The following is a 57,671-nucleotide window of genomic DNA, read 5'->3' on the forward strand; positions in this document are numbered from 1 at the left end:
AGCGTTCAATCTGAGCCAGGATCAAACTCTTCAGTTCAATTCCTGTGCTAGTTTAAAACCAGCTTCTTTACTTCTTTATACTTCTAAGCACTCAAAGGTTATTCAAAGTGCCCACACAGTTTGTCTTCTCTCTTCTTAATGAACCTGCCCCGAAGGCGTGCTGCGTATTCTACTGATTTCACCCTCAGTGTCAAACACTTTTTTCATTTTTTTTAAAAAAAATACCAGGTGTTCTAGTTCCGTTCGAGAGAGGAATATATATTAATGAGTGATAAATTAGTATTTATTATCAATGAGAACTCATAATTTGATTTACAGCGTTAATACTTTTTAATTTCTTCCCATTCCTCACACCAAGCTTGTACACTCTATTTGACTCGAATTAAAACCTGGACAGAGGACTCTATAAATTCTCTAGATGATATTATTAAACATAGTTATGGTAGAAAAGCAGGTTATGGCGAACGAACTAAATCTTCATTAATTGAATTAGGATAAGTTACTGAGGGCAAAAATGGAATATTGAGCCCTACCTTAAGCTCCTGCCGATTTTCGTGAAGCACTAATCAGATATGATGATTTTGCTAAAGTTGAACAATTAATAAAGTTATCTAAAGAAAAAACTAGTTTTCTTTCTCTTAATGCACATCATTTTTTTGATGATAACCCAGATTATGAGACCGCTGTTCAGCGACTTAAAGATCAAGCAAAACGCAATCCTAATGGTGCATCAGCAAAAGTTCTTAGCGACATAAGTGACGCCCCCTCTGTTGATGATTATAGGCCTGAACTGAAAAGAGGCCGTGAATTACAAAGAGAACGTGAGAAAATACCATTAAAAGAAGATAGTGAATTTGAACAGTCTAAAACATACCCAAAGCGGCTTGCATAAAACTATTTGGTTTCACATTTCGCAGAGAACACCGGATTCTTTAATTAAGATATTATTCTTATGACTCCTCTAGGTATCCCTAATACATACATTTTTAATAAATTATTTTTTGCCAAGTCTGGCTAATCCTCCTTTTTTTTGTTAATCTTCGCGATTCAACTATGGTGGCTCTATTGGTCCCTTCGCGGCGATAGATCGTGAACCCCGTCAGGCCCGGAAGGGAGCAGCGGTAGCGATTGATTCGAGCGCCGGAGTGTGGCTCTTAGAGCTGCCGCCCAACTCGTGAAAACATGTATGAGCTATCTGGCACTTGCCCGTAAATGGCGACCACGCACATTTTCCCAACTGGTTGGCCAAGACCATATCAATAAGGCATTGATAAATGCGCTGAATCAACAGCGATTACACCATGCCTATCTATTTACCGGCACTCGCGGTGTAGGAAAGACCAGTATTGCTCGAATTTTAGCCAAGTCTTTAAATTGTGAGAAAGGCATTAGTTCAGAACCCTGTTTGCAGTGCACTATTTGTAATGCAATAGAACAGGGACGATTTATCGACTTAATCGAAATTGATGGTGCATCTAAAACTCGAGTTGAGGATACCCGTGATGTATTAGATAACGTCCAATATGCACCCGCTATAGGTCGTTTTAAAATCTATTTAATTGATGAAGTTCATATGCTCTCGCAGCATAGTTTCAATGCGCTGCTCAAAACGCTGGAAGAGCCCCCGGAACATGTCAAATTTATTTTAGCTACAACAGATCCACAAAAGCTTCCTGTAACTGTCTTATCTCGTTGCCTACAATTTAATCTGAAGCATTTGGCGACAGAGTTAATCAGTCAGCATTTGCAGCTGATTCTTAAAGAAGAACAACTAGGTTTTGAAATTGAGGCTGTTGATATATTAGCTAAAGCTGCGCGCGGCAGCATGCGCGATGCATTAAGTCTTTTGGATCAAGCTATTACTGGTTGTGATACCCAATTATGTGCAAATGATGTCAAAATGATCCTGGGTTATACCCAACAAGATTATGCCCTGCAATTAATAGATGCCTTAGCAGAACAAAATGCAGCTGCTGTATTAAAAATTAGTCAATGGATTTCAATTGAAGGCGGACATTTTCAGTATGTATTAGATGAATTACTTAACTATCTTCATCAAATAGCTGTATATCAAGTCATTGGAGACAATAATCCTCTAATTAGTCCTTCATCACAAATCAGGACTCTAGCGCAACACATTTCAGCCGAAGACACTCAACTTTTTTATCAAATTGGTCTTAAAGGGCGCGAGGAAATTCATCTTGCTCCTACGTTAATCATCGGCTTTAATATGACCCTGTTGCGTATGCTAACGTTTAGACCTGCCCTTAAAGAAGCCCGCCCTCCTTTAGCACCTTATAAAACATTGTTACCCTCTGAGCAGCAACAACCACCTCTTTTGCTACAAGAGATTCCGGAGAAGGTTTCAGAACAACAATCTCAGGATTTATCGAATCTTCCAGCAAATCTAGATAACCAAGTAAAAGAAGAACAACCGCAGGTTACTCATCAAGAAGCAAACGATTGGGCGAGTATTATCCCGCACCTAAAGCTCACTGGTTTAGCACTCAATGCAGCAGAAAATGCTGAATTAGTCGCTAAAGATGGACGAGAGGTAACTTTACGTGTGGCCAAAGGACATCAATCTCTGTTTACACCAACGATACTCTCGCGCATTGAAACAGCACTGAGCCAATATTACCAAAATCAAGTAAAAATTATTTTAAACAGTGATGAATCAGTTCAATCCTCTCCTGCACAGCAAAAAGAGCAGGCAACTCAACAGAAACAACTGAAAGCAGAAGCTGCATTAAAAAATGATCCTATGTTCCAACAACTTCAGCAAGAATTTTCAGCAGAATTGGTCAAAAATTCTATTGTCCCGCTGAAAGATGACTTATAATATATCGAATTTAAATCTAAACATATGAGGCCTTAATAATGGATATGAATCAAAATCTTGGCAACCTGATGAAAGAAGCGCAAAAAATGCAACAACGTATGCAAGAAGCGCAACAACAATTAAGTCAATTAGTTGTTACAGGTGAAGCTGGTGGTGGCATGGTAGTTATTAAAATGAATGGCCGACATGATGCCACTGAAGTTAAAATCAAACCTACTATGATGGAAGAAGATGTAGAAATGTTGGAAGACTTAGTTGCTGCAGCAATCAATGATGCTGTACGGAAAATTGAAAAAGCATCTAAGGAAAAAATCAGTCAATTAACAGCTGGTCTAAATATTCCAACTGATTTAATGGGCGGCGACAAGGGTGATAAGGAATAATCCTAACGATGGATATGCTAAACCGCCTGGTAGAAGCGCTCCGCTGTCTACCAGGCGTAGGTCCAAAATCAGCACAACGCATGGTGTTTCACTTGCTTCAGCATCAAAGACAGAGAGGATTAAACCTTGCATCATGTCTTGAGCAAGCAATGAATAACATTCACCATTGTGAGCGTTGTGCTAACTATACAGAACAAAAAATTTGTACCCTTTGCCAAAATCCAAATCGGGATTCTTCCTTGCTTTGTGTTGTGGAAAGTCCAGCTGATGTATCTGCTATAGAACAAAGCAATGCTTTTCAAGGTAAGTATTTTGTTCTCATGGGAAAAATATCTCCGCTTGATGGCTTAGGCCCAGAAGATATAGGGTTACCCCGACTAAAAAATCTCATCATTCAAGAAGAAATTAAAGAAGTTATTTTAGCGTTAAGCCCCAGCGTAGAAGGACAAACTACCATTCATTTTATCCACCAGCTTTTGCGTGATTTATCAATAAACATTACTCAATTAGCGCATGGAATTCCCTCTGGAGGAGAATTAGAGTTTTTGGATGGAAATACTATAGGGAACGCCCTTCGCAATAGAGCAATAATTCATGTTTAAAACAGTGTACCGCAATAAATACATTTTCATATTAATGCTTCTCATTTCCGGACTGGCCAATGCCTCTTTTTATAAAAGTTTATGGCCCAAATGGGAGGTAAATAGCCCGCTATCAAAGGAAGTTATTTCGCATCAACTTTGGCAAAATTTCCTTAATCGACGTATTGTGACCAATGAAGAAAACATCAACCTAGTTGATTATGCTCATATGACACAAATAGATTTAAACTTGCTTAAAGACTATTTAAAAAACATGGCTGAAATTGATATTAATAATTACAACCGTAATGAGCAATTGGCCTATTGGATTAATCTATACAATGCTTTGACGGTTCAAGTTATAGCCAATTATTACCCAGTAACTACAATTCAAGAAATTAATATCTCCCCAGGATTATTCAGCATAGGCCCCTGGGGTGCAAACCTCATTACTGTTAAAGATACTTCTTTAACCTTAGACGACATTAACAATCGCATTATTAGAGCGATTTGGAATGATCCGCGTACTCATTATGCTCTAAGCAACGGCACCATTGGCGCTCCCAATTTAAGTAGAAAAGTCTACCAGGGTAAACTTATTGAAGAACAATTAAACCAAGCTGCCGCAAATTACATTAATTCTCTTAGAGGAGTAAGCGTCATTGAGGGAAAACTGATCATCTCTAAATTATATGATTGGTTTGAAGAGGATTTTGGTGGCACCAAGCAGGATATCATTTTTCATTTATTGCAATTTGCAAAAGAGCCGTTGCAAAGTCAACTTAAGCACATAAATACCATTGATAGTTACATCTATAATTGGCATATAAATAGCCCATCCACTGATCACGAATAAAAGCATAATAAAAAATTTTGGAACTCCTAAACCGAGTAAAACAATAGTATACTCACCCATTTATCCTAAGGGTTAGAATAATGAATCGTGGTGGATTTTCATGGAAAAGACTTATTGGAATCTCTGCTCTTAAAGCTAAAATTTCACGAAAGATCGGCATTCCATTGACACAATCGGGAAGAGAACGAAAACTCGGTGCTTTAATCATTAAACATTTACGCTCATTCCTTTTAGAAGGGAAAAAGAAAGAGCGTTAGCTTAATCAACTAGTCTTCTACAGACTGGAATAACTGCTCAATAGCATTGCCATGGATTACATGCGTGGGCTTATAAAGTGTCATCACTCTAAATACTGCATCTCGATTACGATAACTTATTTCTATGTTTGAAATCGCTAAATCATACATATAGGGTTCAGTGAGAAAATGCCTATTCCCTAATTCGATACGCAAAGCATCCATAACACAGCGCAATGCATCAAAAACCTCTAGAACTGCTATTTTTTCGTCATCATTAAGTAAAGGTAACCAATCAAAAGTACCCCCACCGGTGATATTAAAGAAAGTATACAGTAAATTGTGCGTATCATTGTTGGCAAAGTAGCCATATAAATCTAAACATTCGGTGGTCGTAAGCTGATTGTATAATGCCAACATTTTTACTTGGAAAAGCATTGGATTCTTTTCTTGCTCTACTACACCTGACAACATATTTTGTTGAAGTACCATCACCGCATCAATTAAACGATTCGGGTTAAACCAGAATTTGTAAGCGCGCTTCAAATCCGATATGTAATCAACGTTATTTCGTTTTGCGGAGATTGGATTTGAGTTAAGTTTTAGGCTTTTTACTGCTGATTGAATCATTTGTCTAAACACTTCATTGGTTTCAATCCTAATACCCTGAGGTAACTCTTCATCATGCAAAAAATAGTCCACCCCTAACTCTAATTCTTTCTGTAAAGCAATCTCATACAGTTTTTGTTGCATTAATTCGATATAAGAATGCAATATCTCTAGACGCATCTGCACCGAAACTAATTTTTCAGGATGAATTACATCCGCGAATAATTTATCTGGATGTATCTTATAGAGGAAAATTGCATTCACCAAATCAGCAAATTGAGGATTAGCAAAAAAATCCAATGCAACTTGTTGTTGTTGAACATTCCAGTCATAAAAAAATGCTACCCATGCACACTGCCCACTATCACTTTTATTCACAAAATCAACGAATCCTTCCAGCCATAAATTCAATTCTCGCTCGGAAAATAATTGTTTTAATTGTGACTGAAGATGAACCTGACTAGACACTGAAGATTCAATAGATGGAGCACATTGATATAAAGAGATAATTTGCAATAAAAGCTCTTTTTGTTCTTCAACATCTAGAGACGAAGCCAATTTTTGTTCTAAAAGAGTGATCTGATTAAAACGTTCAGACCAAGATAATTCACGCTCTAGTTTTTTTCGGGTATACGCTACTGCTTTCTGATCCAATAATTGCAAATAATCTAGATATTTATTTGCTATAGAGCGACACAATAACTCAACTTTAGGATGCATTTCTAACTCGTAAGAATCTTCTATATATCCATGAAGATCATTTTTCATCAATTTAAGTTCGTGTTTGACCAAGGTTTTTGCTCGATCATTGTCTGTTACAAACCAACTTGAAAACTGATTTCTGTTTTGAGTCATCCCTACTCCTCAAGCATCGTCCTGGTATAATTGTATTCGCTGGAGAAATTGTATCCTACCTATATGTTATAAGATTAAAGATAGTCATGGTTCCGCGAAAGACAGCAAATAAATATCAATAACTCATAGAATAATATCGAAAATAATTGCAAGTCGATACTAATCTTGCCAAAATTATGACGAATACTGCTCAAAAAAATGGGAATAAATTAATGCCACAACCCAGTTATCTTTTATTCATTGATAACGATCCTGTGAGTGAGGATCTCAAGAAATATTTTGCACAATTTAACATCAACATTGTACAGCAAAACCAATTAGTTACACCCATTCAAAGTGGGGTAGGGAAACCTATTGCCATTCTCATTCATTGGTCAATTTTAAAAAATGACCTTCAATCAATTCACCAATTTTATACAAATTATCCTGTACCTTTATTGATTTTAAACGACACGCCGGATGAAGATGCCTGCATTAAAGTCCTCGAAGCGGGAGCAGATGATTTTATTGTAAAGCCCTTATTACCCAGGGAGCTACATGCTCGAGTCAGTGCAATAAACCGACGTGTCTTACGTGCAAAACCACAATCTGATCATGAAAAGGAAGTTCTAGTTTTCTCCAACTGGAAGCTCTATCCCGCTTCCAGGCAAGTATTTCATGATAAGACCCATGAAGAATTATTATTAAGTGCAGGGGAATATGATTTGTTACTTACTTTTGTACTGCAACCCCAGCGCATCCTAGATAGGGAGCTCCTGTTACAAATCACTAAAAATAGTGATCTGAATCCATTTGACCGAAGAATCGATGTGCAAATAAGTAGACTACGTCAGAAAATTGAAGTGGATGCAAAAAAACCGGCATTAATCAAAACCATTCGCAATGGAGGTTATATGTTTACCGCACACGTATCCACTTTAAAAGAAAGCGATACAAAATAGACTTATTTGCGCTTCTTACTTATTTTGAACATCTTGACACTTTTAATTGTGTTGTCGCCGACTTTTAATATTTCCATCCGATAGTTTTCTATTGTCAAGCAGGAATCAGCTGGCGGAATATAACCAAGATGTTCAACAATTAATCCACTTAACGTTTTTGGCCCTATCATAGGTAATTGCCAACCCATTAAGCGATTTAGATGACGTAATGTTAAACTTCCATCAACAATAACTGAACCATCGCTTTGCGGGGTGATATCTCGACTTAGAGCAGCCACATCAGTAGTAAACTCGCCTACTATTTCTTCAAGTATATCTTCCATTGTCACTAAACCCTGAATATCGCCATATTCATCCACAACAAAAGAACTACGTCGCTTCATTTTTCTGAAATTTAAAATTTGAATATTAAGCGACGTAGCCTCAGGAATATAATATGGTTTATCGGCTGCTTTCAGTAGACTATCAAGATTTAACTCATTTTCTATAGCCAGATTTAGCACATCACGTACATGAATCATTCCAACCAGATCATCAATTGAATTACGGTATAATGGCAAGCGTGTATGTTTTGCTGTTTCTAATTGATACAGAATTTCTGACCAAGGCTCTTCGATATCGATACCAACAATATCCGATTTAGGAATCATTATATCTTCTACAGTAGCTTGTTCTAAATCCAGAAGACTAATCAGCATACTTTTATGCTCGACTGGTAATAGCCCCCCTGCTTCATGCACCACTGAGCGTAATTCTTCATTCGTTAACAATTCCTTTTGTATTTTGTCAATTGAGATTCGAAATAAACGTAGTACGCCGTTAGACATAGAACTGCTGATGTAAACCAAAGGAGCAAAAATCAATTGGAGTATTTGTAAAGGTAATGAGGTAACAAATGCAACTTGTTGTGGATAAATTGCTGCAAATGTTTTAGGTATCATTTCAGCAAAAACCAAAATCACCAGCGTCAAAATGACGGTGGCTATCGCAATACCTGCATCACCATAAATGTGCTGGCCAATCAAAGTTGCAATTGTTGACGCAAGAATATTAGCCAGAGTATTACCGATTAAAACAACACTCAATAGTCGATCAGGTCGAGAGAGTATTTGATTCACTCGCGAAGCTTGTTTATTCTCTTTCTTGACTAAATGTTTTAGCTTATAACGATTGATCGACATCATACCGATTTCAGTGGCTGCAAAAAACGCCGCCAACAGAATTAAAAAAAATAGTATGATAAACAATGTAGAAAGATGGTATGTCACCGAATTTCCTCAGCTTTTATAACACGAAATAAAGTATCATATGGTTTCAAAGAAAGCGAGAGAGGGACAACCTTGAACGTCTTAAAGATACAATTCGGATAGTACAACAATGGGCTTAGTTGTAGGCTTTATGCCTTTCTCCCAAGCCCAGAAATTTTTCAACAGAATGAAATTTATCTATTTTTGTTCTTTATTATAACGAGCTACGCTAGACTTAATCTCTTCGAATGCAGCTTCTGGACCAACCCAACCATCCAGTTTAACCCATTTACCTTCTTCCAAATCTTTATAGTGACTGAAAAAGTGTTCTAAAGAATTTAATAGATGCTGCGGCAAATCTTCATGTGACTCAACCGATTCATAAATTTTAGTTAGCTTATTCGTTGGAACAGCTAATATTTTAGCATCTATGCCTGACTCATCAGTCATCTTTAACATACCAACTGGTCGGCATGGGATAACCGAGCCACCAACAAGAGGAACAGGAGTCACCACGAGAACATCAACAGGATCCCCATCCTCAGATAAAGTATGAGGAACATAACCGTAATTGACAGGATAAAACATGGGGGTTGTTAAAAAACGGTCAACGAATAATACTCCAGATTCTTTATTTACTTCATACTTTACAGGTTCGCTATGCATAGGGATTTCAATAATTACATTAATTTCTCTTGGTAAATCACGACCACTACTAATTCTCATTAAACTCATTTATTCTTCTCCCCTCTTAATCGAATAAAAATACATGTAAAACGCTAAGTATATAAGCCTTTAAAACTCAACAACCTTTCTCCCTTAAGGCACAAGCCTTCTATAGGAACATACAACTCTCATCAATATCACTTTATTTTAAATAATAATCTTGGCTCTAATGCGAAATTACAACATAAAGCCGCTATTATGCGAAAAAACACATTAAAAGGCAAAGAGAAGCTGTCGCATTATAAGCAATGCAATGTATAATAGCCTTTTTTAATCAAAATGAGATTGCTTATGAATTGCTTGTTTTGCAAAATTGCACAAGGTGCGATCCCTGCATCAGTAGTTTTTGAAGACGATGAGATAATGGCTTTTCGTGATCTCAACCCGCAAGCTCCTAAACATCTGCTGATTATTCCGAAGCAACATATTGCTACGTTGAATGATGCCAGCGATGAAGACCAGGCCCTGTTGGGAAAAATGATTTTAGGGGCAAAGAAAATTGCTCAAACTGAAGGAATAAGTGACGCAGGATATCGATTAGTTTTCAACATTAATCCCGATGGTGGCCAAACAGTATATCATATTCATTTACATTTACTGGGCGGACGTCGTATGACATGGCCCCCTGGGTAGGAAAAAACAATGGAAAAACTATATAAAGAACTGCTAATACAATTAGGCGAAGATGTAGATCGACAAGGGTTGCTTGATACTCCTGCACGTGCTGCCAATGCCATGCGTTATTTAACTAAAGGGTACAATGAGAGCTTGGAAGATATTATTAATGACGCGCTTTTTGATTCGGACATGAGTGAAATGGTTATCGTCAAAGATATTGAAATGTATTCCATGTGCGAACACCATTTACTTCCATTTCTTGGCAAGTGTCATGTTGGATACATTCCTAATGGAAAAGTAATAGGATTATCGAAAATAGCCCGTATTGTTGATTACTTTTCGCGACGTTTACAAATTCAAGAGCGGTTAACCTCAGAAATAGCAACCTGCTTAGAATCAATTACCGGAGCACGTGGTATAGCTGTAGTCATTGAAGCAAAACACTTATGTATGATGATGCGTGGTGTCGAGAAACAAAACTCAATAATGACCACCTCAGTAATGCTTGGTGATATGCGCAATAGTCCAACGAGTCGAGCCGAATTCTTAACCTTAACTCAGAATAAGTAATCCTGCCTTTCCGTCTCCATTTTTAGCCTAATTGCCTGGGTGAAGTAGCGTGTAACCCGGGTAAAGTATCTTTTTCTCACCCAGGTTAACAACTAAAATCCTTCTTCCACACTATGCATGTGGAAGAACGATTATTCCTTATTCTTCTTCTCCGTCACGAATACTCTTTTCTGCTTCATTATGTTCTTCTTCATGATGAGCTTCCTCAGCAGGAGCAGCTGTTTCTTCTGCTTGGGGTTTATCTTTCCACTCAAGCTTCACACGACCTTGCTTATCGATACCAGCAACAAATACGGCGATCTCTTGACCCTCTTGAAGCACCGACTCGACCTTTTGTGATCGATCGCTGCAGATTTGAGAAATATGGAGTAATCCATCTTTACCAGGCAAAAGATTTATAAAGGCACCAAAATCAACGATTTTACTTACTTTACCTTGATAAGTTTGGCCAACCTCAATTTCTGCAATTAATGCCTTAATTTGTTTTTGCGCTTCTTCTAAAGCATTCATATCGGGAGAAAATAATTGAACAACACCCGTATCATCTATATCAATAGAAACACCCGTGCTATCAATTAATCCTTTAATCGTTGCGCCGCCTTTACCAATAATTGTACGGATTTTGTCTTCAGCAACTTTCATAGTAGTAATTCTTGGTGCATGCTGGGATAATTCTTCTCGATGCTCTGATAATGCATTATTCATTACACCCAGGATATGTAAGCGACCAGCCAATGCTTGGTCTAAAGCTTGCTCCATAATTTCATTAGTAATTCCCTGGATTTTAATGTCCATTTGTAATGCAGTGATTCCCTGCTCGGTACCTGCTACTTTGAAATCCATATCACCTAAATGATCTTCATCACCTAAAATATCCGTTAACACCGCATAACGATCGCCTTCTTTAATTAGGCCCATTGCGACTCCAGCTACAGGTGCTTTTAATGGAACACCAGCATCCATCAACGCAAGGCTAGTACCACATACTGTTGCCATCGAGCTTGAACCATTTGATTCAGTGATTTCAGAAACAACTCTTAGTATATAGGGAAATTCGTTGGCTTCAGGCAAAACAGCGATGATTGCACGTTTTGCTAAGCGACCATGCCCAATTTCTCTACGCTTGGGACTACCAACCATGCCTGTTTCCCCTACTGAATAAGGAGGGAAGTTATAATGCAACATGAATCGATCTTTTGATTCACCAGTAATGTTATCTAGGATTTGTGCGTCACGCTCATTACCCAAAGTAGCAACAACAATCGCTTGGGTTTCGCCGCGAGTAAACAACACAGAGCCGTGTGTTCTTTCTAAAAGTTTTGTGCGAATGGAAATTGGGCGAACTGTTTTGTGGTCACGGCCATCAATTCGAGGCTCGCCATCAAGAATTCGATTTCGTACAGTAGCACGCTCTATTTCAACAAACATATTACCAATAACATCAGCTTTTAACTCATCATTTTCTGCTTGCAAAGCTGATATTGCTTGTTCTTTTAACACATCTAAACGTTGATAACGTTCTTGCTTGTCTTTAATCAGATAGGCTGCCTCAACGTCTTGTTTCACCATATCAGAAACGCGTTCTTGTAAAGATGTATCTACTTCAGGCGCGGTCCATTCCCACCGAGTTTTCCCACCTTGTGCTGCGAGATCTTCTATTCCTTTGATCACATTTTTCATCATTTCATGACCAAACATAATAGCGCCGCGCATAATGTCTTCACTTAATTCTTTAGCTTCTGACTCGACCATCAAAATAGCATCTTTAGTGCCTGCTACGACTAAGTCAAGTTTGGATTGCTCCAGTTCCTTACGGCTTGGGTTTAATAAGTAAATGCCGTCCTTATAACCTACACGAGCAGCGCCAATGGGACCATTAAAAGGGACGCCCGAAAGAGCTAATGCTGCAGAGGATGCAACCATTGCAACGATATCTGCAGAAACTTCTGGGTTTAAAGAAAGAACGGTAACAATGACTTGTACTTCGTTACAAAATCCATCTGGAAATAAAGGACGAATAGGGCGATCTATAAGTCGGGAAGTTAACGTTTCATTATCTGATGGCCTGCCTTCACGTTTATTAAATCCACCAGGTATTTTACCTACTGCGTAAAATTTTTCTTGGTAATTTACCGTTAATGGGAAAAACCCATTTTCATCGCCACCTTCTTTTTTACCAACTACTGTAGCTAATACTTGAGTGCCATTCATACTGGCTAATACTGCTCCATCCGCTTGTCGCGCAATTTCACCTGTTTCCAATATAAGCGTGTGGTCACCGAATGCTATTTCTTTTGTAAACTTAGCCACGTAATCTTCCTCATTAAGTAATTATAACGAAAAAAAGGCGCAGAAAATTGCGCCTTTATTTAAAGTATTTTTTTGTAAAGTACATTCGTAAAGAAATGTATTTGCTCAGCAATCAATAAGAATCTCTCAGTTCCAAACTTTGGATCAATGTTTGATAGCGAGCTTCATCGTTACGCTTTAAATATTTCAACAGCTTACGACGCTTATTAACAAGTTCTTGCAGTCCACGTCGAGAATGAAAATCTTTTTTGTGTTCTTTAAAGTGCTCAGTTAAATATTTAATACGACCAGTAATAATAGAAACCTGAACTTCAGGCGAACCAGTATCTTTATCGGAACGCTTGTATTCTTTAACAATTGCTGCTTTATCTGCGCTGCTTAGCGACATTATACACTCCCGGAACTACTAAGTATTCATTTAAAGGCGAACATTCTACCAAGGCATGTCCAACGAAACAAGTACTGAAAATTATTTTTGTGCAAAAAATTTCATATTTTACGTGCTCACACCTTTCTTATGTGAAAATGATCAAAAAGAAAGTAATCGTTTCGCTTTAATATCACCCTGGATATTTCGTTCACCTAACCCAATAAACTGTGCTTTCTCGTCATAAAGACGAACACAATCTGCTTTTTCTACATCTATTTTATTTGTTACTACTCTACCTTGACGAATGCTAATAATTTCATCATTCAGAAGAGTCACTTTCTCCAAATGACTGACGGCTCTATCCATAGGAATCAAGCAAGCTGTTCGTTCGGAACTAGACATTGCCTCTAATTCATCTAGAGAATACATAGGCATATTCTCTAAGCCTGAGGTATAAACCCGATGTAAGCGAGTTACATGAGCCCCAACACCTAAAACATCGCCAATATCTTCAACCAAATTGCGAATATAAGTTCCCTTACTGCAGGTTACTGTTAATGAAAATCGAGTACCGTCAAATGCATCAAGTTGCAAAGTACGAATCAGAATCTCACGTGCCTTCCTCTCAATGTGGATCCCTTCTCTAGCCAAACGATAAAGAGGTGTTCCATTATGTTTTAAAGCGGAAAACATGGAGGGAATCTGCTGTATATGACCTGTATGTTCTTTTAATACATCAAGCAAATTTGTCTCAGAAACTGTAAATCCTTCAACACGAGCAATTATTTCACCTGTTGCATCAGAAGTATTCGTTTTAATACCTAACAAACCCGTAGTTTGATAACACTTATCTGCATCAAGCAAAAATTGACATACTTTTGTGGCTTCGCCGAAGCAAAGAGGCAACATACCTGTAGCGAGCGGGTCTAAACTTCCAGTGTGACCAGCTTTCTTTGCGCCTAACAACCTTTTTGCTTTCTGCAACGCCGTGTTGGAAGTCATTCCCTCTGATTTATTTAGTAATAAAATTCCATCTAATGCTAAAAGATCAATTGCTTTCATTATCATCGGAAACTGGCGGATTTACTTCATCAATGAGACGACTTAAACGTTGCCCATATTCTATTGACTCATCATATACGAAATGAAGCTGAGGAACTGTACGTAAAGTAATACTTCGTGCCAAAGCGCTACGCAAATAGCTCGCAGCAGCATTTAAAATAGTCGCTGCAGTTTCTTTATCATCATTCAGCACAGTAAAATATACCTTAGCATGGCCCAAATCAGCAGCAACTTTTACAGCAGATATAGTGACGAACCCGGTTAAGCGCGGATCTTTTACTTCCATAGGTATTATCTGCGCTAACTTTCGCTGAATCATCTCAGCGACTCGATCTGTACGTTTAAAATTATGACCCATCTTTATAAATCACGCTTAATTTCAACTGTTTCATATACTTCAATTAGGTCGCCTGGTTTAACATCATTGTAATTTTTAACTCCAATTCCACATTCAAACCCTTGGCGAACCTCAACCACATCATCTTTAAATCTTCGTAGTGATTCCAAAGTTCCCTCATAGATAACCACATTGGCACGCAGGACACGAATAGGATTATTACGTTTAATAACTCCTTCGACAACCATACAACCTGCAATCGCGCCAATTTTAGGTGATTTAAATACATCACGAACTTCAGCAATACCAATAATTTCTTCTTTAAATTGCGGAGCAAGCATACCCGTTAAAGCGCCTTTAATCTGATCTACAATGTCGTAGATGACGCTATAATAATGCAGCTGCACTGACTCATGCTCTGCCAATTTCTTAGCGCTGCTATCAGCTCTTACGTTAAAGCCTACCAAAATAGCATTAGATGCTATGGCCAAGTGTACATCGGACTCAGTAATACCACCCACACCGCTTGAAATAACTTCAACTTTAACTTCATCAGTCGATAACTTCACTAAAGCATCTGAAATTGCTTCTAAAGAACCTTGAACGTCTGCTTTAAGTACCACATTAAGTACTTTAGATTCTCCAGCTGCCATATTTTCCATGATGCCTTCAATGGTGGATTTCTGGCGTCTGGCAAGTTTCACATCTCGGAATTTACCTTGACGGAACAAAGCAACCTCTCTTGCTTTTTTCTCATCAGGAACAACAACCGCTTCATCTCCGGCATGAGGAATAGCTGATAAGCCAAGTACTTCAACTGGAATTGATGGGCCTGCAAAATCAACCAGATCACCATTATCACCAACCAAAGCACGTACGCGACCATACTGGAACCCAGCAAGTAAGATATCGCCTTTATGTAGTGTTCCACTTTGTACTAATACAGTAGCTACAGGACCTCTTCCTTTATCCAAACGCGACTCGATAACTACACCTTTCGCAGCACCGTCAGTTACTGCGGTTAACTCTAAAACCTCAGATTGAAGTAAAATTGCATCGAGAAGCTCATCAATACCCATGCCTGACTTAGCCGAGATATTGATAAACATAGTATCTCCACCCCAAGCTTCTGGAATTACTTCATGTGTCGTTAATTCATTCATGACACGATCAGGATCTGCATCGGGCTTATCCATTTTATTAATTGCAACAATAATTGGCACTTTCGCTGCCTTGGCATGTTGAATTGCTTCTACAGTTTGTGGTTTAACCCCATCATCTGCAGCAACGATCAACACCACGATATCAGTGACCTTCGCACCACGCGCTCTCATTGCGGTAAACGCAGCGTGACCTGGAGTATCTAAGAATGTAATCTCGCCTTTAGGAGTACTAACATGATAAGCACCGATATGCTGGGTAATACCACCTGCTTCTCCAATAGCAACTTTGGTTCGACGAATGTAATCAAGTAACGAAGTCTTACCATGATCTACGTGCCCCATAATCGTGACAACAGGCGCTCTAGATTCTGTACGACTACCCTTATTAATCGACTCGCCTAATCCTACTTCAATTGCATCTTCTTTAATAATACGTGCCTTATGGCCCATTTCTTCAACAACAATAACGGCGGTTTCTTGATCGATAACCTGGTTAATGGTTGCCATTGCTCCAAGAGTCATCATTACCTTAATTACTTCAGCAGCTTTAACAGACATTCTTTTTGCTAATTCAGCGACCGTAATCGTTTCAGGTATTAAAACTTCTTTTACTACAGGAGCAGTTGGCAATGCAAAACCATGTGTTAGAGACTCTTCAGCTTCTTTAAGCTTATCTGATTTCTCTATACCCTTACGCTTTTTAAATTTGCTACGCCCACCACGTCTATGGCCTTCTTGATCTTCTTCGTCACGATCATAAGAAGTTTGTTGATATTTGGGTTTTTTCTTAACTTTTCTAAAGTCTCCAGCATCCGATTCAATTGTTTGCTCTACATGTTTCTTTTTAGGTTGCTTTTCCAATTTATGCTCTTCTTTTATGGAAATCTCTTCCATAACTTCAATTGCACTTGTACTTTCAGGAACTTCTGTTGCTAAGCTTTCAGGGGCTTCCTCAGTTTTTTCATCCTGTGGATTGGCTTCGACTTCAGACTCTTGATTTTCTACTATTATTTCAGAAGGTTCAGCGATTTGCTCCACTGATTCAGTAGGTGTTTCAGATACCTGTTGGATCTCTGAAGCAACTTCCGCAGAATGCTGATCAGGAATGTCCTGATTTTCTTCAGATAGAATAGGTTCTTCAGCATCAGGCAACTCTACTATTGGGGTACGTTTTACAAAAACTTTTTTCTTACGTACCTCAACACTTACAGTTTTGCCACTATGAGCATCATGGCCAACGGTGACTTGCGATAAGCTTTTTCGCCTTAAAGTAATTCGTTCAGGCGAAACATTCACATCACGCAGAGAGGTTCTCTTCAAATGATTGAGTAGGATCCGCTTTTGCTCTTCATTCACAGTCTGTTGGTCATCAGTAAAAGACAACCCTGCTTCCTGTAACTGGTTCAATAAGCGTTCAACCGGAATACCAACGACTTGAGCTAATTGTTTAACCGTCACATCCGCCATATTTTAATCCCCTTTCAGCAGTTATATACTTTATCTGAAGATAACTGCGTATTTGCACTACATTAATTTATAATAAATCCATAGTCTTATAAAAACCATGGTTCTCTGGCCTTCATAATTAAAGCACCGGCCTTTTCTTCAGTCATTCCTTCAATTTCTAACAGCTCATCTACAGATTGCTCAGCTAAATCTTCCATGGAAGTAATTCCTTTTGCAGCTAATTTGTTAGCTAACTCTTCGGTCATCCCTTCCATTGAGAGTAATGTTTCATCAGGTGAACCAGATAGCCCTTTGCCTGAAGAAAGAGCCATTGTGAGTAATTTATCGTTTGCTCTATTTCGTAGTTCTTCAACAATTTCTTCGTCAAATTCCTCGATAGCCAGTAATTCTTCTTTGGGAACATAAGCAATTTCTTCTAGAGAAGAAAAACCATGCGCTACGAGTAATGTAGCAATTTCTTCATCAATTTCCAGTGCAGAAGTAAATAACTTAACAATTTTACTAGATTCTTCCAAATTCTTATTTTCGAACTCATCTGTAGTCATAACATTCAATGTCCAGCCAGTTAATTGACTTGCTAAACGAACGTTTTGACCATTGCGACCAATTGCCTGGGATAATTGATCTTTTTCTACAGCTAAATCCATAGTATGACTGTCTTCATCTACAACAATAGAAGAAATTTCTGCAGGAGCCATGGCATTAATCACCAATTGAGGTGGATTATCGTCCCATAAAATAATATCCACACGCTCACCACCAAGTTCGCTAGAAACAGCTTGAACCCGAGCGCCGCGCATACCAACACAAGCCCCAACAGGATCAATTCGTCCATCATTGGTTTTGACTGCAATTTTGGCCCTATTACCAGGATCTCGTGCCGCAGCTTTCACTTCAATCACATTCTCACCAATTTCAGGTACCTCAATACGGAACAGTTCGATGAGCATTTCATTACGAGTACGGCTTACAAAAAGTTGTGGTCCACGTGCTTGCGGAGTGATTTCATATAAATAAGCACGGACTCTATCATTCGGGCGAAACATTTCATGTGGAAGCATTTCTGTACGGGGCAAGAAGGCTTCTGCTTTCCCACCTAAGTCAATTATAATATTATCACGGGTAACTTTCTTAACAGTTCCATAAATTAATTGACCTAACTTGCTTCGGAATTGATCAATTACTAGCTCACGTTCCGCTTCTCTAACCTTTTGCATAATCACTTGGCGAGCTGCTTGTGCCTCAATTCTTCCAAATTCAATTGAAGGAATTGACTCTTCTATACGATCATTAATTTTTGCAGCTGGGTTGCGTTCTTTTGCTTGTTCAACAGTTAATTGGCGATCTGGATGCTCTATCTCATCTTCATTGACTACATCCCAATATCTAAACGTTTCATAGTCGCCTGTGCGGGAATCTAATTTTATTCGTACCCCTATATCTAAACCAAAGATCTTGCGAGTTGCGGACTCCAATGCAGCCTGAATGGCAAGTATAATAACATCTTTACTTACACCTCTTTCGTTTGATAACGCCTCTGCAACCAGTAACAATTCTTTGCTCATTGTTCGCCTCTCTATACTGTCAAACTTGCTTTCACAATATTTGAAAAAAGTAATTCTTGATCTTTATTATTTATTTTAAGTACTAAAGTTTCCTCAGATGCTGAGACAATAGTACCAAGTAATTTACGCTTACCCTCAATTGGCTTAAAAGTTTTTACTTGTACTTCATGGCCTATGTAACGCTGATATTGCCAATTTTTAAATAAAGGTCTTGGTATACCTGGTGATGATACTTCCAAGCTATAATTTCCTGAAATTGGATCTTCAACATCAAGCAAAGCACTGACTTGATGACTTACTGCTTCGCAGTCTTCAATCCCTATTCCATCAGCCTTATCAATGTATATGCGCAATAACGAATGCTTACCCTGTGAAAGATATTCACATCCCCAAAGCTCATAGCCCATGTCATTAAGTGTCGGAGCTAATAAATGTTCCAATTCATCTTGTATCATAGTATTAACAAACTAAAAAGGGCACGGATGCCTAATACAAATACGGTACAGTAACCTAAGTTCGGGCAAGAGCTGAAACTCTGAAAGTGATTTCTATAAAACAATTAATTCCGAGCGCGATCTTTGCTTCACTGGCTACTACTATCTTTAGTGCAGTTACAAATTATACATAATAAAAAACCCCATAAATGGGGTTCTTAATAAGTGGTAGCGGGGGCAGGATTTGAACCTACGACCTTCGGGTTATGAGCCCGACGAGCTACCAGGCTGCTCCACCCCGCGTCAACTGATGGCAAGTATACTGAGAGTCAGTACGCTTAGCAAGTACTTTCGCTTAAGAATATAAATAAATATGTATTCTGCATAAGAAAAATGGGTGATTTTCTAGTGCAGAACAAAGATTAATCTATCTTAGGAACCGAAAGCATTCATACACGCTACAATTAAGGCACCTGGAAATATACCTAAATACAGTAACGATAAGCAATTAAGAGAAAGTACTATGACATTTCCCTTATTCATAACAACTGGGTCAACATGTGTTGGTGCATCAAAATACATGATTTTAACAATTCTTAAATAGTAATAAGCGCCAATCACTGTAAACAATAAGCCCAGCACGGCAACCCACATCATTTGAGCATCAACTAAGGCCTTTAGTACAAGCAATTTAGTAAAGAAACCAACTGTAGGCGGAACACCCGCGAGAGAAAACATAATGATTAGCATCAAAAATGCGAGCCAGGGATTTCTTTTGTTAAGCCCTTTTAAATCATCAATGCTATCTATTTCCATCCCATGGTTGGACATTAGCACAATTAAACCAAAGCCTGCGGCTGAGGTTATTGAATAGACGAGAATATAATAAAGCGCTGCAGAGTATCCCGAAGCGGTCGCCGCTAAAACACCAAATAAAGCATATCCAATATGCGATATTGCAGAATAAGCTAATAACCGTTTAACACTGGTCTGTACTACTGCAAATAAATTCCCCAAACCAGTAGAAAGTAAAGTCATCACCAATAAAATATGTTGCCACTGCGAACTAACATCGACGAGGCCAATAGTCAGTAATCTAAATGCCATTCCTAAGGCAGCAACTTTTGGTGCAGCACTAATGAATAAAGTAACTGAAGTTGGTGCTCCCTGGTATACATCAGGTGCCCACATATGGAAAGGTACGGCTGCTAATTTAAATGCTACTCCACATAGGATAAAAACCATAGCAAATGCGAGTAGCGTACTTTGCTGTTGCCAGTTCGCAGCTATGACATTGGCCACTTCGAGTAAATCTAATTTTCCAGTTGCTCCATAAATTAGAGAAATACCATATAAAAGCATGGCAGAAGCAATTGAACCCATCACAAAGTATTTCATTGCTGCCTCAGAAGCATCACTATCAGTTCTACGAATAGCAGTCATAGCATATAAAGGTAGTGACAATAATTCTAAGCCAAGGAAAATTGTAAGTAGTGAATGTGCTGAAACAAGAAGCATCATTCCTAAAGTAGAAAATAATCCTAAAATATAGTAATCACCTGAAGGCATTTGACGCTCATCTATATAATTTTTTGAATAGATAAAGCTAAGCAGCACAGTAATGTATATAAAGAATTTCATTAAATTGGCTACATCATCACTAATGAATAAACCATTGAGTGTAATAACCTTATACATACCAATATAAAGAAAACTTACAACAGCAGCTAAAACTAAACCGAAACAGGAGATAAAATAAGAAATTGATTTATAGCGATGCCGTAAAAATAGGTCAGCAAGCAATGCAATGCATGCGGTGGCGAGCACAATCATTTCCGGAATGGCTACATGGATATTTTCAAGTAATGCTGTCATATTGATTAACCTTGATTACAATTTTGATTGACTTGCTAATGCTAGAGTATGGCTTACTGTTTGATGAATGTACTCTAAGAACGGCTTAGGATATACACCCATAGCGATCACCATCAAAGCAAGTAAAATATAAGCACTTAACTCATAGCCCGAAAGATCTTTTAGTTCCGCAACTTTTTCATTTGCTATAGGTCCAAAAATTACTCGTTTATACATCCAAAGATTATAACCTGCTGCGGTTATAAGTGTGGTAGCAGCCCAAAATGTCACCCAAAAACCGGCTTTAAGTGATCCAAGAATGACCATGAACTCACCAACAAAACCTGAAGTACCTGGTAAGCCAGCATTCGCCATGCAGAAAAGCATGAAGAATGATGCAAAAACAGGCATTGTATTCACTATCCCACCAAAATCAGCTAAACGACGGGTATGCATACGGTCATAGATATAACCCACACCGGCGAAAAGTGCACTTGAGACAAAAGCGTGCGAAATCATAACTACAATAGCACCTTCTAAGATTAGGCCAGCGGCGCTTAATCCTGATTGTTTTGCAATAGCAAAGATGGCAAAACAACCTAATGTCACAAATCCCATATGTGAAATTGAAGAGTAAGCAATTAAACGTTTCATATCTTTTTGAATAATTGCGACTAAAGCAATATAAACAACTGCAATTAAAGATAAGGCAATCATAATCCCGGCATAACGACTACATGCATCCGGAACTATGGGTAAGGAGAAACGGATAAACCCGTACGCTCCAAGCTTTAGTAAAATTGCTGCTAATACAACTGAGCCACCAGCTGGAGCCTCAGTATGTGCATCAGGCAACCAAGTATGGACTGGAAACATCGGAATCTTAATTGCAAAACCGAGGAAAAATGCGATAAAGATCAATGTTTGTGCTGTCATGCTCAGTTTAATGGCATAAAAAGCTTCAATACTAAATGTACCTGCAATGTAGCCCATGTATAAAAAGCTAGCTAACATGAGTACTGAACCTAAAAAGGTATATAAGAAGAATTTAATCGCTGCATAAACACGATTATCTGATCCCCAAATACCAATAATTAGGTACATGGGAATTAGCGTGGCTTCCCAGAAGATATAAAATAAAATGGCATCTAAGGCCGAGAAAACTCCAACTAATAGTCCCTGCATGATCAAAAATGCAGCTAAATACTGAGAGACTCTGTTAGTAATACTTTCCCAAGTTGCTAAGATCACCACTAAATTCGTAAAAATGCTAAGCACAATTAGGAGTAACGACATACCATCGATACCTAAGCTATAGCTAATGCCTAGTGACGGCATCCATGAAAATTCCTCCAAATATTGCATTCCTAGAACTTTAGGATCGAAGCCTGCAACAAGAGGGATACAAAGTAGTAAACAAAGTATTACCGTAAATAATGCCAAATAACGCGAAATATTCGGGCTACGATCATCTCCAGAGAGAAGAACAAAAACACCGCCTATTACTGGCAACCAAATTAGTAAATTGAGCAAATAATGCATACCTTCACCCTATATTCAGCCGAGTATCAACCAGCATAAAAATCCAAGCAATCCAAAAATCATTACTGTAGCATAATGATACAGATAACCACTTTGTATAGCGCGACCTTTAGCTGATAACCATCTAACTAGTCGACTGCTGCCATTCACAACCATTCCATCGATCAACTTTTGATCACCCACACTGTAAAATACAGTTCCTATACCCTTAGAGCCTTTTACAAAAACTATATTGTTAAACGCATCAAAGCCGTATTTATTGACGAGTATTTTATAAATGAGTGAAAAACGTCGTGCCAAATAGCCTGGAATTGATGGAACAGCTATATAACAAATCCAAGCAATCGCAATTCCTGCCAAAGTAATCCAGAACGTAAGCGAGTAGACTGAATGCAACATACTTGCAAAAGGAGACGTAATTTCATGTGCAAGCTCTGCCAATACATTATGCTGAGGAAGAACAAATAAAGAAGGACTTAAAATAGTTGGATTATCAAAAAGCATAGGCATGTACAATACGTAGCCTAATATAATTGAAGGAATAGCAAGGAGAACGAGTGGCAACCAAACTACCCATGGCGACTCATGAATATGGCTTAGAGTATGTTCGTCCATGCGAGGCTTTCCATGGAACGTCATAAACAAAGATCTAAAGGTATACATGGCAGTGACACCAGCTCCAAGAACTACACAGAAATAGGAATAACCACTTCCAGGGATCTGTGACAATTGGACCGCTTCGATTATTGTATCTTTTGAATAAAACCCTGCGAGCGGAGGAATAGCACAAAGAGCTAAAGATCCAATTACAAACGTTATATAAGTAATGGGCATTTTATTCCATAAGCCACCCATTTTTCGCATGTCTTGTTCATGATGCATTCCGATAATTACAGAACCAGCCCCTAAGAATAAGAGGGCTTTAAAACATGCATGAGTCAGAAGATGAAACATGCCTGCACTATAAGCTGATGCACCCATCCCAACCATCATATATCCCAATTGAGACAATGTTGAATAGGCGACAACCCGTTTAATATCGTTCATTGTGAGTGCTAAAATTCCTGTAAAGAGTGCACCTGTTGCACCAATCACAAGAACTACACTTAATGCTGTTGTGGAAAATTCGATTAGAGGTGAAATACGTGCAATCATAAATACCCCAGCGGTAACCATGGTTGCAGCATGAATCAATGCAGAAATAGGTGTCGGACCTTCCATTGATTCAGGTAACCACACATGTAACGGTACTTGTGCCGACTTACCCATGGCACCAACATATAGGGCTAAACAAATTACTGTAACTAAAGACCAAGGATGACCTTGAAATAGTTCAATATTTTGGGTTGTAAGATAGTTAACGCTTTTGAACACAGTTTCGTAATCAATACTACCCGTGTAGGCAAAAACCAATGCAATACCTATTAGAAAACCAAAGTCACCTACGCGGTTGACAATAAATGCTTTAAGGCTACCTTCAATAGCTGATTCTTTTTGATACCAGAAACCGATAAGTAAATAAGAAACAAGACCTACGCCTTCCCAGCCAAAAAATAATTGTAAGAAATTATTGGCACTTACTAACATCAGCATCATAAAAGTAAACAAGGAAATGTAGCTAAAAAAACGTTGGTATCCATCGTCATCAGCCATATATCCAATACTATAAATATGCACCAATAGAGAGACGAAATTAACAGTCACTAGCATCACGGCACTTAAAGGATCAATCAGAAAACCGATATTAAATTCAAACGGAAGAATTAATCCACCAGTTGCCCAATGGTAAAGCACCGTACTCTCAGTGGGCATGGCGCCAGAAAAGACTTGCCAAGCTACATACAGCGAGGCAACAAAAGATATTGCAACGCCTAAAATAGTGGCTGAATGTGCCCCGACTCGTCCTATTTGATTACGGAAAAAACCAGCAATTATGGAGCCAGCCAAGGGAGTTAAAACGATTATTAGACAAAGTTGTTGAATACTCACAATGTTAACCTTTTAAATGATTCATCTTATCTACGTCAATGTTACCTCTATTTCTGAAAAGCAACATCACTATGGCTAATCCTATTGCTGCTTCTGCCGCAGCAACCGTTAAAATAAAAAAGACATAAACTTGACCGCTAATTTCGTTATAATAATGTGAAAATGCGATAAAATTTGTATTCACTGCAAGTAACATCAATTCGATACAGACCAGCAATAAAATGATATTTCGACGATTCATCATTATGCCAATAAGACCAAAACCGAATAAAATGGCCCCCAGAATTAAGTAATTATTAACAGGTATCATTTAGAATTCCCCAACCTTATTTTTCTGCTTTCATATTAATTAATTCAACCCGATCATTTCTACGTGTCAGGATCTGTTGTTTGATATCCTGTCTTTTCGATTTTCTGGGACCTCTATGTACTAAGGTAATTGCTGAAATAATTGCAATTAATAACAGCACTGCTGCAATTTCAAAAGCCAGTAAATAATCTGTATATAGAACCATACCTAAAGCTTCAGTATTAGACCGAGGTGCATCAGGATTGTTTTGGTTTCCATCCATTAACTGTGTACTAATTACAGTATTGCTTTGGGTCTCAACATTCGACTTAAAAGTACCTGCTGGAATAGATACCATTAAAAGACCGGTTAACAGAGCAACAAGAATTAAACCAAATGGTAAATAACGACGGTAATGATTTTTAACCACTTCCACATCAATGTTAAGCATCATTACGACGAACAGGAACAGTGTCATTACCGCACCCACGTACACCAGTACCAAAATTAGTGCAAGAAACTCAGCTTCTGCAAGGATCCATAATCCTGCGCTTGCAATGAAGGTAAGTACAAGAAATAAGACGCTGCGTACGGGATTATCTTGAACAATAACCATAAAGGCAGCACCAACGGCTATTGCCGCAAAAATATAAAAAATAGTTTGAACTAATAATTCATGCATGCTGCACCCCGTTATCGGTATTTTTCATCAGCAGCTCTATCTGCTGCAAGTTTAGGCTCCAATAAATCACCAAGGGCAAGGAGCTTTTCTTTCGTCATAATATTTTGACCGCGTTCACTGATATGATAATGATGCACCGGTGTTACTACGATGGAATCTACAGGGCATGATTCTTCACATAAGCCGCAATTAATGCATTTAAATACATCAATATCATATCTCGTTGTGCGACGAGATCCATCTTCACGTGGTTCTGATTCGATGGTTATAGCAAGTGCAGGACAAACTGCTTCACATAATTTGCAAGCAATGCAACGTTCTTCACCATTTGGATAACGTCGCAAAGCAAGTGCTCCTCTAAAACGAGGTGAAATTGGAGTCTGTTCTTCAGGAAACTGTACAGTTATTTTTTTCTTAAAAAAATATTTACCAGTTAACTTTAAACCCTGCAATAATTCTATAAAAAGAAAACTGCGTACGTAGTATCTAATAAATTGATATGCTTTTTTCATCGGCTTCTCTATTAATCATTAAAACCAAGGTTTAACATGTGTAACAACCATTAGCGCAGTTACAATAATCCAAACAATGGTGACCGGAATAAGTACCTTCCAACCTAAACGCATAAGCTGGTCATAACGATAACGAGGAAAAGTGGCTCTTATCCATAAATATACATATAGGAAAAAGCAGACTTTCACGATTAACCAAACAAACCCGGGTACAATAAAAAATATATTTTCTAAAAATGGAATACCTTCAAATGGCGACATCCACCCACCCAGAAACAGGATACTGAGCAGTATAGAGATAAGAATCATACTCGCATATTCTGATAAGAAAAATAATGCGAAGCCTATTCCTGAATATTCCACATGGAAGCCAGCAACAATCTCGGATTCCCCTTCGGCCAAGTCGAATGGTGCTCGGTTGGTTTCAGCAATGCCTGCAATCCAAAATACGAAAAACAGAGGAAGGAGAGGAACAAACCACCAATGTAAAATTCCGCCTCTTTGTGAGTTCACAATCTCTGTAAGGTTCATACTTCCAGCAGCCAACAGCACTCCCACCAACGCAAACCCCATTGCAATTTCATAGGATACGGTTTGTGCTGTACTTCTTAATGCACCAAACATTGCGTATTTGGAGTTGGATGCCCATCCTGCGATGAGCACTCCATAAACTCCAAGAGAACTCATTGCAAAAATATAAAGAACCCCTGCATTAATGTTTGCTAAAACCATTCCTTCCTGAAAAGGAATTACCGCCCAGCCTGCCAAAGCAGGAACTAAAGCGAATAACGGAGCAGCTATAAAAAGGTATTTATTCGAGCGGGTAGGGATAATAATTTCTTTAGTAATTAGTTTAATCAAATCCGCTATAGGTTGAAGCAACCCGCGTACACCCACACGGTTGGGTCCTATACGGACTTGTATATATCCAATAACTTTACGCTCTGCATAGATTAAATATGCAACACATAATAGTAATGGGACTACGATTACTAATATTTTAATGATGACCCAAATTAATATGCTAATATCTTGCAGCATTTTTTTACCTGCCTAGCGCTTAATAGTTATTGCAGCAAATGAATGGCCCAAATCCACGGTTTCAGGCATCGCGTTTGCTACCCATACAACATCTGCCGCAATGCGTTCATCACGTTTAAGCGGCAATGTTATCTCAATATCTCCCTGAGATACAGTAGCAACATCTTCTAATTTCAATCGATCAGCTGTTGTAGGATTAATACGTATACATGCTACTTCCGCCGCAGCGCATAATTGTAACTCTTTGGCATTCCTAACAATTGCATCGCTACGATAAAGTGGCCACTCACCAACACGAATTAATGATTGATTAATTAGAGGCAGGCTCTCAGGATAATAAGGCTTATATTCTTGCTCCATAGTGATTGCAACACTATTTTTAATTTCTGACAGAATATCTTCAGTCGATAAATATTCAAAACCTTCACAATGCAGTAAATTAGCAAGAACCCTCAATACTTTCCAGGCTGGTCGAGCTTCTCCGTGAGGCGATAACGCGCCTTTTACTGTTTGCCATGTATTATCAACATTAATGTAGGTTCCTGACGTTTCAGCATATGGGGCTATTGGTAAAATCACATCTGCATAATCGAGCATTGACTCATGATTGAAAGCAGACATTAATACAACAAATTCTGCGCCGAGCATTGATTGTCTTGCACCATAAGGATTTGCAAAATCAAAACCAGGTTCTACTCCCATTAAGAAATATGCTTTGAGTTTGGCATTTAGAGCTGCTTGTACATCCATTCCTGGTGTTGAGTCTGATTTGCCTGCAGTTGTTCGATGCGGCACCATTCCTGCGATCCAAGCACCAGCAGAGTTTGCCCCATGAGTCAGGCGCAATACTTTAGCTCCACTTAATTTTTCAATATGGAACATTAAGGTACGTAATAAAGCTGCGTCAGGATGATTTTCACAAAGGGCACCAGTAATTAAACATGCTTTTTCTTCTTTTAATGCTTTGGCAACTCGTTGAGTTGCTTTATCCAACTCAAGACCTATTAATAATTTTTGCACTTCTGCGGGTAAAGTTTTAATGTCACTAGTCAGTGCTAAAGCAAGCTTGGCAAGTTGCATTGGCATTTCTAAAGGTGAAACAATGAAGCGCTCTTCAAGATCAAAACGATATTCAAAATCTACAGGATTTATAGCATAAATTTTTGCTCCATTACGGAACGCCTTACGAACCCGAACTCCTGCTAGAGGAACTTCACGATCAACATTACATCCGATCAGGACTATGGCATTTTGATGCTCTACTTCGGCATATGGCAAGGAACTTATAGGAGTAGTTGCTTGATTTTCTTGATCTCTAAAATCTACCTGTTGCAATCTGTGGTCGATATTATGGACACCAATTTCACGCATTAATTTTTGCAATAAATACAGCTCTTCTAATGTAGAAGAACTTGAGGCAAAAGCCGCAACTTGCTCAGCACCATTTTGCTTTATAACTCGAGCTAGCCCTTCTGCTGTAAATTTTAATGCAGTCTCCCAATCCACAACTTCCCATTGTCCATTGCGCTTAATCTGTGGTTGACTTGCTCTTAACGGACTATTTAATCCTAAATAGCTAAATCGATCTCTGTCAGCCAACCAGGTTTCGTTAATTGTTTCATTCTCTTTAGGAACAACACGCATTAACTGATTTCGACGTGTATGTAGATAGATATTTGAACCGAGGCAATCATGTGGTGCAACACCATCATGCTGGGTTAGTTCCCATGCTCTAGCGGTAAAGCGGTAGGGTTTTGAAGTTAATGCCCCAACCGGACATAAATCAATAATGTTACCGGATACTTCTGACTTCATGCTGTGTTGCACATACGTCCCAATTTGCATGTGCTCACCACGGCCAGTCGCACCTAACTCTCTCAGTCCAGCAATTTCTTCACCAAAGCGGACACAACGCGTACAATGAATACAACGGGTCATTTCAGTTGAAATCAGTGTACCTAAATTATCATCATCCACTGAACGTTTGTTTTCTGTATAGTGGGATTCATCTTCCCCATAACCCATGGATATGTCTTGTAATTCGCATTCTCCACCCTGATCGCAAATTGGACAGTCGAGCGGATGGTTAATAAGAAGGAATTCCATAACTACTTTTTGTGAATGTAGCGCTTCCTTCGATTTAGTAAATACCTTCATGCCGTTGGTAATTGGAGTTGCACAAGCAGGAACTGGCTTACGGCCATTTTCAACTTCAACTAAGCACATGCGACAGTTTGCCGCCACAGATAATTTTTTATGGTAACAAAAACGTGGGATATGAATCCCCGCTTCATCGGCAACTTCAATGATCATTTTGCCGTTTTCTGCTTCAAATGTTTTACCGTCGATTTCAATAGTAGTAGTCATGGGTCAAACCTTTTAATTATGCTGCGACGATTGAGCGTTTATGCTTCACGAAATATTCAAATTCATCGCGGAAATGCTTAACAAAACTTTGTACCGGCCAAGCAGCTGCTTCACCTAATGCACAAATAGTGCGTCCTTCGATATTGTTCGCAACATTGACTAGTTTCTCTACATCTCCAGGTTCACCATGGCCATCCTTGATGCGATGTAATAAACGGACTAACCAACCGGTACCCTCACGACATGGGGTACATTGTCCACAGGACTCATCCATATAAAACTCGGAAATGCGATATAGTGCATCAACCATACAGGTTGTCTCATCCATAATAATCACAGCCCCAGAACCTAATCCTGAACCTGCTTTTTGAATACTGTCATAATCCATATCAAGGCCCATCATTACCTCACCAGGTAAAACAGGCATTGAGGTACCTCCGGGAATTACTGCTTTAATTTTTCGACCTTTTGTAACCCCACCGGCTAATTCGAGAAGGGTTTTAAACGGTGTTCCCAAGGGAATTTCAAAATTTCCGGGCTTATTGACGTGACCACTTACACTAAAACATTTAGCCCCGCCATTATTAGGTTTGCCTATTTTTAAAAACCACTCGCCACCCTTTTCCATGATGACTGGAACAGAGGCAAAAGTCTCTGTATTATTTATTGTTGTAGGCTTCCCGTATAAACCATAGTTAGCAGGAAATGGGGGTTTAAATCTGGGTTGTCCTTTTTTTCCCTCAAGGGAATTAAGCAATGCAGTCTCTTCGCCACAAATATATGCACCAGCACCTAAATGATTATATAAATCGAAGTTAATGCCTGAACCTAAAATATTCTTACCCAACAAACCCGCCTCGTAAGCTTCTTTTAATGCGGCTTCTGTGCGCTCATAGGGCAACCAAAACTCGCCGCGAATGTAGTTATATCCCACAGTAGCACCCATGGTATATCCAGCAATTGCCATGCCTTCTATTAGTTGGTGTGGATTTAATGTAAGTATTTCTCGGTCCTTACACGTGCCTGGCTCACCTTCGTCCGAATTACAAACTACGTATTTTTGTACTGGAGTATTACGATTCATAAAACTCCATTTTAATCCAGTTGGGAATCCAGCTCCCCCTCGACCACGTAAGGCAGATGTTTTTAATTCATCAATTATTAATTGTGGAGAAGTTTGCTCTTTTAATATTTTTCTCCATGCACTATATCCACCAACACTTTCATAAGCAGATAGTGTCCAAGGCTCTGGTAGATGAAATGTTCGATAACAAACTTGATTTAATTCAACCACGGCAACCACCTCTATCTTTTATTGGTATTGTTCCAACACTTTATCTATAGATTCAGGAGTCAGATTCTCATGATAATCCTTGTCCACCTGCATCATTGGTGCATTAACACAAGCACCTAAACACTCAACGGATCGTAATGTAAAGCGCCCATCATCTGTGGTTTCACCTATTTTTATACCTAACTTTTTTTCCAAGTGTTCAACGACCGCAGCTGAATCACGCAGCATACAAGAAATATTGGTACATACATTTACAGAATGTCTGCCGATCTGTGTGTGTTCGTACATAGTATAGAAACTTGCAACCTCATATACTGAAATGGGAGGCATCTCAAGGTAATCAGCTACAGCATCCATTAATTCTGTAGTCAGGTGACCATGCTCTTCTTGGACTATTCGTAGCGCACTCATTACAGCTGATTGCTTTTGATCTTTTGGGTATTTTGCTATCCAATGATCGATGTCCTTTATTCTCTGAGCTGACACCAACTGATTTAATATTTTTGCTGAATTATCAGACATTTCTAAACCTTCATTAATTTAAATTGCAATTTTCTGGAATGTCATTTTAAAAATCATAAATTGACAGATCAAAAATTAACGATCTATTTCACCAAATACTATATCCTGACTCGCTAAAATCGCGACACCATCAGCGATCATATGTCCTTTAGTCATTGCATCATAGCTCGACAAATGAGCAAATCCAGGAGCACGAATTTTCATTCTGTAAGGTTTATTCGCCCCATCAGATACCATATAAATGCCAAACTCACCTTTAGGAGCCTCAACGGCACTATATACTTCACCACGCGGCAAACAAAAACCTTCTGTAAACAGTTTAAAATGATGGATTAATGATTCCATATCTTCTTTCATTTCTACGCGGCGTGGTGGTGTAATTTTGTGATCATCAATACGTACTGGACCAGGATTTGCTCTGAGCCATTCGATACATTGCCTAATAATTCGATTTGATTGCCTTAACTCTTCAACACGAACCAAATAGCGATCATAACAATCTCCAGTTTTGCCTACTGGGATATCGAAATCAACGCGATCATATGCTGCATAACTCTGTTTTTTGCGTAAGTCCCACGCTACTCCAGAACCACGAAGCATTGGCCCTGTAAAACCCCATTGCAATGCTTCTTCTGGTGAAACAATACCAATGTCTACTGTACGTTGTTTCCAAATTCTATTATCGGTTAATAATGTTTCATATTCGTCAACACAATGAGGGAATCGCTCAGTAAATGCCCAGAGGAAGTCCAACAGACTGCCACTGCGTTCCTCATTAAGCTTTTCTACTTCACGTTCATTATGCCATCTTGAAGCCTTATACTTAGGCATACTATCAGGCAAGTCCCGTGCAACACCACCCGGTCTATAATAGGTAGCATGCATTCGAGCACCAGATACTGCCTCATAGCAATCGAATAAATCTTCACGCTCTCTGAAGCAATATAAAAATACGGTCATTGCACCGATATCTAATGCATTAGCTCCCATCCAAAGCAGATGATTTAAAAGACGCGTTACTTCATCAAACATTGTACGGATATATTGAGCTCGTATTGGCGCTTCGATACCTAAAAGTTTCTCAATTGCACGTACATAAGCATGCTCATTGCACATCATGGACACGTAGTCCAGTCTATCCATATAACCAATATTTTGGATATAAGGTTTTGTTTCTGCTAATTTTTCAGTTGCTCTATGCAGTAATCCTATATGTGGATCGGCACGAACGATGGTTTCACCTTCAAGCTCAAGAACTAAACGTAATACCCCATGTGCTGCAGGATGTTGTGGACCAAAGTTTAAGGTGTAATTCTTTAATTCAATCATTCTTCGCCCCTTTTATCACCAATATACCGGTTATCATTACGAATAACCTTGGGCACCAAAACTCTGGGTTCAATATCTACTGGAGCGTATATGACCTTTTGTAATTTTGCGTCATAGCGCATTTCAACATGACCACTGAGTGGGAAATCTTTACGGAATGGATGTCCGATAAATCCATAATCAGTCAAAATACGTCTTAAGTCTGGATGGCCTTCAAATAAAATACCGTATAAATCATAAGCTTCGCGCTCAAACCAATTCGCGCCTTTCCACAAATGATGCACTGAAGGAACAATTAAATGAGACTCATCAAGGAATACCTTGACACGTAATCGATGATTCAATTTTGTTGAGAGTAAATGATAAACTACAGCAAAACGAGGTTTATTTAGAGCGTAAACTTTTGCTTCTTGGCGTTCTACACCTCGAGAAAACCCACTTTCAGTTGCTGAATCTGTTTCCCAATCATACTCACCATAAAGCAAATAATCCACGGCGCAAAGATCAATCAGCTGGTCAAAACAAAAAGCTTCCAGATCACGTAGTTCCAACATTATTGCTTTTAAATTTGATACGTCACACTCAAGAGTTACTTCATTGTAAGCGACACTAATATCATTAAATTGATTCGCCAATTCACGTTTGAGTTGTTCAACCAAATAATCATTTTTTGTTGTCATCTATTTGCACCTTTGATGATCTTAAGCTTCTAGGATTTTTTTGTGCCTGATTTTATTCTGCAATTGAATAATGCCATACAGTAGGGCTTCAGCAGTTGGCGGGCAACCTGGTACATATACATCTACTGGGACAATACGATCACATCCACGAACTACGGAGTAAGAGTAATGATAATACCCACCGCCGTTCGCACAAGAGCCCATAGAGATAACCCAACGAGGGTCAGGCATTTGATCATAAACTTTACGCAAAGCAGGAGCCATTTTATTGCACAAGGTTCCCGCAACAATCATTACGTCTGATTGTCGTGGACTTGGACGAAAAATAATTCCGAACCGGTCCAAATCATAACGTGCGGCACCCACATGCATCATTTCTACAGCACAACATGCCAATCCAAAAGTCATAGGCCACATAGAACCACTACGTGCCCATCCGAGAAGTTTCTCGACTGAAGTCGTTACAAAGCCACTTTTTTGCAATTCTGCAACCGCCATAGCTAGCCTCTAAGCAGTTAAATATTAATAAAAAAGGTACCACCTCTGTTTGTTTTCTTCTTTTGAAGTAACAATCAGAAGTGAATTTATTGCGCACACTTAAATTATTCCCACTCTAGTGCGCCTCGTTTCCATTCATAAATAAAACCGATAACCAATAATCCTAAAAATAACATCATTCCAGCAAAACCAAACCAACCAATTTTACGTAATGCTAATGCCCATGGAAAGAAAAACGCAGTTTCCAAATCGAAAATAATAAATAAAATGGCAACTAAATAAAAACGAACATCAAATGGGATATGAGAGCTCTCGAATGCACCAAATCCACATTCATAAGGAGAATTCTTAGCGCTATCAGGATTATGCTTTGACAAAAGGGAACCAGCCCCTATCATTGCTACGCCCAATGCCAATCCGATAATTATGAAAATAAGAACAGGTAAATATTGAGATAGCATTTTTTCACCTTGCACGGATTAAAATGGTGCCGAAGGCCGGACTCGAACCGGCACGGCTTTCGCCACCGCCCCCTCAAGACGGCGTGTCTACCAATTCCACCACTTCGGCATATTCTTTTTATTAGTAATTACTTACTTTTCCTAATCTTCTCTCTGTACTTAAGCACGGAGATAGGATGTTTATTTATTTCTTATTACTGTTATCAACAGGTACTGGAACTGAATTCGCCGGTACACTAGTTTGTTGAGGAATTATTTGCTGATCTGCTTTTTGATATTGGACAGACACCAAATAAGATAACAATAAGCTGGTGATAAAAAAGGTTATTGCCAAACCACCAGTTAATTTAAATAAAAATCCACCTGTCCCTTGGCTTCCAAATAAAGTATTCGAAGCGCCTGATCCAAAAGCAGCACCGATATCGGCACCTTTACCATGTTGGATAAGAACTAAGCCTATTAAGACTACAGCAACGATTACATGAATCATTAATATCAATTGATACATTTCACAATTTCCACAAACTGTTTCGCGTTCAACGATGCGCCTCCTACCAAGCCACCATCTATATCAGGCATGGTAAATAATGCTCTGGCATTTTTTTCATTCACACTTCCCCCATATAAAAGGGGTAAACGTGCAGCATCGCTATGATTTATCTCTGCAACCAGCTTTCTAATAAACTGATGTACTTCCTGTGCTTGTTCAGGTGATGCAGTTTTTCCTGTGCCAATTGCCCAAACCGGTTCGTAAGCTACAATACAATCACGAAAACAATTTTTGTCTTGTTGACTTACTGCGAGCAATTGTTTGGCAATTACTTGCTCTGTCTGCCCTTTTTCACGTTCAACTAGCGTTTCACCGACGCAAAGAACGGGTATCATATCATGTTCTTTTACATGGTGGAATTTTTGCGCCACAAAATTTTCATCTTCATGAAAACAATGTCTTCGCTCGGAATGTCCCACCAAAACAAAGCGACAGTTAAAATCTTTTAACATAGGCGCAGATATTTCTCCAGTGTATGCTCCAGAGTCCTTCGGATATACATTCTGGGCACCTACGCCAATTTTACATTCAGCAAGTATGTCTCTAACTTGTGGAATATAAATAGCTGGAGGCATTACTATAACTTGGACATTATTAATAGTATTAAGTGCTTCTTTAAGTTCATTACTTAATTGAATCACTTGCTGCAGCTGACCATTCATTTTCCAGTTGCCCGCAACTATCTTGTGTCTCATTAGTACACCCCCTCGCTTTCAACTGCGGACTATACCCAAACTCATTGCCGATGTGTAGTCTTATCGCGATTTTTTTATTAAAAGGTTCTGTAGAACAAAAACCAAACGTTTAACTTTATTGCTGAGCGCCCAAACTTCTCTCAATTTGACTAATATCATCGCATAGCTTTTTTGCATGCTGTTTGACTATACTCTCATCCATGCCTTCTACCATGACACGTAATAAGGGTTCAGTTCCTGAAGGTCTGAGTAACACTCTTCCTTCACCTTTTAAACTTGTTTCTAAAGCCCTTACAATTTCGATTACTTGTGTATGCTCAGCAAGTAAGGTGGCATAATTAGTTTTTAAATTCATCAAACTTTGGGGTAATAAATTTATTCCTTCAATTAATTGCTGTAAGGTTTTACCTTGCTTGACCATAATTGACAATACTTGCAATGCAGCAACAATCCCATCACCGGTGGTAGTTTTATCCAGGCAAACAATATGTCCTGAGGTTTCGCCACCAATCTTCCAATCCTTTTCTCGTAAAGCCTCTAAAACGTATCGATCCCCTACGCGTGTTCTAACAAATGGGATACCCAGACTCTTTATAGCCATTTCCAGGCCATAATTACTCATTTGCGTACCCACGACCCCACCATTTAAAACGCCTCGTTGATGTCTGTCTTTAGCGATAATATAAAGGATTTGATCTCCATCAAGTAAACGGCCATCTGAATCGATTAATACAACACGATCTCCATCACCATCTAGACCAATACCAATATCTGCACCAGTAGTTATTACTTTCTGTCTTAACAGTTCAGGAGATGTTGAACCACAATCTTCGTTGATATTAAACCCATCCGGACGATTACCAATTGCAATTACTTGGGCTCCCAATTCAGCAAATACATTAGGGGCAATATGGTAGGTTGCACCGTTTGCGCAATCAACTACAATTTTTAAACCGGATAATCGTGTTAGTGAAGGAATTGTTGATTTACAAAATTCGATATAACGCCCACTGGCATCATTAATTCGTGTTGCTTTACCCAAATTTTGCGACGGCACTGTTTGCATTTTCTTTTCCAGTTCCGCTTCAATTGCTAATTCGACGCTATCGGGTAATTTCCCCCCATCGGAGGAAAAAAACTTAATTCCATTATCTTCAAACAGATTGTGCGATGCACTAATCACAATGCCGGCATTAGCTCTCAGTGTTTGAGTCAAATAAGCAATGGCTGGTGTGGGCATAGGACCTAACAAAGCGACATCAACACCAGCAGCAGATAAACCCGCCTCCAGAGCAGATTCCAGCATGTAACCCGAAACTCTTGTGTCTTTTCCAATCACTACTTTTTTGCGATGACCATTAGCCAGTACTCGGCCTACTGCCCAACCCAACTTCAACACAAATTCAGGATTAATATTTGATAAACCTACGTGTCCTCTTATACCATCAGTACCAAAATATTTACGTTGACTCATCCTTAACCACCTCTATCAAGAATTTTAGCTTGCGTGAGCTGATATACATCGGCCTGACTAATCATGGTAATCATGTGCAGCGCTTGATTTGTTTCATCTACATCATGCGTTCTGATGATTCCCACCCCTTTCAGTGCTGCATAAACAGCTGCCGCTATACTTCCTATCAAACGCTCACCCACCTCTTTAGCAAGTACCGTCCCTATAGTACTTTTACGTGATACCCCTAAAAGTAAAGGCATCCCCAATGATGCAAAACTATCAAGATTCTTTACCAAGAGCAAATTATCTTGTACTTGTTTTCCAAATCCAAATCCTGGATCCAGAATTATATTGTTTCTTTTAATGCCTCCACGCTGACACTCAGTAATACGTTCCATAAAAAAACGAGTTACTTCAGAAAGTACACCATCTGGATAATATGGAGCATGTTGCATCGTGTGTGGCTCTCCTTGCATGTGCATTAAGCAAACAGGAACAGCCAGTTTTGCTGCCATTTCAAGAGCCCCTTCAGTGCGTAAAGCATAAATATCATTAATTACGTTAGCACCTGCACTTATAGCAGCTTCCATGACTTCAGGCTTATTTGTATCAATCGAAATACAAATATCTGAAGTAGCCCTGATTTTTTCAATAATAGGTATAACTCGATTCAGCTCCACTTCGAGTGAAACATCTTGTGCACCTGGTCGGGTTGACTGCCCGCCAATATCGATTAAATCAGCACCTTGACTTATTAATTCATTGGCATGTTCGCAAGCCTTATCAATGGATAAAAATTTGCCACCATCAGAAAATGAATCTGGAGTGACATTTAATATCCCCATAATTAAAGGCTTGTGGAACGAGTTACCTAAGGAAGGTTGGCATTGAAGCTCAAGCCAACCTGAAAATTGCGTTGGATTCACCTGCTTTTCTCACTAATAATCTCAGTGCTCTTCAGCAGGATTTACAATAACCTCATGCTCTGTTGGCTTTTCTGATGGGTGATTACTCACCTCAGCGCCATCCAGAGGCTTAGACGAATCCCAATCTTCTGGTGGCGAAGGTTCCTTACCAGACATAATTTCTTTTATTTGATTGAGGTCTATCGTTTCATATTTAATTAAGCTTTGTGCCATTAAATGCAATTTATCCATATTTGAGACCAGAATTTCTTTAGCTCGCTTATAGTTTCGGTCAATAATCGCACGTACTTCATCATCAATTTGCTGCGCTGTTCTGTCTGACATTTCTTTATGTTTATTCATTGAACGCCCTAAGAACACCTCTTCTTCCTCTTCACCAAAAGTAAGTGGGCCCAAAGTTGAAAGTCCCCAAGTTGTAACCATTTTACGCGCTATTTCAGTAGAACGCATGATGTCATTAGATGCACCCGTCGTCACGCTTTCAGGACCAAAAATGAGCTCCTCAGCAATACGGCCACCAAACAAACTAGATAATTGGCTTTCAAGACGACGCTTACTATGGCTGTAGCGATCCTGCTCCGGCAAAAACATCGTTACACCAAGAGCACGCCCACGTGGGATAATAGAGACTTTGTACACCGGATCATGTTCGGGTACACATAAACCAACAATCGCATGACCTGCTTCATGATAAGCAGTCAACTTTTTCTCATTATCATCCATCACCATGGAGCGTCGTTCAGCTCCCATCATAATTTTATCTTTTGCTTTGTCCAACTCGCTCGTATTGACTTTACGTTTATTTGCACGTGCAGCAAATAAAGCCGCTTCATTCACTAGATTGGCGAGATCTGCTCCAGAAAACCCTGGAGTTCCCCGAGCAATTGCCATGATGTCCACATTGCTATCTACTGGAACTTTTTGCAAATGCACTCTAAGTATTTGTTCACGACCACGAATATCCGGTAATGGAACTACCACCTGACGATCAAAACGACCTGGGCGCAATAGTGCCGGATCTAAAACATCTGGACGGTTCGTAGCTGCAACAACAATAACTCCTTCACTCCCCTCAAACCCATCCATTTCTACAAGCAATTGGTTTAACGTTTGCTCACGCTCGTCATGACCACCCCCGAGACCAGCGCCTCGATGACGACCTACTGCATCAATTTCATCGATAAAAATAATACAAGGAGCATGCTTTTTCGCTTGTTCAAACATATCACGGACTCGCGATGCACCAACACCGACAAACATTTCAACAAAATCAGATCCCGAAATAGTGAAAAATGGCACTTTCGCTTCACCAGCGACAGCTCGAGCCAAAAGGGTTTTACCTGTTCCAGGAGAACCAACTAATAATACACCCCGGGGAATACGTCCCCCAAGATTTTGGAATTTGGTAGGATCCCGAAGGAAGTCAACTAACTCTTTAACTTCTTCTTTAGCCTCATCGACTCCCGCAACATCAGCAAAAGTCACTTTTACTTGATCTTCGCCGAGCAAGCGTGCACGCGAACGGCCAAAAGACATGGCACCTCGACCACCCCCGCCTTGCATCTGACGCATAAAAAATACCCAAACCCCGATTAAAAGCAGCATTGGGAACCAATTGATAAATAAATGGAGAAGGAAACTTTCTTGTTGTTTTTCTTGGCCGCTTACTTCGACTTTACTTTTTAGTAACTCGCCTAACAAAGCATTATCTTGCATAGGCATGTACGTTACAAAACGCTTATTATTTTTAGTCATCCCCTTGATGATTTTATCGTCCTCAATGGTGACTGAATTAACCATACCTTGATCGACTTCTTTCAAAAACTGGCTGTAAGAGAGCTTCTCAGCAACCGAGTTTCGAGGGCCGAAATTACTGAAAACTGAAACAAGCACGATCGCTATAATCAGCCATAAAAATAAATTCTTAACCATGTCGTTCAAAGTATTAACCTCGTTAGTGACGTACAGCTTTTATATTATGATCGAATTCTTAAATCATAAAGTTACTATAAATTGTATCCCTTTGCCAGCAAATAGGTTTCTTTTGAGCGAGAGCGAGAAGCTGAGGGCTTTCGAATCACTACTTTCTCAAAAGAAGCTCTTGCTTGTCTTACTAAATCATCAAAACCAGCGCCATGAAAGATTTTAATTAGCATGGAACCTCCTGGTTTTAGCATTTTTTCTGCAAAATCAAAAGCCAATTCAACTAAATACATCGCTCGTGGAATATCAATTGCAGTTGTACCACTCATATTTGGGGCCATATCTGATAATAACAAGTCAACACTATGTTCTGGGATTAAATCTTTTAACTTTTGCAGCACTTCATCTTCCCGAAAATCCCCAAGAATAAAATCCACATCAGGTAAGGCATCCATAGGCAAAATATCGAGGGCAATGATACGCCCGCGACCTTGCAACCGCTCAGAAACATACTGTGTCCACCCGCCAGGAGCTGCCCCTAGATCAACTACAGTCATCCCTGGTTTGAGCAAAGACTCTTTCTCGTCTACTTCTTTTAACTTGTATATAGCGCGACTACGATAGCCCTCTGCTTGTGCTTTCTTAACATAAACATCATCAAAGTGCTCTTGCAACCATCGCTTACTGCTTTTAGTACGCTTCATAAATTTATATAGAGTATCAATTTGACCTATGATACTGAATTTCACTACCTTTTCCCAGCAAAACGTGCAATAATTTACCATTTTATCATTCAGTCTCCAAATAGCTATGTTATTGGAGTGTATTTAAGGAACATTACAGTGGATACTGCACTCAAAAAATCGCTTAAAGCCCAAGCACATCATTTAAAACCCGTCGTGCTTCTTGGAGCGAAAGGATTAACTGAAGCCGTTATTGCGGAAACGGATATTGCATTAATTTCGCATGAACTAATAAAAGTGAAAATTAACGGGGCAGAAAGGGAAGACAGAATTATTATGGCAGATGAATTATGCCAGCAATTACAAGCCGAACTCGTACAAATGATTGGCAATACATTAATTATGTATCGTAAAAATGAAGAGAAACATAAGTGACAGAACTACGAGTATTGTATACACTAGACTTTACAGTTTAGCAAAAACATATATCCCCTTCTAAGCCATTCACCTATTTAAGGTGCTGAGCAAATGAGGGTAATTAAATCATCGTATGGCCTATGATCCTAAAATACATACCAAATGCTCTAACTTTATTGCGTCTATTACTAATCGCACCTTTCCTATTTTATTTATACCGTCATGAGTACGTTATCGCTTTTTATTTATTTATATTTGCCGGATTAAGTGATGGCTTGGATGGCTTTTTAGCCCGTAGTTTTAACTGGCAAAGCTTTTTTGGATCTTTTGTTGATCCGCTGGCAGATAAATTATTAATTGCTTCCAGCTTTATCTCTTTAGCTTTAATTGGTCTGTTGCCTTGGTGGCTTGTCATTTTGGTTTTCCTAAGGGATTTAACAATTTCTTTGGGGGTAGTTGCCTGGTATCAATTTGTTCGCCGCAAACTTGATTTTCAACCCACATTGCTCAGTAAAATCAATACTGCATTACAACTCATTCTAGTTACTTCCTGTTTATTTGAATTAGCTTATTTTGAATTTCCTTCTTATTTGCTCAATGTTCTAATCATTTTGACAACGTTTACAACAGCGATTACTTATATTGATTATATATGGACTTGGGGCAAAAAAGCGTATCCCAAAAAAGAACCATCATAATGAATAAGCAGTTGGCATTAGCGATAAAATTAAACGATGAGGCAACCCTTGTTGATTTCAATTGGGGAAGTAATAAACTGCTGCAACAGCAATTACATCACATGCTCACTCATAGAGAAGACCGATTGCTTTACCTTTGGGGAAATTCAGGGAGCGGCAAAACCCATTTATTACAAGCGTGTTGTCAAGCCATAGATTCTCAATCTGCAATCTATCTCCCTTTGACTTTTCTCAAAGAATGGGGTCCACAAGCCATAGAGGGCGTTGAAGACCAAGAGCTGATCTGTATTGATGATATAGACGTTATAGCCAAAGATCCTGAGTGGGAAGAAGCTTTATTCCATTTGTATAATAAAATCAAGGACATGGAAAAAAGTATTTTAATCATCTCCGGAAACCAATCCCCTACCACCATTCCGATTCAACTGGCTGACTTACGCTCGAGATTAAGTTGGGGTTTGGTAATTCAATTGATGGAATTAAGTGACGAAGATAAAATTAATACTTTGAAATTGCATGCACTAAAAAGAGGATTTGATTTACCAGAAAGTGTGGGTCAGTTCCTGCTGAATAGATGCTCTCGAAATATGCATGACCTACATCATTTGCTTAATCGCTTAGATGACGCATCTCTTGCTGCACAGCGAAAAATAACCATCCCCTTTGTAAAAGATATCCTGAATATTTAACTTTAAAAAGTCGACACATTCAATATTATCTATATCGATTATATATTACATAAAACAGCACGACGGATCTATATGTTCCTGCTCACAAGAAATTTTCGGTCGTACGGCGGAAGGCTCCTGGGGTTTAAGAAAAGAATAATAATTTCCACTGGTTCGTATATCGATAGCAATTCGCTCATGAACAGAATCATCAATAACCAGTTCCTCATCAACATCCATGTGCCCTCCAGCTTGAGTTAATCTCTTAGCTAATCGAGCAGCATCAATAACTTTTGTTTTTAGACGCTCTAATTTATGAATTTCTCTATTTATTAAACTCTTATCACATAATTTCTGGATATTCTCTTCATTTAGACCAAACCAACTGCTTACTAATTTGTCCAGTCCAGGACGCTCAACATACCAATAAATGCTAAATGCCGCTAATCCAACCAAGGCACTAAAAAGTATTACAGGCCAAAAAGCAGGAGTTAATGGGTTTATTAGAAGACCAGACATGAAAAGAGCTACTGATTGGCCCGCGAAGAACCCTCCACCAAAGAACAAAATCCCCGAAACGCCCGAAATAAGAGCCTTAGCTATACTCATGTTCTCACTTGTGAGGGCCAACTCAAATTGCTTACTTTCTTCAGTGAGAAAAGTAAAACGATTTTCCAGCATAGAAATGATGTATTCCAGTTGTTTTAAATTGTCTGGAGATAAATCTGAAAGTGAATATTCATTTATTTTTTTTCTAATGGATTTAATCATTTTTAATTGCAAAAAGTATGCATCTAATAACTTATAGGCTTCACTAAGTTTAACTCCAAAAGCTTTCGAGACTTTTACTAAGTCAAATCCACAAAAAACAATTACGGAAAGAAAGGAGAATGCAAATCCAGCGGCAAGAATCATTGAGGAAGATAGGTTGAAAATACTCAACATCGTCACAATGCCATCAAATCCCTGGCATGCTGCGACCAAAATACCTGCCATAGTGAGCAAAGTGAATTTAATTTTGTCGATCGGAGTATTATGCTCCTCTTTTTGAGGAAGCTTAACATCATCCCCTTTCATAGCAAGAAATAAATCCTGCATTAATGCCGTTCGTAATGATACAAGAATAAACTCAATTTTTTGGTGTTGTTCCTTTGATTTCCTGGGGTATTTGGGCTCTTTATTTAACCAAGATATCAACGTCAGAAGATCACCAGATGTAGCAATAGTTCTAAGCTCACGTGAGTGAACTTGAGCCTCTGATAAATATTTCTTTATTAATTTTTGAGAATGCAGATTGATTGGGATACTCATTTTTCGTAACTGCTTTCAACTTTACTCCATAATTACACTGCATAGTACAATAGAACTCTCCGAGATGAACATAGTTTATCCAAGCCATCTTAAAAAATGTCTTAATAAATAAACAACTTACCCGATGCCATTTGCAATTGAAATTCTTTTTGATCAATTTATATTCATATCGTATAATTAATGTGCGAACATTGAGTAAGGAAGCGAACATGAAAAAAATTATTATCGCAGTATTAGTGTTTGTACCTACACTTTTTTTAAGTGGTTGTTATGTCACTGCAAATCCCAATAATGGCTACTACTATTCAGGCTATTATCCAAACAACTATTATTATTCAGGATATTACCCTAGTCGTTATTATTACCCTGGACGTTACTATTATTCTGGTTTGGGCTTAGGACTGGGGGGTATAGGTTTGGGCTATTGGGGTGGTCGTAGCTGGAACAGAGGCTGGCATGGCAATTGGCATCGAACTGGTTGGCACGGTGGTTGGCGAGGGGGTCGCGGTCACTGGAGGTAAATAAATTTCGTCAACCTAAATTCTGTACGGATTTAGGTTGACGCATCTTCAATAACTAAGACTTAAATGAAATACGAATTCTAAAAATCCTGTCTCTTAATGTTGTTCAAATCCTGACTGAATCATAAAACATTTAGATACAGAGTATTCAGCCTCTTTTGCCTCTTGCTGCACGTCTGTTTTTTTTCCTGAAATATAACGACTTAGTCGTGGTGACAATAACCACATAAGGAAAGCAATAATTAGGGTGACAATACCGATACAAGCAAATACATGAGTATAAATCATTAATGAGCCGACTCCAGGTTTAATTTGCTCAGGGAGTGCGGTATAGGATGCGACGGTAGCACCAATAAATCCGGCGATTGCAGAGGTTAAAAACCACATCCCCATCACAAATCCAGCAATTTGGGGAGGTACCAATTCTGCAACCATAGCCACCCCCAGTGCTGATACCAATAATTCACCAATACTTTGAAATAGATAGCTAATAATTAACCACCAAGAAGAGACCATCCCCTGATCGGTGTAAAAATAGCGCGCAAAAAAGAGCATTAAAAAACTAATTCCGCACATCGTCATTCCTAAAGAAAATTTATAAGGAATAGAAAACTCTATGCCTTTTCTATGAAGGAAACTATAAAAATAGGCCAAAACAGGACTCATCAATACAATCCAAATAGGATTTAGCGCTTGGAAGCTTTGGGCATCAATCGTAATTCCAAAGAAAACGGGAATTACATTATGCACTGCAAACAAATTTAAAGATGTTGGCATTTGTTGATACAAAGTAAAGAAAATGATGGCTTCTAACATCAAGGCCAAAGCAACCAACATACGCATCTTAATCATTTTGCTTTCATTACGAATCATGAATAAGTAATAAGCGATTACCACAATGGTAATAAACCAGAACAAATTTTTTGTAAGCATCACATGTTGTAATAAATAAGCAGACCCCTCGGTGAGACAGACTATCCCAATCAATATCAACAACCAGTGGACAAACGAAATTCTTCGTTTGTCCGCATCAGTATTGATATGAGCAACAAATTGATGTTGAAGCCAATAATTTGCCAAACCAATTAATAAACCAATCGCACTCATCAAATAAGCATAAGAATAACCATAACGACTTGAAATTGCTGGGCCAGCAAATAATGCAATCATACTTCCCAAATTGATTGCCATATAGTACAAGGTAAAACCACCATGCAAACGCGGATCATTTTCCTCATAACACTTAGCGAGTAAATTCGATGGATTTGCTTTAAACAAGCCATTTCCAACACAAATTAAACCCAGTGCAAAAAATACATGCTCTTTATCAGTAAGTGCCAAAGAAAAATAACCTGCTGCCAAAACAATAAGCCCCAGAACAATGGTACGTTTGGTGCCTAATACTCTATCCCCTAAATACCCACCAATAACTACCATACCGTAAACTAAAGCTGAATAGGCACCAAAGGTATAATAAGAAACCATATCGCTGTAACCCAAATAGCGAATAAAAAATAAAGTTAAAATCCCTTGCACAGTGTAAAACCCAAACCGCTCCCATAATTCCAACATAAAAATCATGTGAAATGCACGGGGTTGCTCGCGAAGTATATTCACCATGAGTTTTTCCTTTTGGGGGGTAAATTTTTAAGTTAAAGGAGTTTTTAGTTTTTTGCAATGAACTTCGGATTAAAAATAAGTGTCTCCAAAATCTCATGATAAAAGAAAAAGCTATTTATTAATAGGTACTTATCTCGTGCTGTGAAAATCAAGTTTAAGATGAATAGATTTAATTCAGAACTAATCGATTTTCCTTTTCGACTTTATTTAGCGAACTTTTCATAGGCTGAAATAGTGGACTTGTACTTTTGAATGATAAATCCGCATCGTCTTTAGATACATTTTGCGCGGACTCATTTGCCTCTTTCCCCCCCCCAAAAAAACATCCTAACATCAAATCGGTTGAGTACTCTTCCTTAGGCTTATACGTTTGCGTTAAATCATCGACGCTATCGCTAACTAAAGAGCTAATTTTGTTAACTACCCATTTTCCTAATTGTATAATCGGTACAATCAATCGCGCTACAAGGTATGCAAGTGAAATGACGGATACTGCGGTTAATATCCCCAATCCTACCAGCGGAAAATATAAGGACACAATTAAGCCGATTAAAGCCAATGCAGACAAACTAAAACCAACTCCCTTATCCATGATTTGTACAAATCCTGCATTTTTTATTTTGTTGTTCAAATCCAACTCTTTTAACTTAAGTTTAATCAGATGATCTTTTTTTGGATTAAAACGAGCTTGTAACGATGAAATCTGGTCACATAAAAAGATAAGCTCCTGTTCATTAATTCCATCACTTAATGCATTTCTCAGCGTTATTGCTTCTGTCTGAATCAATTTTATTTTCTCTTCAGCCTCGACAATTAATTTTCTAGTTGCTCTTCGTTCTTTACCCAAACGCCAACGTTCCTGGATTGTTCTACCTAATAAAAATATGCTTAAAAGAAATGCTATTGACGATGAAGTAAAGCCAATTGCTAATGCAATAGGAGGAACAGCTATCGAAGTGATCGTCAGTGCTAACAATACTGCAGAAGCAAACCACTTCGCATTATTGTTCCTATCAGCAGGAATTTTTTCACCTAATAGGTAACAGGTAAGATAAATAAAAGGGATAAGAAGAAAATCCAATACTGCAAAAGCAATTGAACCGATACCTAATCCAAGCTTCAATGAGTCAGTAGGAGCAATATTATTAAAAGTTCTTATAGAAGAACTAATCTGCATTATTGCCTTTCCTGAACCACCTGTGGTTTTGATAAGTTGCGATAAAAATAATACTTTCTTTAAGACTTTTTCAGGATCTGCCTTAGAGAATGAGAGTTCGACCCCATAATCAATTGGGCGTTGTATTTCTTCAAGGACTACAGTTGCCTCGAATAGAGCATTAGTAATCTCAAATTCTCTCAACGTGACCACCAATTATACATTTTGTTCAGGACAACATAATATACTATTTCACCACGTTTTTGGTAATTTTTTTTCCAATATAAACGAGAACTTGCTAATCCAGTATAAACTCAACTATATTTCCTCATAGAGACTAAATAAATGCGATAAAAAAAATCATTATGTCTAAAAAAGCCCTTTATTTGGCAGGTGGTGGTGCTCGAGGCGCTTATCAAGCCGGTGTTTTGAAAGCCATTGGCCACATATTACAAGTTAAAACTTTACCCTTCGAAATGGTCAGCGGCGTAAGCGTGGGAAGTATGAATGCAGCAGTGCTTGCGGAAAATGCCGATGACTTTCCAACGGCACTTGATAAACTCGAGACTATTTGGAGTGAAATTCATTGCCAACACGTCTATAGAGCCAGTAACTTTGCATTAAGTAAATCAGTGATGCGCAATATGAGCACAATGATGATTAAGCAACGGCAAGCGGCGCATTTACTTGATACAACACCTCTGAAAGAGATGATAACAGATGGCCTTGATTTCAATAAAATTGCACAAAATATAAGTGGAGGCTATCTCGATACTCTAGAAATAATCAGTAATTGTTACGAAACTCGCCAGACTATTTCTTTTTACGAACACAATAATCCTGAATTTATGGACTGGAATTATCCACGACACGGTAGCAAACGTGTTAGTTTCCAGGCTGAGCATATTTTAGCATCGAGTGCCTTACCTTTATTTTTTCCCACAGTGTTACTCGACGGTTTTCACTACGGTGACGGTAGCGTGGGTCTGGCTGCGCCACTTCGAGGCTCTATACGTTTTGAAGTTGATAAAATTCTAATTTTAGGAACCCGAGCCCTGCCTACCTTTGTTGAGCAGGAAACGTTACGTAATCATGATGACATTCCTTTTTCGCATATTTTTGGGAACATGCTCAATGCGCTGTTTTTGGACAATCTTGACCGTGATATTGAAATGGTCAATCGAATGAATGAAATTGCGATGTTACTGGGGATGTGGAAAAAGCGTCGCTCTCCATGGCGGCCGATTACGACCTTACATTTACGTCCAAGTAAAGATTTAGCTCCTTTAGCACAAAACCATTTTAAAGCGCTTCCTACTTTGCTCCGTTACCTCCTCAATATTTTAGGAGAGAAAAAACATTCTGGTGATCTGTTAAGTTTTGTTCTTTTTGAACGGGACTACACGCGCGATTTGCTTGAGCTAGGTTTTCAAGACACCATCAATAATGCCAAAGAAGTTATGGCCTTTTTTGAGTAATTTCCTCAATTACGAAGCAGACCCCTGATGCAGCACATCCGGGGTTAATCTTCAAGTTATCCTGGAGTACGCAATAAGGTCAGGACTTCTTCAGTTTCGGGCATCATTCCGTGCCAAATAAAAAAGGATTCAGCAGCTTGTTCTACTAACATGCCTAAACCATCCACTGCCTCACAGCCAAAATCACGAGCATATTGGACAAAAGCCGTAATATTGTTTTGTTTATAAGACAGATCATAACAAAATGGTTTTGCTGACATACATTCTGTAGGTAACGCCACAAACTCGCCCGCCAAACTGGCAGAAGTTGCATTAATCACCAAATCAAATGGTCCTTCCACCTCATTGAGACTCAAACATTTTGTTTGCGGGAAAGCTTGTTGGAAGTCTTTCGCTTTAGCTAAAGTTCGATTAGCGATGATAAGCTCCGCTGGATGATATTCTAATAGAGGATAAACTATTCCACGAGCAGCTCCTCCAGCCCCTAATATTAATACCCTTTTGTCATACAATGAGATATAGCGATGCAAATCACGAATAATCCCAACACCATCGGTATTGTCCGCATGCAATTGATTTGCTTCCATCCATAACGTATTTGCAGCTCCAGCATTTGTACAACGTAAGCTACATTGTTGCGCCATCGCAAAAGCTCTCTGCTTGAATGGCAAAGTAACATTAAGTCCCTTGCCTCCTAGAGTAAAAAATTCAGATACTTGTTGTTCAAAAGATGAATCATCAGCCTTAATTTTTTCATAGGTCAATTGCACATCCAGCTGTTTGGCAAAGCACTGATGAATTATCGGAGATAAACTATGCGCAATGGGATTACCCATAACTGCAAAACGCTGAGACATTTTACACTCCTAATCTGTTTAATTTGTTGCCTTGTTACTCATACTTTTACAATAAAAACTTATCGATAAACGTTTATCAGACAAATTATCAAGGAGCGAGTCGTATTTCCAATAAAATAGTACAAAATTTAATTTTTCTTGAAAAAAATTCATCTCTCTACAAATAATTAAAGTAACCGAGCTTTTTTGTCTATCAAATCCCTTCCAATGATTGAGAAACAAAGGAGCGTAATAAAATACTCTATTGAGTTAAGGAAAATTCAATGAGCGACTTTTCCGAAAATGAGAAACATATTCTAAAAAACAGTCCCTTATTAAACTCTTTATCCGAGGAAAACTATCAAGCATTTATGGGGATTTCATCACGATCTACCTTTGGAAAAAGCAGTGTTTTGCTTAAAGAAGGTGAGCTAAATGATGATTTTTTCATTATTGTTTCCGGGACTGTTGGACTTTATAAAAAAGAAAATAAAACTTCTGCTTCTGAATTGATAGGGACTCTGACTGCTGGAGAAACCATTGATGAAATGAGGGTTATTCAAAACCGCACGTGTGCCCTGACGGTAATTGCAATGGAAACAACCGTTGTATTACAAACGTCTATCAGCAAATTACATGCTTTGGAAAATCATCAGTGCCATGATGCAATTGTAGCGTCCGTCATTAAAATAATCAGCGACCGTTTGTTTCACAGCAATGAAACCCTTCTCGATAAGATCCATGAAAAAAAGAAAAAGAATAAACAAATGCTTTGTGTCTTATTCGGTGTACTTGTGCTGTTTATTTTTTTATGTGAAGTGGGTTTAGGTCTGTATTACACGTTAAAACCTAGTAATTTTTGCAATGATTTAAATTCACTTCCAGCTGAAAACTCTAAAATAGAACTCTAACCATACGATTAATGTACATTGTAGCCTGGGTTAGACGAAACCGTAACCCAGGCTATAAATTACTCGTTAACTTACCATCAAACTTTTAGAAACTACTTCCGCCAAATCGCGTGATAATTCCAACTTAGCCAACTGTTCTAAGTGATTGCGCATCAAAGCCTGTCTCGCTTTATCGTAGCGCTTCCACCGAGTGAATGGATTAGCCAAACGGGCTGCAATTTGCGGGTTAATTTTATCTAAGGTCACTAACATTTCAGCTAAAAAGGAATAACCACTTCCATCTAAAGCATGAAAATTACGCGGATTTCCCATACAAAATGCGCCGATTAGGGCACGAACTTTATTTGGGTTCTTAATGCAAAATGCAGGGTGTTTTAATAACACGTTCACATGAGTTAACGTTTCCGGTAACTCACAGGTCGCTTGGATAGCAAACCACTTATCCAAAACCAAATCATTTTTAGACCATTGCTTATAAAAATCATCAATTGCTTGTTCTCGTAAGCCTTGATTCGTGCAATTAACTAATAAGGAAAAACTGGCAATTTGATCGGTCATAGTCTGTGCAGCCATAAATTGCTGTTGGCATAGGTCTAAAGTTGAAACTTCCTTAGCTTTCATCATGAGCCATAAGCAAACATTGCGCAATTTTCTACGTCCATATGCCGGACCATTCATACGATGATCCTCAATTTCCCATAACTGCCCATAGAGAGAATGAGCCGCTTCATACAAATACCAACCCAATTGCTGGTGGAAAAAATCACGGACATTTTCTACAGCACTCACATCCACACTTTCTAATCGTGTAGCAATATCCTCAAATCCTGGAGGAGTTAGCAATTCTGCGCGAAGATCAGCATCAAGTGAATCATCAAGTAATACATGTTGAAACGCAGAAATTAAATCAGATGGAATGTTCCATTGACTCGATGGTTGATTCAAGCATTCCTTAATGCAATTCAAAATAAGATTTTGTGCTGCATCCCATTTAGCATAACCATCTACTTCATGGCGCAATAAAAAGAGCAACTCGTCCTGACTCAAATCGTGTTTCAATTTAATCGGGGCAGAAAACTCGCGTAATAACGAGATGACCGGTTTTTCATTCAAGCCAGTAAAAGTGAAACTTTGCTCCACTTCCTTTAACTCCAAAATATCGTGCCCCACCGACATTTGATGTCCATTAGTGTCAAATAAGGCAATTTTAATGGGGATATGAAATGGTTTTTTATCATTGCATTCAGGAGTTGAAGGACAACTTTGTTTCATTTTTAAGGTCAGTTGACCTTGTGCATACTCACTAGTAACGGTTACTTCGGGAGTTCCTGCCTGGCTATACCAGCGTTTAAATTGAGTTAAATCGATCTGATTGCTTTCTTCCATTGCAGCTACAAAATCATCGATAGTGACAGCTTGACCATCATGACGTTTAAAATATAAGTCCATGCCATGACGAAAGCCCACCTTGCCCAGCAGCGTATGCTGCATACGGATGACTTCAGCCCCTTTGTTATAAACGGTTGCCGTATAAAAATTATTTATTTCCTGATAAGACTCGGGTCGCACAGGATGTGCCATTGCTCCTGCATCCTCGGGAAATTGAGCACTTCGTAATACCCTGACATCCATAATGCGATTCACATCTCGTGAATTCATATCCCGGGAAAATTCCTGATCCCTAAATACCGTTAGTCCTTCTTTCAAACTTAGCTGAAACCAATCACGGCAAGTCACTCGATTACCGGTCCAATTATGAAAGTATTCATGGGCCACCACACCCTCGACATCTGCAAAATCTTGATCTGTTGCGGTATCAGGGCGCGCAAGAATATACTTGGAGTTAAAAATATTTAATCCCTTATTTTCCATGGCCCCCATATTGAAGTCACTAACCGCTACGATCATAAAAATATCCAGATCATATTCACGACCATAAACTTCTTCATCCCAGCGCATGGATTTTTTCAAAGACTCCATCGCATGACCACATTTATCTTCATTTCCAGGTTCAACGTAAATACGTAAGTCAATAGTACGACCCGAACAAGTAGTAAACCTATCCTGAACACAAGCCAAATCTCCTGCGACTAAAGCAAATAAATACGATGGTTTTTTAAAGGGATCATTCCAAACTACCCAATGGCGCCCATCGTTAGTGGCGCCAGATTCAATTAAATTACCATTGGATAATAAGATAGGATATTGCTTTTTATCTGCAGAAATACGTGTTGTATAAGTAGCCAAAACATCAGGTCGATCAAGAAAATAAGTGATGCGTCGAAATCCTTCTGCCTCGCACTGCGTACAAAATAGATGATTGGAGCGATAAAGCCCTGATAATTGGGTGTTATTTTGAGGATAAATCCGCGTTACAATATTTAATATCAGTTCATCGGGACAATTTTCGATAATTAGCCCATCATCATCGAGGGTATAAGCGGATGGTTCCAGCTTTTGGCCATTCATATGCACGCTTATCAATTCCAACTCATCTCCATATAGGTGCAAAGGACCTTTATGTTGACGGATTAACTTAAGTTCACTATTAACCAAAGCATGATCATCATACAAGTCAAAATTTAAATTTACAGTCTCTACTGTAAAAAAAGGGGGCTGGTAGTTTTTTAAATAAACGGTAGTGTTAGGCATGATCATTACATCCTACGCAAAATGCGATTAAGTTTATTGAGTTATATAACAATTTTCTTAGTTTAGCCTATAATGATTATAAAGGGGTAACTTCTCAGGTCAATCTTTATAAATAGAACGAAGTTAGCTGAAAATTCATTATTGCATTTACCCGTAAAATGCAATAAATGTAAATGTAAAGAAACACAAATATATCCTTATATAAGGATAAAAGGGGATGGCATATGAACACTCAAGACTTTTTAACTGGTTATACCAAACGCTTTGTAGATAACAAAGAAGAAGAGATGAGTTTGGAAGAATACCTGGAGTTGTGTAAAAATGACCCGTCTGCTTATGCTAATCCAGCGGAGCGCTTATTAATGGCTATAGGCGAACCAGAGATGATTGATACACGCCATGATCCTGTTTTATCAAGGATTTTTTCCAATAAAATCATCCCTCGTTATACTGTATTTGAAGATTTTTACGGCATGGAAGAGCCTATTGAGCAGATTGTTGGTTTCCTAAAACATGCAGCCCAGGGACTGGAAGAAACCAAACAAGTACTTTATCTCTTAGGACCGGTTGGTGGTGGTAAATCTTCTATCGCTGAAAAATTAAAAGATTTAATGGAAAAAACACCCTTTTATGCCATTAAAGGTTCCCCAGTATTTGAATCTCCCTTGTCTTTATTTAATCCAATAGAAGATGCTGAATTACTCCAAGAACGTTTCGGAATTCCCTCCCGCTACTTACGATATTTAATGTCACCATGGGCCGTTAAACGCTTACATGAATATAATGGAGATATCAGTAAATTTAGGGTAGTTAAAGTCAAACCCTCTCGTTTAAAACAGATTGCCGTTGCCAAGACAGAACCAGGCGATGAAAACAATCAGGATATTTCTTCATTAGTAGGTAAAGTTGATATTCGTAAATTAGAAGAGTTTTCTCAGGATGATCCTGATGCATACAGTTATTCTGGTGGCTTATGCCGAGCAAACCGCGGTCTTCTAGAGTTTGTTGAAATGTTTAAAGCACCAATCAAAGTGTTACATCCACTATTAACTGCGACTCAAGAAGGCAATTACAATGCCACTGAAGGATTATCTTCCATCCCATTCGAAGGAATTATTTTAGCGCATTCGAATGAATCAGAATGGCAAACATTCAGAAACAATAAAAACAATGAAGCATTTATAGACCGTATTAACATAGTCAAAGTGCCTTATTGTCTGCGCGTTTCTGAAGAAATTAGAATTTACCAAAAACTGATTGATAATAGTTCGCTGACTCATGCACAATGCGCCCCCGGCACTTTGGACATGTTGGCGCAATTTTCAGTCTTAACCCGTTTAAAAGAGCCACAAAACTCCAGCATTTACTCCAAAATGCGCGTGTATAATGGCGAAAGTTTAAAAGATACCGACCCGAAAGCAAAATCATATCAGGAATACCGTGACTTTGCCGGTGTCGATGAAGGAATGAGTGGTGTGTCCACCCGCTTTGCTTTCAAAATTCTATCTAAAGTGTTTAATTTTGATCATAGTGAAGTAGCAGCGAACCCCGTACATTTAATGTATGTTCTAGAGCGTCAGATTGAACAAGAACAGTTTCCGCAAGAGGTACAAGAATCTTACTTGGCATTTATCAAAGAATATATGGCACCCAAGTATGTTGAGTTTATTGGCAAGGAAATTCAAACAGCGTACCTGGAATCCTATTCTGAATATGGTCAAAATATCTTTGACCGCTACATAACCTATGCTGATTTCTGGATTCAAGACCAAGATTATCGAGATCCAGATACTGGTGAAATTTTTGACCGTGCTTTATTAAACCAAGAACTAGAAAAAATAGAAAAACCCGCAGGAATATCAAATCCCAAAGATTTTCGTAATGAGGTGGTGAATTTTGTTTTGCGCGCTCGTGCTAATAACCGAGGCAAAAATCCTGTGTGGAACAGTTATGAAAAACTAAGATCTGTGATCGAGAAAAAGATGTTCACCAATACGGAAGATTTATTACCCGTTATTTCTTTCAATGCCAAAGCATCTGAAGATGATAAGAAAAAACATGAAGAATTTATTTCTCGAATGATCGATAAAGGTTACACACGCAAACAAGTACGCTTGCTTTGTGAATGGTATTTGCGAGTACGTAAGTCACAATAATAAAAACGGTTCTCTCATACCTATGAGAGAAATACTGGCTATTTGTAGTTTAGGTGAACGCGGATGCTGTAACCCGGGACCTATGATAAACGCTTCTTTGAGCTAAGGCGTTTGCTTTCGCCCTAACTACAAATAGGTACAGAATATTTTATGTGGGGCTAAATTATGTCGCAATTGATTGATAGACGACAAAATGCGGGGAAAAAAAGTACGGTTAATCGCCAACGCTTCCTTCGCCGCTATAAAAATCAGATCAAACGGGCTGTCTCTGATGCCGTTGGCAAACGAAGTATTACCGAAATTGACCAAGGCGAACAAATTACCATTCCAGCCAAAGACATTTCTGAACCTAGGTTTCATCGAGGTCAAGGCGGACACATTGAACGTGTATTACCAGGTAATGATAATTTTATTACCGGCGATCGAATAAGAAGGCCCAGTGGCGGTTCTGGGAGTGGCGGCGATGGTTCTGAAGCCAGTGACAGCGGTGAAGGTGAGGATAATTTTGTTTTTGAATTATCTCGAGAAGAATTCTTGGACCTATATTTTGAAGATCTGGAATTGCCGGACTTAGTTAAAAAAGAATTGGCACGTATTAGCACCTTCAAAACTGTAAGGGCGGGAGTAACTACCAGCGGCATCCCGAACAATATTAATGTTCTTCGTTCGATGAAACAAGCAACTGGACGTCGAGTTGCTTTGGCCTCCCCTTATAAAAAGCAATTAAGAGAAGCGGAAGAAGAACTTGAACAACTACAAGCACAACCCGTTCCAGATGCTGAAGCATTAATAAGTTTAAAGAAGAGAGTTGAGTATCTAAGAAAGAAAATTCAAACAGTGCCATTTATCGATACCATTGATCTACGCTATAACTTTCGCGTTCGTGTACCATCACCTTCAACTCAAGCAGTCATGTTTTGTGTGATGGATGTATCCGGTTCAATGGATGAAGCCAAGAAAGATATTGCAAAACGCTTTTTTATCCTCCTCTATATGTTTCTTACCAAAAATTATGAAAAAATTGAACTTGTATTTATCCGACATCATACCTCAGCTAAGGAAGTGAATGAAGAAGAGTTCTTTTATTCTAGAGAAACGGGGGGGACTGTAGTTTCCAGCGCTTTGGAACTTCTGAGTTCCATTATCGATGCGCGATATCCTCCTGAAGCATGGAATATTTATGTAGCCCAAGCATCCGATGGGGATAACTGGAATGCCGATTCACCCTATTGTCAGGAGCTATTGCAAGATAAGATTATGCCCTTATTGCAATATTTTGCTTACATTGAAATCATGCCGCGCCATCATCAAAGTTTATGGGAAGTCTATCAACTGGTCAAAGAGCGCTATCCTAATTTTGCTATGGAGAATATTGATACGGTAGCAGACATCTACCCCGTATTTCATGAGCTATTTAAAAGGAAGACTGCATGAAAAAGAAGAAGCCATTATCAACTGGTGCAGAATGGACCTTTGAATTAATACAGGACTATGATCGTGAAATTGCACGAATAGCCAAAGATTTTAAGTTAGATACCTATCCCAATCAAATAGAAGTCATTACCGCAGAACAAATGATGGATGCTTATGCTTCCGTAGGCATGCCTATAGGCTATCATCATTGGTCCTTTGGAAAACATTTTGTCAGCGTGGAAAAAAGTTACAAACGAGGACAAATGGGTTTGGCTTATGAGTTGGTGATTAATTCAAATCCCTGTATTTCCTATCTCATGGAAGAAAATACCATGGCGATGCAGGCGTTGGTAATTGCTCATGCTTGTTATGGACATAACTCTTTTTTTAAAAACAATTATTTATTTAAAATGTGGACATCGGCTGATGCCATCATTGATTATTTAGTATTTGCAAGAAAATACATCAGTGAATGCGAACAACGTTATGGTATTAACGAAGTAGAATCAATCTTGGATGCATGCCATTCCTTGATGAACTACGGTGTGGATCGTTATAAACATCCCGCCCCTTTATCCATTCAAGAAGAAAAAATTCGCCAACAAAATCGCGAAATTTACATGCAATCTCAAGTTAACGAATTATGGCGAACCATACCTCAAGGTCGACAAGTCGCCGAACAAGCTCAGAAAAAACGATTTCCAGAAGAACCCCAAGAAAATATATTGTATTTTATTGAAAAAAATGCACCCTTATTAGAGCCCTGGCAAAGAGAAATCGTGCGTATTGTACGCAAGATGGCGCAATACTTTTATCCTCAAGGGCAAACCAAGGTGATGAACGAAGGATGGGCCTGCTTTTGGCACTATACTATTTTGCATGCATTGTACGATGAAGGTCTGGTTACCGATGAATTTATGTTGGAAATCTTACAAAGTCACACCAATGTCATCATGCAACCACCTTACAATAGCCCATATTACAGCGGCATTAATCCCTATACTTTGGGTTATCATATGATGCAAGACATCAAACGGATTTGTGAAAATCCTACTGAAGAAGATAAGGCATGGTTCCCTTATTTGGCCAATACTGACTGGTTAAGCAGTCTGGATAATGCGATGCGCCATTTCAAGGACGAAAGTTTTATTGCCCAATATTTATCACCTAAATTAATTCGCGATTTAAAATTATTTCATGTTGTTGACGATGATCGCAGTCCCGATCTGTATGTTAATGCAATTCATAATGAGCCAGGATATCAAAAAATAAGAGAAGCATTATCTAGACAATATAATTTAGGTTATTTGGAACCCGATATTCAAATTTACTCTGTTGACGTCCAAGGCGATCGCTCTATGACCTTAAG

Annotated in this window: 51 protein-coding genes, 2 tRNA genes, 1 other RNA gene and 2 pseudogenes (1 of these 56 running past the window's edge); 18 read left to right on the forward strand and 38 right to left on the reverse strand. The window is 38.7% G+C overall.

The genetic code is table 11. From position 1 onward, the window contains the following. The first annotated feature begins 1,063 nt into the window (after positions 1-1,063). From ffs to ACWTEW_RS27885, 6 genes are all read left to right on the forward strand, one after another. Positions 1,064-1,160: signal recognition particle sRNA small type (gene ffs, locus ACWTEW_RS27860), an RNA gene on the forward strand. Positions 1,161-1,186: 26 nt separating this feature from the next. After that, on the forward strand, positions 1,187-2,842 hold the full coding sequence (gene dnaX, locus ACWTEW_RS27865; RefSeq protein WP_454781287.1) for a DNA polymerase III subunit gamma/tau: 1,656 nt from the start codon (positions 1,187-1,189) through the stop codon (positions 2,840-2,842). A gap of 38 nt (positions 2,843-2,880) precedes the next feature. After that, the gene (locus tag ACWTEW_RS27870) at positions 2,881-3,225 is read left to right on the forward strand and encodes a YbaB/EbfC family nucleoid-associated protein (RefSeq protein ID WP_019232941.1); all 345 of its coding nucleotides are present in this window, start codon (positions 2,881-2,883) and stop codon (positions 3,223-3,225) included. Positions 3,226-3,233: 8 nt separating this feature from the next. Then, entirely contained in the window at positions 3,234-3,827 is a 594-nt protein-coding gene (recR, locus tag ACWTEW_RS27875; protein ID WP_454781288.1) for a recombination mediator RecR, read from the forward strand. Next, entirely contained in the window at positions 3,820-4,662 is an 843-nt protein-coding gene (locus ACWTEW_RS27880) for a DUF547 domain-containing protein (RefSeq protein WP_454781289.1), read from the forward strand. Before recR ends, ACWTEW_RS27880 begins: the two co-directional genes overlap by 8 nt. 80 nt (positions 4,663-4,742) lie before the next feature. Then, on the forward strand, positions 4,743-4,919 hold the full coding sequence (locus tag ACWTEW_RS27885) for a hypothetical protein (RefSeq protein WP_454781290.1): 177 nt from the start codon (positions 4,743-4,745) through the stop codon (positions 4,917-4,919). A gap of 9 nt (positions 4,920-4,928) precedes the next feature. On the opposite strand, the gene ACWTEW_RS27890 is transcribed toward ACWTEW_RS27885, so the two are convergent. Beyond that, positions 4,929-6,362 (reverse strand): hypothetical protein, encoded by a 1,434-nt coding sequence (locus ACWTEW_RS27890; RefSeq protein WP_454781291.1) that lies wholly within the window; start codon positions 6,360-6,362, stop codon positions 4,929-4,931. Positions 6,363-6,574: 212 nt separating this feature from the next. Between ACWTEW_RS27890 and ACWTEW_RS27895 the strand changes: the two genes are divergently transcribed. Beyond that, entirely contained in the window at positions 6,575-7,303 is a 729-nt protein-coding gene (locus tag ACWTEW_RS27895) for a winged helix-turn-helix domain-containing protein (protein ID WP_454781292.1), read from the forward strand. 2 nt (positions 7,304-7,305) lie between these two features. Here the strand turns inward: ACWTEW_RS27895 and ACWTEW_RS27900 are convergent, their stop codons facing one another. After that, positions 7,306-8,571, reverse strand: coding sequence for an HlyC/CorC family transporter (locus tag ACWTEW_RS27900; protein ID WP_454781293.1), 1,266 nt, complete (start codon positions 8,569-8,571; stop codon positions 7,306-7,308). A gap of 177 nt (positions 8,572-8,748) precedes the next feature. After that, complete coding sequence (ppa, locus tag ACWTEW_RS27905) at positions 8,749-9,285, reverse strand: inorganic diphosphatase (RefSeq protein WP_454781294.1); 537 nt, start codon at positions 9,283-9,285, stop codon at positions 8,749-8,751. A gap of 282 nt (positions 9,286-9,567) precedes the next feature. Between ppa and ACWTEW_RS27910 the strand changes: the two genes are divergently transcribed. Further along, a complete protein-coding gene (locus tag ACWTEW_RS27910; protein ID WP_454781295.1) occupies positions 9,568-9,909 on the forward strand; it encodes a histidine triad nucleotide-binding protein in 342 nt (113 codons plus the stop codon). 9 nt (positions 9,910-9,918) lie between these two features. Then, positions 9,919-10,464, forward strand: a complete 546-nt coding sequence (gene folE, locus ACWTEW_RS27915; RefSeq protein ID WP_454781296.1) for a GTP cyclohydrolase I FolE — start codon at positions 9,919-9,921, stop codon at positions 10,462-10,464. Between the two features lie 138 nt (positions 10,465-10,602). On the opposite strand, the gene pnp is transcribed toward folE, so the two are convergent. From pnp to rlmE, 30 genes and pseudogenes are all read right to left on the reverse strand, one after another. After that, positions 10,603-12,774: a polyribonucleotide nucleotidyltransferase gene (pnp, locus tag ACWTEW_RS27920; RefSeq protein WP_454781297.1), complete on the reverse strand. Its 2,172-nt coding sequence runs from the start codon at positions 12,772-12,774 to the stop codon at positions 10,603-10,605. A gap of 112 nt (positions 12,775-12,886) precedes the next feature. Continuing rightward, positions 12,887-13,162, reverse strand: a complete 276-nt coding sequence (gene rpsO, locus ACWTEW_RS27925; protein ID WP_454781298.1) for a 30S ribosomal protein S15 — start codon at positions 13,160-13,162, stop codon at positions 12,887-12,889. A 141-nt stretch (positions 13,163-13,303) separates the two neighbouring features. After that, positions 13,304-14,206, reverse strand: coding sequence for a tRNA pseudouridine(55) synthase TruB (truB, locus tag ACWTEW_RS27930; protein ID WP_454781299.1), 903 nt, complete (start codon positions 14,204-14,206; stop codon positions 13,304-13,306). Then, positions 14,193-14,564: a 30S ribosome-binding factor RbfA gene (rbfA, locus tag ACWTEW_RS27935; protein WP_454781300.1), complete on the reverse strand. Its 372-nt coding sequence runs from the start codon at positions 14,562-14,564 to the stop codon at positions 14,193-14,195. Before rbfA ends, truB begins: the two co-directional genes overlap by 14 nt. 2 nt (positions 14,565-14,566) lie before the next feature. After that, positions 14,567-16,588, reverse strand: a pseudogene (gene infB / locus ACWTEW_RS27940) (translation initiation factor IF-2); the annotation flags it as partial. Between the two features lie 275 nt (positions 16,589-16,863). Beyond that, positions 16,864-17,173: pseudogene (locus ACWTEW_RS27945) on the reverse strand (translation initiation factor IF-2 associated domain-containing protein); the annotation flags it as partial. A gap of 86 nt (positions 17,174-17,259) precedes the next feature. Further along, entirely contained in the window at positions 17,260-18,738 is a 1,479-nt protein-coding gene (nusA, locus tag ACWTEW_RS27950) for a transcription termination factor NusA (protein WP_454781301.1), read from the reverse strand. A gap of 11 nt (positions 18,739-18,749) precedes the next feature. Beyond that, positions 18,750-19,193, reverse strand: a complete 444-nt coding sequence (gene rimP, locus ACWTEW_RS27955; RefSeq protein ID WP_454781302.1) for a ribosome maturation factor RimP — start codon at positions 19,191-19,193, stop codon at positions 18,750-18,752. A gap of 205 nt (positions 19,194-19,398) precedes the next feature. Then, positions 19,399-19,475 (reverse strand) — tRNA-Met (locus ACWTEW_RS27960). A gap of 129 nt (positions 19,476-19,604) precedes the next feature. Next, entirely contained in the window at positions 19,605-21,047 is a 1,443-nt protein-coding gene (nuoN, locus tag ACWTEW_RS27965) for an NADH-quinone oxidoreductase subunit NuoN (protein WP_454781303.1), read from the reverse strand. Between the two features lie 15 nt (positions 21,048-21,062). Further along, a complete protein-coding gene (locus ACWTEW_RS27970; protein WP_454781304.1) occupies positions 21,063-22,568 on the reverse strand; it encodes a complex I subunit 4 family protein in 1,506 nt (501 codons plus the stop codon). Between the two features lie 15 nt (positions 22,569-22,583). Beyond that, positions 22,584-24,557 (reverse strand): NADH-quinone oxidoreductase subunit L, encoded by a 1,974-nt coding sequence (gene nuoL / locus ACWTEW_RS27975; RefSeq protein WP_454781305.1) that lies wholly within the window; start codon positions 24,555-24,557, stop codon positions 22,584-22,586. A gap of 4 nt (positions 24,558-24,561) precedes the next feature. Further along, positions 24,562-24,867: an NADH-quinone oxidoreductase subunit NuoK gene (gene nuoK / locus ACWTEW_RS27980; protein WP_058476995.1), complete on the reverse strand. Its 306-nt coding sequence runs from the start codon at positions 24,865-24,867 to the stop codon at positions 24,562-24,564. A gap of 16 nt (positions 24,868-24,883) precedes the next feature. Continuing rightward, positions 24,884-25,528 (reverse strand): NADH-quinone oxidoreductase subunit J, encoded by a 645-nt coding sequence (locus ACWTEW_RS27985; RefSeq protein ID WP_454781306.1) that lies wholly within the window; start codon positions 25,526-25,528, stop codon positions 24,884-24,886. Positions 25,529-25,539: 11 nt separating this feature from the next. Then, a complete protein-coding gene (nuoI, locus tag ACWTEW_RS27990; RefSeq protein ID WP_454781307.1) occupies positions 25,540-26,040 on the reverse strand; it encodes an NADH-quinone oxidoreductase subunit NuoI in 501 nt (166 codons plus the stop codon). An 18-nt stretch (positions 26,041-26,058) separates the two neighbouring features. Then, positions 26,059-27,081: an NADH-quinone oxidoreductase subunit NuoH gene (gene nuoH / locus ACWTEW_RS27995; protein WP_454781308.1), complete on the reverse strand. Its 1,023-nt coding sequence runs from the start codon at positions 27,079-27,081 to the stop codon at positions 26,059-26,061. Positions 27,082-27,093: 12 nt separating this feature from the next. Next, positions 27,094-29,448 carry an NADH-quinone oxidoreductase subunit NuoG gene (nuoG, locus tag ACWTEW_RS28000; RefSeq protein ID WP_454781309.1) on the reverse strand — a complete coding sequence of 785 codons (2,355 nt, stop codon included), beginning with the start codon at positions 29,446-29,448 and terminating at the stop codon, positions 27,094-27,096. Between the two features lie 16 nt (positions 29,449-29,464). Then, positions 29,465-30,742, reverse strand: coding sequence for an NADH-quinone oxidoreductase subunit NuoF (nuoF, locus tag ACWTEW_RS28005; RefSeq protein ID WP_454781310.1), 1,278 nt, complete (start codon positions 30,740-30,742; stop codon positions 29,465-29,467). 18 nt (positions 30,743-30,760) lie between these two features. After that, entirely contained in the window at positions 30,761-31,264 is a 504-nt protein-coding gene (nuoE, locus tag ACWTEW_RS28010; protein WP_454781311.1) for an NADH-quinone oxidoreductase subunit NuoE, read from the reverse strand. A gap of 75 nt (positions 31,265-31,339) precedes the next feature. Continuing rightward, complete coding sequence (locus ACWTEW_RS28015) at positions 31,340-32,593, reverse strand: NADH-quinone oxidoreductase subunit D (protein WP_454781312.1); 1,254 nt, start codon at positions 32,591-32,593, stop codon at positions 31,340-31,342. Beyond that, on the reverse strand, positions 32,590-33,273 hold the full coding sequence (locus ACWTEW_RS28020) for an NADH-quinone oxidoreductase subunit C (protein ID WP_454781313.1): 684 nt from the start codon (positions 33,271-33,273) through the stop codon (positions 32,590-32,592). The genes ACWTEW_RS28015 and ACWTEW_RS28020 overlap by 4 nt, the downstream gene beginning before the upstream one ends. 21 nt (positions 33,274-33,294) lie before the next feature. Next, positions 33,295-33,771 carry a NuoB/complex I 20 kDa subunit family protein gene (locus ACWTEW_RS28025; RefSeq protein ID WP_058467432.1) on the reverse strand — a complete coding sequence of 159 codons (477 nt, stop codon included), beginning with the start codon at positions 33,769-33,771 and terminating at the stop codon, positions 33,295-33,297. Between the two features lie 104 nt (positions 33,772-33,875). Then, entirely contained in the window at positions 33,876-34,232 is a 357-nt protein-coding gene (locus ACWTEW_RS28030; RefSeq protein ID WP_454781314.1) for an NADH-quinone oxidoreductase subunit A, read from the reverse strand. A 24-nt stretch (positions 34,233-34,256) separates the two neighbouring features. Next, positions 34,257-34,341 (reverse strand) — tRNA-Leu (locus ACWTEW_RS28035). Positions 34,342-34,416: 75 nt separating this feature from the next. Next, positions 34,417-34,740 carry a preprotein translocase subunit SecG gene (gene secG / locus ACWTEW_RS28040; protein WP_454781315.1) on the reverse strand — a complete coding sequence of 108 codons (324 nt, stop codon included), beginning with the start codon at positions 34,738-34,740 and terminating at the stop codon, positions 34,417-34,419. Next, positions 34,728-35,477 (reverse strand): triose-phosphate isomerase, encoded by a 750-nt coding sequence (tpiA, locus tag ACWTEW_RS28045; protein WP_454781316.1) that lies wholly within the window; start codon positions 35,475-35,477, stop codon positions 34,728-34,730. The genes secG and tpiA overlap by 13 nt, the downstream gene beginning before the upstream one ends. Positions 35,478-35,592: 115 nt before the next feature. Next, positions 35,593-36,951: a phosphoglucosamine mutase gene (gene glmM, locus ACWTEW_RS28050; RefSeq protein WP_454781317.1), complete on the reverse strand. Its 1,359-nt coding sequence runs from the start codon at positions 36,949-36,951 to the stop codon at positions 35,593-35,595. 2 nt (positions 36,952-36,953) lie between these two features. After that, positions 36,954-37,859, reverse strand: a complete 906-nt coding sequence (gene folP / locus ACWTEW_RS28055) for a dihydropteroate synthase (RefSeq protein WP_454781318.1) — start codon at positions 37,857-37,859, stop codon at positions 36,954-36,956. A gap of 21 nt (positions 37,860-37,880) precedes the next feature. Further along, on the reverse strand, positions 37,881-39,791 hold the full coding sequence (gene ftsH, locus ACWTEW_RS28060; protein WP_454781701.1) for an ATP-dependent zinc metalloprotease FtsH: 1,911 nt from the start codon (positions 39,789-39,791) through the stop codon (positions 37,881-37,883). Positions 39,792-39,865: 74 nt separating this feature from the next. Then, entirely contained in the window at positions 39,866-40,486 is a 621-nt protein-coding gene (rlmE, locus tag ACWTEW_RS28065) for a 23S rRNA (uridine(2552)-2'-O)-methyltransferase RlmE (protein WP_454781702.1), read from the reverse strand. A 138-nt stretch (positions 40,487-40,624) separates the two neighbouring features. Between rlmE and yhbY the strand changes: the two genes are divergently transcribed. The 3 genes from yhbY (at position 40,625) to hda (ending at position 42,269) form a co-directional block, all read left to right on the forward strand. Further along, positions 40,625-40,900, forward strand: coding sequence for a ribosome assembly RNA-binding protein YhbY (gene yhbY, locus ACWTEW_RS28070; RefSeq protein ID WP_454781319.1), 276 nt, complete (start codon positions 40,625-40,627; stop codon positions 40,898-40,900). Positions 40,901-41,022: 122 nt separating this feature from the next. After that, complete coding sequence (locus tag ACWTEW_RS28075) at positions 41,023-41,580, forward strand: CDP-alcohol phosphatidyltransferase family protein (RefSeq protein WP_454781320.1); 558 nt, start codon at positions 41,023-41,025, stop codon at positions 41,578-41,580. After that, positions 41,580-42,269: a DnaA regulatory inactivator Hda gene (gene hda / locus ACWTEW_RS28080; protein WP_454781321.1), complete on the forward strand. Its 690-nt coding sequence runs from the start codon at positions 41,580-41,582 to the stop codon at positions 42,267-42,269. Before ACWTEW_RS28075 ends, hda begins: the two co-directional genes overlap by 1 nt. 45 nt (positions 42,270-42,314) lie before the next feature. On the opposite strand, the gene ACWTEW_RS28085 is transcribed toward hda, so the two are convergent. Then, positions 42,315-43,559: a hypothetical protein gene (locus ACWTEW_RS28085; protein WP_454781322.1), complete on the reverse strand. Its 1,245-nt coding sequence runs from the start codon at positions 43,557-43,559 to the stop codon at positions 42,315-42,317. 209 nt (positions 43,560-43,768) lie between these two features. Between ACWTEW_RS28085 and ACWTEW_RS28090 the strand changes: the two genes are divergently transcribed. Beyond that, the gene (locus ACWTEW_RS28090) at positions 43,769-44,080 is read left to right on the forward strand and encodes a hypothetical protein (protein ID WP_454781323.1); all 312 of its coding nucleotides are present in this window, start codon (positions 43,769-43,771) and stop codon (positions 44,078-44,080) included. Between the two features lie 96 nt (positions 44,081-44,176). On the opposite strand, the gene ACWTEW_RS28095 is transcribed toward ACWTEW_RS28090, so the two are convergent. Both ACWTEW_RS28095 and ACWTEW_RS28100 read right to left on the reverse strand, forming a co-directional pair. Beyond that, complete coding sequence (locus ACWTEW_RS28095) at positions 44,177-45,700, reverse strand: oligopeptide:H+ symporter (protein ID WP_454781324.1); 1,524 nt, start codon at positions 45,698-45,700, stop codon at positions 44,177-44,179. Positions 45,701-45,869: 169 nt separating this feature from the next. After that, a complete protein-coding gene (locus ACWTEW_RS28100) occupies positions 45,870-47,069 on the reverse strand; it encodes a hypothetical protein (RefSeq protein WP_454781325.1) in 1,200 nt (399 codons plus the stop codon). Between the two features lie 152 nt (positions 47,070-47,221). Between ACWTEW_RS28100 and ACWTEW_RS28105 the strand changes: the two genes are divergently transcribed. Then, the gene (locus tag ACWTEW_RS28105) at positions 47,222-48,334 is read left to right on the forward strand and encodes a patatin-like phospholipase family protein (protein WP_454781326.1); all 1,113 of its coding nucleotides are present in this window, start codon (positions 47,222-47,224) and stop codon (positions 48,332-48,334) included. Positions 48,335-48,390: 56 nt separating this feature from the next. Here the strand turns inward: ACWTEW_RS28105 and aroE are convergent, their stop codons facing one another. After that, positions 48,391-49,191 carry a shikimate dehydrogenase gene (gene aroE / locus ACWTEW_RS28110; RefSeq protein WP_454781327.1) on the reverse strand — a complete coding sequence of 267 codons (801 nt, stop codon included), beginning with the start codon at positions 49,189-49,191 and terminating at the stop codon, positions 48,391-48,393. A 263-nt stretch (positions 49,192-49,454) separates the two neighbouring features. Between aroE and ACWTEW_RS28115 the strand changes: the two genes are divergently transcribed. Continuing rightward, on the forward strand, positions 49,455-50,081 hold the full coding sequence (locus ACWTEW_RS28115; protein ID WP_454781328.1) for a cyclic nucleotide-binding domain-containing protein: 627 nt from the start codon (positions 49,455-49,457) through the stop codon (positions 50,079-50,081). A gap of 66 nt (positions 50,082-50,147) precedes the next feature. On the opposite strand, the gene pepN is transcribed toward ACWTEW_RS28115, so the two are convergent. Next, positions 50,148-52,733 carry an aminopeptidase N gene (pepN, locus tag ACWTEW_RS28120; RefSeq protein ID WP_454781329.1) on the reverse strand — a complete coding sequence of 862 codons (2,586 nt, stop codon included), beginning with the start codon at positions 52,731-52,733 and terminating at the stop codon, positions 50,148-50,150. A gap of 224 nt (positions 52,734-52,957) precedes the next feature. Here pepN and ACWTEW_RS28125 point away from each other — a divergent pair, with 224 nt between their 5' ends. The 3 genes from ACWTEW_RS28125 to ACWTEW_RS28135 form a co-directional block, all read left to right on the forward strand. Then, positions 52,958-54,889: a PrkA family serine protein kinase gene (locus ACWTEW_RS28125; RefSeq protein WP_454781330.1), complete on the forward strand. Its 1,932-nt coding sequence runs from the start codon at positions 52,958-52,960 to the stop codon at positions 54,887-54,889. Positions 54,890-55,054: 165 nt separating this feature from the next. Continuing rightward, the gene (locus tag ACWTEW_RS28130) at positions 55,055-56,323 is read left to right on the forward strand and encodes a YeaH/YhbH family protein (protein ID WP_454781331.1); all 1,269 of its coding nucleotides are present in this window, start codon (positions 55,055-55,057) and stop codon (positions 56,321-56,323) included. Next, positions 56,320-57,671, forward strand: the 5' portion of a protein-coding gene (locus tag ACWTEW_RS28135) for a SpoVR family protein (RefSeq protein ID WP_454781332.1). Its footprint extends 163 nt past the window's final position; the window shows 1,352 of its 1,515 coding nt (coding positions 1-1,352); it begins with the start codon at positions 56,320-56,322; its stop codon lies beyond the right edge, outside the window. The genes ACWTEW_RS28130 and ACWTEW_RS28135 overlap by 4 nt, the downstream gene beginning before the upstream one ends.

The sequence above is a fragment of the Legionella stuttgartensis genome (genome assembly GCF_977063405.2).

Coding starts and splice junctions, on each gene's coding strand:
- dnaX (WP_454781287.1), top strand. CDS start 1,187: ATGAGCTATCTGGCACTTGCCCGTAAATGGCGACCACGCACATTTTCC.
- ACWTEW_RS27870 (WP_019232941.1), top strand. CDS start 2,881: ATGGATATGAATCAAAATCTTGGCAACCTGATGAAAGAAGCGCAAAAA.
- recR (WP_454781288.1), top strand. CDS start 3,234: ATGGATATGCTAAACCGCCTGGTAGAAGCGCTCCGCTGTCTACCAGGC.
- ACWTEW_RS27880 (WP_454781289.1), top strand. CDS start 3,820: ATGTTTAAAACAGTGTACCGCAATAAATACATTTTCATATTAATGCTT.
- ACWTEW_RS27885 (WP_454781290.1), top strand. CDS start 4,743: ATGAATCGTGGTGGATTTTCATGGAAAAGACTTATTGGAATCTCTGCT.
- ACWTEW_RS27890 (WP_454781291.1), bottom strand. CDS start 6,362: ATGACTCAAAACAGAAATCAGTTTTCAAGTTGGTTTGTAACAGACAAT.
- ACWTEW_RS27895 (WP_454781292.1), top strand. CDS start 6,575: ATGCCACAACCCAGTTATCTTTTATTCATTGATAACGATCCTGTGAGT.
- ppa (WP_454781294.1), bottom strand. CDS start 9,285: ATGAGTTTAATGAGAATTAGTAGTGGTCGTGATTTACCAAGAGAAATT.
- ACWTEW_RS27910 (WP_454781295.1), top strand. CDS start 9,568: ATGAATTGCTTGTTTTGCAAAATTGCACAAGGTGCGATCCCTGCATCA.
- folE (WP_454781296.1), top strand. CDS start 9,919: ATGGAAAAACTATATAAAGAACTGCTAATACAATTAGGCGAAGATGTA.
- rpsO (WP_454781298.1), bottom strand. CDS start 13,162: ATGTCGCTAAGCAGCGCAGATAAAGCAGCAATTGTTAAAGAATACAAG.
- truB (WP_454781299.1), bottom strand. CDS start 14,206: ATGAAAGCAATTGATCTTTTAGCATTAGATGGAATTTTATTACTAAAT.
- rbfA (WP_454781300.1), bottom strand. CDS start 14,564: ATGGGTCATAATTTTAAACGTACAGATCGAGTCGCTGAGATGATTCAG.
- nusA (WP_454781301.1), bottom strand. CDS start 18,738: ATGAGCAAAGAATTGTTACTGGTTGCAGAGGCGTTATCAAACGAAAGA.
- rimP (WP_454781302.1), bottom strand. CDS start 19,193: ATGATACAAGATGAATTGGAACATTTATTAGCTCCGACACTTAATGAC.
- nuoN (WP_454781303.1), bottom strand. CDS start 21,047: ATGACAGCATTACTTGAAAATATCCATGTAGCCATTCCGGAAATGATT.
- ACWTEW_RS27970 (WP_454781304.1), bottom strand. CDS start 22,568: ATGCATTATTTGCTCAATTTACTAATTTGGTTGCCAGTAATAGGCGGT.
- nuoK (WP_058476995.1), bottom strand. CDS start 24,867: ATGATACCTGTTAATAATTACTTAATTCTGGGGGCCATTTTATTCGGT.
- ACWTEW_RS27985 (WP_454781306.1), bottom strand. CDS start 25,528: ATGCATGAATTATTAGTTCAAACTATTTTTTATATTTTTGCGGCAATA.
- nuoI (WP_454781307.1), bottom strand. CDS start 26,040: ATGAAAAAAGCATATCAATTTATTAGATACTACGTACGCAGTTTTCTT.
- nuoH (WP_454781308.1), bottom strand. CDS start 27,081: ATGCTGCAAGATATTAGCATATTAATTTGGGTCATCATTAAAATATTA.
- nuoG (WP_454781309.1), bottom strand. CDS start 29,448: ATGACTACTACTATTGAAATCGACGGTAAAACATTTGAAGCAGAAAAC.
- nuoE (WP_454781311.1), bottom strand. CDS start 31,264: ATGTCTGATAATTCAGCAAAAATATTAAATCAGTTGGTGTCAGCTCAG.
- ACWTEW_RS28015 (WP_454781312.1), bottom strand. CDS start 32,593: ATGATTGAATTAAAGAATTACACCTTAAACTTTGGTCCACAACATCCT.
- ACWTEW_RS28020 (WP_454781313.1), bottom strand. CDS start 33,273: ATGACAACAAAAAATGATTATTTGGTTGAACAACTCAAACGTGAATTG.
- ACWTEW_RS28025 (WP_058467432.1), bottom strand. CDS start 33,771: ATGGCGGTTGCAGAATTGCAAAAAAGTGGCTTTGTAACGACTTCAGTC.
- ACWTEW_RS28030 (WP_454781314.1), bottom strand. CDS start 34,232: ATGCTATCTCAATATTTACCTGTTCTTATTTTCATAATTATCGGATTG.
- secG (WP_454781315.1), bottom strand. CDS start 34,740: ATGTATCAATTGATATTAATGATTCATGTAATCGTTGCTGTAGTCTTA.
- tpiA (WP_454781316.1), bottom strand. CDS start 35,477: ATGAGACACAAGATAGTTGCGGGCAACTGGAAAATGAATGGTCAGCTG.
- glmM (WP_454781317.1), bottom strand. CDS start 36,951: ATGAGTCAACGTAAATATTTTGGTACTGATGGTATAAGAGGACACGTA.
- ftsH (WP_454781701.1), bottom strand. CDS start 39,791: ATGGTTAAGAATTTATTTTTATGGCTGATTATAGCGATCGTGCTTGTT.
- rlmE (WP_454781702.1), bottom strand. CDS start 40,486: ATGAAGCGTACTAAAAGCAGTAAGCGATGGTTGCAAGAGCACTTTGAT.
- ACWTEW_RS28075 (WP_454781320.1), top strand. CDS start 41,023: ATGATCCTAAAATACATACCAAATGCTCTAACTTTATTGCGTCTATTA.
- hda (WP_454781321.1), top strand. CDS start 41,580: ATGAATAAGCAGTTGGCATTAGCGATAAAATTAAACGATGAGGCAACC.
- ACWTEW_RS28085 (WP_454781322.1), bottom strand. CDS start 43,559: ATGAGTATCCCAATCAATCTGCATTCTCAAAAATTAATAAAGAAATAT.
- ACWTEW_RS28090 (WP_454781323.1), top strand. CDS start 43,769: ATGAAAAAAATTATTATCGCAGTATTAGTGTTTGTACCTACACTTTTT.
- ACWTEW_RS28095 (WP_454781324.1), bottom strand. CDS start 45,700: ATGGTGAATATACTTCGCGAGCAACCCCGTGCATTTCACATGATTTTT.
- ACWTEW_RS28105 (WP_454781326.1), top strand. CDS start 47,222: ATGTCTAAAAAAGCCCTTTATTTGGCAGGTGGTGGTGCTCGAGGCGCT.
- aroE (WP_454781327.1), bottom strand. CDS start 49,191: ATGTCTCAGCGTTTTGCAGTTATGGGTAATCCCATTGCGCATAGTTTA.
- ACWTEW_RS28115 (WP_454781328.1), top strand. CDS start 49,455: ATGAGCGACTTTTCCGAAAATGAGAAACATATTCTAAAAAACAGTCCC.
- pepN (WP_454781329.1), bottom strand. CDS start 52,733: ATGCCTAACACTACCGTTTATTTAAAAAACTACCAGCCCCCTTTTTTT.
- ACWTEW_RS28125 (WP_454781330.1), top strand. CDS start 52,958: ATGAACACTCAAGACTTTTTAACTGGTTATACCAAACGCTTTGTAGAT.
- ACWTEW_RS28130 (WP_454781331.1), top strand. CDS start 55,055: ATGTCGCAATTGATTGATAGACGACAAAATGCGGGGAAAAAAAGTACG.